The 54,326-nt window shown below is 64.5% G+C and carries 61 protein-coding genes and 5 tRNA genes (2 of these 66 running past the window's edge); 16 read left to right on the forward strand and 50 right to left on the reverse strand.

Going from position 1 to position 54,326, the window contains the following annotated elements; genetic code table 11:
• The 38 genes from rpmD to KQH53_09900 form a co-directional block, all read right to left on the reverse strand.
• Positions 1 to 32: the 5' end (the start) of a 50S ribosomal protein L30 gene (gene rpmD / locus KQH53_09715; protein MCB2226944.1), read on the reverse strand. 169 nt of this gene lie to the left of the window's left edge; the window shows 32 of its 201 coding nt (coding positions 1-32); the start codon lies at positions 30 to 32; its stop codon lies beyond the left edge, outside the window.
• Positions 33 to 49: 17 nt separating this feature from the next.
• Positions 50 to 541 carry a 30S ribosomal protein S5 gene (gene rpsE, locus KQH53_09720; GenBank protein ID MCB2226945.1) on the reverse strand — a complete coding sequence of 164 codons (492 nt, stop codon included), beginning with the start codon at positions 539 to 541 and terminating at the stop codon, positions 50 to 52.
• Between the two features lie 83 nt (positions 542 to 624).
• The gene (gene rplR / locus KQH53_09725) at positions 625 to 993 is read right to left on the reverse strand and encodes a 50S ribosomal protein L18 (protein MCB2226946.1); all 369 of its coding nucleotides are present in this window, start codon (positions 991 to 993) and stop codon (positions 625 to 627) included.
• A 21-nt stretch (positions 994 to 1,014) separates the two neighbouring features.
• Positions 1,015 to 1,554, reverse strand: a complete 540-nt coding sequence (gene rplF / locus KQH53_09730) for a 50S ribosomal protein L6 (GenBank protein MCB2226947.1) — start codon at positions 1,552 to 1,554, stop codon at positions 1,015 to 1,017.
• A 19-nt stretch (positions 1,555 to 1,573) separates the two neighbouring features.
• Entirely contained in the window at positions 1,574 to 1,969 is a 396-nt protein-coding gene (rpsH, locus tag KQH53_09735; GenBank protein ID MCB2226948.1) for a 30S ribosomal protein S8, read from the reverse strand.
• 10 nt (positions 1,970 to 1,979) lie between these two features.
• Positions 1,980 to 2,165: a type Z 30S ribosomal protein S14 gene (locus tag KQH53_09740; GenBank protein ID MCB2226949.1), complete on the reverse strand. Its 186-nt coding sequence runs from the start codon at positions 2,163 to 2,165 to the stop codon at positions 1,980 to 1,982.
• A 20-nt stretch (positions 2,166 to 2,185) separates the two neighbouring features.
• Positions 2,186 to 2,725, reverse strand: coding sequence for a 50S ribosomal protein L5 (gene rplE / locus KQH53_09745; GenBank protein MCB2226950.1), 540 nt, complete (start codon positions 2,723 to 2,725; stop codon positions 2,186 to 2,188).
• Positions 2,726 to 2,829: 104 nt separating this feature from the next.
• A complete protein-coding gene (gene rplX, locus KQH53_09750) occupies positions 2,830 to 3,141 on the reverse strand; it encodes a 50S ribosomal protein L24 (GenBank protein MCB2226951.1) in 312 nt (103 codons plus the stop codon).
• 20 nt (positions 3,142 to 3,161) lie between these two features.
• Complete coding sequence (gene rplN, locus KQH53_09755) at positions 3,162 to 3,530, reverse strand: 50S ribosomal protein L14 (GenBank protein MCB2226952.1); 369 nt, start codon at positions 3,528 to 3,530, stop codon at positions 3,162 to 3,164.
• A gap of 27 nt (positions 3,531 to 3,557) precedes the next feature.
• Positions 3,558 to 3,821, reverse strand: coding sequence for a 30S ribosomal protein S17 (gene rpsQ / locus KQH53_09760; GenBank protein ID MCB2226953.1), 264 nt, complete (start codon positions 3,819 to 3,821; stop codon positions 3,558 to 3,560).
• Positions 3,822 to 3,834: 13 nt separating this feature from the next.
• Positions 3,835 to 4,032: a 50S ribosomal protein L29 gene (gene rpmC, locus KQH53_09765; protein ID MCB2226954.1), complete on the reverse strand. Its 198-nt coding sequence runs from the start codon at positions 4,030 to 4,032 to the stop codon at positions 3,835 to 3,837.
• Positions 4,033 to 4,036: 4 nt separating this feature from the next.
• The gene (gene rplP, locus KQH53_09770; GenBank protein ID MCB2226955.1) at positions 4,037 to 4,444 is read right to left on the reverse strand and encodes a 50S ribosomal protein L16; all 408 of its coding nucleotides are present in this window, start codon (positions 4,442 to 4,444) and stop codon (positions 4,037 to 4,039) included.
• Between the two features lie 42 nt (positions 4,445 to 4,486).
• A complete protein-coding gene (gene rpsC / locus KQH53_09775; GenBank protein MCB2226956.1) occupies positions 4,487 to 5,137 on the reverse strand; it encodes a 30S ribosomal protein S3 in 651 nt (216 codons plus the stop codon).
• Between the two features lie 16 nt (positions 5,138 to 5,153).
• Entirely contained in the window at positions 5,154 to 5,486 is a 333-nt protein-coding gene (rplV, locus tag KQH53_09780; GenBank protein MCB2226957.1) for a 50S ribosomal protein L22, read from the reverse strand.
• A gap of 4 nt (positions 5,487 to 5,490) precedes the next feature.
• Positions 5,491 to 5,769: a 30S ribosomal protein S19 gene (rpsS, locus tag KQH53_09785; GenBank protein ID MCB2226958.1), complete on the reverse strand. Its 279-nt coding sequence runs from the start codon at positions 5,767 to 5,769 to the stop codon at positions 5,491 to 5,493.
• Between the two features lie 9 nt (positions 5,770 to 5,778).
• Positions 5,779 to 6,606, reverse strand: a complete 828-nt coding sequence (gene rplB, locus KQH53_09790) for a 50S ribosomal protein L2 (GenBank protein MCB2226959.1) — start codon at positions 6,604 to 6,606, stop codon at positions 5,779 to 5,781.
• Between the two features lie 38 nt (positions 6,607 to 6,644).
• A complete protein-coding gene (locus KQH53_09795; protein ID MCB2226960.1) occupies positions 6,645 to 6,935 on the reverse strand; it encodes a 50S ribosomal protein L23 in 291 nt (96 codons plus the stop codon).
• Positions 6,932 to 7,552: a 50S ribosomal protein L4 gene (gene rplD, locus KQH53_09800; GenBank protein ID MCB2226961.1), complete on the reverse strand. Its 621-nt coding sequence runs from the start codon at positions 7,550 to 7,552 to the stop codon at positions 6,932 to 6,934. Before rplD ends, KQH53_09795 begins: the two co-directional genes overlap by 4 nt.
• A 20-nt stretch (positions 7,553 to 7,572) precedes the next feature.
• On the reverse strand, positions 7,573 to 8,193 hold the full coding sequence (gene rplC / locus KQH53_09805; GenBank protein MCB2226962.1) for a 50S ribosomal protein L3: 621 nt from the start codon (positions 8,191 to 8,193) through the stop codon (positions 7,573 to 7,575).
• A 17-nt stretch (positions 8,194 to 8,210) separates the two neighbouring features.
• On the reverse strand, positions 8,211 to 8,519 hold the full coding sequence (gene rpsJ / locus KQH53_09810) for a 30S ribosomal protein S10 (GenBank protein MCB2226963.1): 309 nt from the start codon (positions 8,517 to 8,519) through the stop codon (positions 8,211 to 8,213).
• A 68-nt stretch (positions 8,520 to 8,587) separates the two neighbouring features.
• On the reverse strand, positions 8,588 to 9,787 hold the full coding sequence (gene tuf / locus KQH53_09815; GenBank protein ID MCB2226964.1) for an elongation factor Tu: 1,200 nt from the start codon (positions 9,785 to 9,787) through the stop codon (positions 8,588 to 8,590).
• A gap of 26 nt (positions 9,788 to 9,813) precedes the next feature.
• A complete protein-coding gene (gene fusA / locus KQH53_09820) occupies positions 9,814 to 11,922 on the reverse strand; it encodes an elongation factor G (protein ID MCB2226965.1) in 2,109 nt (702 codons plus the stop codon).
• A 26-nt stretch (positions 11,923 to 11,948) separates the two neighbouring features.
• The gene (gene rpsG, locus KQH53_09825; GenBank protein ID MCB2226966.1) at positions 11,949 to 12,419 is read right to left on the reverse strand and encodes a 30S ribosomal protein S7; all 471 of its coding nucleotides are present in this window, start codon (positions 12,417 to 12,419) and stop codon (positions 11,949 to 11,951) included.
• A 109-nt stretch (positions 12,420 to 12,528) separates the two neighbouring features.
• Complete coding sequence (gene rpsL / locus KQH53_09830) at positions 12,529 to 12,900, reverse strand: 30S ribosomal protein S12 (GenBank protein MCB2226967.1); 372 nt, start codon at positions 12,898 to 12,900, stop codon at positions 12,529 to 12,531.
• A gap of 288 nt (positions 12,901 to 13,188) precedes the next feature.
• Positions 13,189 to 17,397, reverse strand: a complete 4,209-nt coding sequence (gene rpoC / locus KQH53_09835; protein MCB2226968.1) for a DNA-directed RNA polymerase subunit beta' — start codon at positions 17,395 to 17,397, stop codon at positions 13,189 to 13,191.
• Positions 17,398 to 17,409: 12 nt separating this feature from the next.
• The gene (gene rpoB / locus KQH53_09840) at positions 17,410 to 21,564 is read right to left on the reverse strand and encodes a DNA-directed RNA polymerase subunit beta (protein ID MCB2226969.1); all 4,155 of its coding nucleotides are present in this window, start codon (positions 21,562 to 21,564) and stop codon (positions 17,410 to 17,412) included.
• Between the two features lie 224 nt (positions 21,565 to 21,788).
• Complete coding sequence (rplL, locus tag KQH53_09845; GenBank protein ID MCB2226970.1) at positions 21,789 to 22,172, reverse strand: 50S ribosomal protein L7/L12; 384 nt, start codon at positions 22,170 to 22,172, stop codon at positions 21,789 to 21,791.
• Positions 22,173 to 22,245: 73 nt separating this feature from the next.
• Positions 22,246 to 22,773, reverse strand: coding sequence for a 50S ribosomal protein L10 (gene rplJ, locus KQH53_09850; protein MCB2226971.1), 528 nt, complete (start codon positions 22,771 to 22,773; stop codon positions 22,246 to 22,248).
• A gap of 233 nt (positions 22,774 to 23,006) precedes the next feature.
• Positions 23,007 to 23,714 (reverse strand): 50S ribosomal protein L1, encoded by a 708-nt coding sequence (rplA, locus tag KQH53_09855; GenBank protein ID MCB2226972.1) that lies wholly within the window; start codon positions 23,712 to 23,714, stop codon positions 23,007 to 23,009.
• A 92-nt stretch (positions 23,715 to 23,806) separates the two neighbouring features.
• A complete protein-coding gene (gene rplK / locus KQH53_09860; protein MCB2226973.1) occupies positions 23,807 to 24,232 on the reverse strand; it encodes a 50S ribosomal protein L11 in 426 nt (141 codons plus the stop codon).
• 40 nt (positions 24,233 to 24,272) lie between these two features.
• Positions 24,273 to 24,806, reverse strand: coding sequence for a transcription termination/antitermination protein NusG (nusG, locus tag KQH53_09865; protein ID MCB2226974.1), 534 nt, complete (start codon positions 24,804 to 24,806; stop codon positions 24,273 to 24,275).
• Between the two features lie 24 nt (positions 24,807 to 24,830).
• Positions 24,831 to 25,151, reverse strand: coding sequence for a preprotein translocase subunit SecE (secE, locus tag KQH53_09870; GenBank protein MCB2226975.1), 321 nt, complete (start codon positions 25,149 to 25,151; stop codon positions 24,831 to 24,833).
• A 224-nt stretch (positions 25,152 to 25,375) separates the two neighbouring features.
• Positions 25,376 to 25,453: transfer RNA gene (locus KQH53_09875), tRNA-Trp, on the reverse strand.
• Positions 25,454 to 25,471: 18 nt separating this feature from the next.
• On the reverse strand, positions 25,472 to 25,624 hold the full coding sequence (gene rpmG, locus KQH53_09880) for a 50S ribosomal protein L33 (protein MCB2226976.1): 153 nt from the start codon (positions 25,622 to 25,624) through the stop codon (positions 25,472 to 25,474).
• Between the two features lie 12 nt (positions 25,625 to 25,636).
• Positions 25,637 to 26,836, reverse strand: a complete 1,200-nt coding sequence (tuf, locus tag KQH53_09885; protein MCB2226977.1) for an elongation factor Tu — start codon at positions 26,834 to 26,836, stop codon at positions 25,637 to 25,639.
• A 72-nt stretch (positions 26,837 to 26,908) separates the two neighbouring features.
• Positions 26,909 to 26,985 (reverse strand) — tRNA-Thr (locus KQH53_09890).
• A gap of 65 nt (positions 26,986 to 27,050) precedes the next feature.
• A tRNA-Tyr gene (locus KQH53_09895) sits at positions 27,051 to 27,135 on the reverse strand.
• A 154-nt stretch (positions 27,136 to 27,289) separates the two neighbouring features.
• Positions 27,290 to 27,365: transfer RNA gene (locus KQH53_09900), tRNA-Thr, on the reverse strand.
• Between the two features lie 275 nt (positions 27,366 to 27,640).
• Here KQH53_09900 and KQH53_09905 point away from each other — a divergent pair.
• From KQH53_09905 to KQH53_09915, 3 genes are all read left to right on the forward strand, one after another.
• Complete coding sequence (locus KQH53_09905; protein ID MCB2226978.1) at positions 27,641 to 29,437, forward strand: AAA family ATPase; 1,797 nt, start codon at positions 27,641 to 27,643, stop codon at positions 29,435 to 29,437.
• Between the two features lie 169 nt (positions 29,438 to 29,606).
• Entirely contained in the window at positions 29,607 to 30,791 is a 1,185-nt protein-coding gene (gene ahbC, locus KQH53_09910; protein MCB2226979.1) for a 12,18-didecarboxysiroheme deacetylase, read from the forward strand.
• Positions 30,792 to 30,954: 163 nt separating this feature from the next.
• A complete protein-coding gene (locus tag KQH53_09915) occupies positions 30,955 to 31,527 on the forward strand; it encodes a CatB-related O-acetyltransferase (protein ID MCB2226980.1) in 573 nt (190 codons plus the stop codon).
• On the opposite strand, the gene KQH53_09920 is transcribed toward KQH53_09915, so the two are convergent.
• A complete protein-coding gene (locus tag KQH53_09920) occupies positions 31,524 to 32,255 on the reverse strand; it encodes a phage Gp37/Gp68 family protein (protein ID MCB2226981.1) in 732 nt (243 codons plus the stop codon). The genes KQH53_09915 and KQH53_09920 overlap by 4 nt on opposite strands.
• 2 nt (positions 32,256 to 32,257) lie before the next feature.
• Entirely contained in the window at positions 32,258 to 33,394 is a 1,137-nt protein-coding gene (locus KQH53_09925) for a three-Cys-motif partner protein TcmP (GenBank protein MCB2226982.1), read from the reverse strand.
• Between the two features lie 192 nt (positions 33,395 to 33,586).
• Here KQH53_09925 and hemB point away from each other — a divergent pair, with 192 nt between their 5' ends.
• The 7 genes from hemB (at position 33,587) to KQH53_09960 (ending at position 39,332) form a co-directional block, all read left to right on the forward strand.
• On the forward strand, positions 33,587 to 34,564 hold the full coding sequence (gene hemB / locus KQH53_09930; GenBank protein MCB2226983.1) for a porphobilinogen synthase: 978 nt from the start codon (positions 33,587 to 33,589) through the stop codon (positions 34,562 to 34,564).
• A 2-nt stretch (positions 34,565 to 34,566) separates the two neighbouring features.
• A complete protein-coding gene (locus KQH53_09935) occupies positions 34,567 to 35,586 on the forward strand; it encodes a DUF933 domain-containing protein (protein MCB2226984.1) in 1,020 nt (339 codons plus the stop codon).
• A gap of 43 nt (positions 35,587 to 35,629) precedes the next feature.
• Positions 35,630 to 35,706, forward strand: a tRNA-Met gene (locus tag KQH53_09940).
• A gap of 96 nt (positions 35,707 to 35,802) precedes the next feature.
• On the forward strand, positions 35,803 to 36,963 hold the full coding sequence (locus KQH53_09945) for a multidrug effflux MFS transporter (protein MCB2226985.1): 1,161 nt from the start codon (positions 35,803 to 35,805) through the stop codon (positions 36,961 to 36,963).
• Positions 36,964 to 37,029: 66 nt separating this feature from the next.
• A complete protein-coding gene (locus tag KQH53_09950) occupies positions 37,030 to 38,286 on the forward strand; it encodes a radical SAM protein (GenBank protein ID MCB2226986.1) in 1,257 nt (418 codons plus the stop codon).
• A 99-nt stretch (positions 38,287 to 38,385) separates the two neighbouring features.
• Positions 38,386 to 38,973 carry a hypothetical protein gene (locus tag KQH53_09955; GenBank protein ID MCB2226987.1) on the forward strand — a complete coding sequence of 196 codons (588 nt, stop codon included), beginning with the start codon at positions 38,386 to 38,388 and terminating at the stop codon, positions 38,971 to 38,973.
• Positions 38,970 to 39,332 (forward strand): hypothetical protein, encoded by a 363-nt coding sequence (locus KQH53_09960; protein MCB2226988.1) that lies wholly within the window; start codon positions 38,970 to 38,972, stop codon positions 39,330 to 39,332. Before KQH53_09955 ends, KQH53_09960 begins: the two co-directional genes overlap by 4 nt.
• Here KQH53_09960 and KQH53_09965 read toward each other — a convergent pair.
• Both KQH53_09965 and KQH53_09970 read right to left on the reverse strand, forming a co-directional pair.
• On the reverse strand, positions 39,325 to 39,519 hold the full coding sequence (locus KQH53_09965) for a hypothetical protein (protein MCB2226989.1): 195 nt from the start codon (positions 39,517 to 39,519) through the stop codon (positions 39,325 to 39,327). The two genes, KQH53_09960 and KQH53_09965, sit on opposite strands and share 8 nt — an antisense overlap.
• A 174-nt stretch (positions 39,520 to 39,693) precedes the next feature.
• Positions 39,694 to 41,529: an adenosylcobalamin-dependent ribonucleoside-diphosphate reductase gene (locus KQH53_09970; protein ID MCB2226990.1), complete on the reverse strand. Its 1,836-nt coding sequence runs from the start codon at positions 41,527 to 41,529 to the stop codon at positions 39,694 to 39,696.
• 104 nt (positions 41,530 to 41,633) lie between these two features.
• On the opposite strand from KQH53_09970, the gene KQH53_09975 reads away from it, so the two are divergent.
• The gene (locus KQH53_09975; protein MCB2226991.1) at positions 41,634 to 42,113 is read left to right on the forward strand and encodes a hypothetical protein; all 480 of its coding nucleotides are present in this window, start codon (positions 41,634 to 41,636) and stop codon (positions 42,111 to 42,113) included.
• Positions 42,114 to 42,199: 86 nt separating this feature from the next.
• Here the strand turns inward: KQH53_09975 and KQH53_09980 are convergent, their stop codons facing one another.
• The 6 genes from KQH53_09980 to KQH53_10005 all read right to left on the reverse strand — a co-directional run bounded on the left by KQH53_09980 (position 42,200) and on the right by KQH53_10005 (position 47,533).
• On the reverse strand, positions 42,200 to 42,874 hold the full coding sequence (locus KQH53_09980) for a superoxide dismutase (GenBank protein ID MCB2226992.1): 675 nt from the start codon (positions 42,872 to 42,874) through the stop codon (positions 42,200 to 42,202).
• 117 nt (positions 42,875 to 42,991) lie between these two features.
• Entirely contained in the window at positions 42,992 to 43,756 is a 765-nt protein-coding gene (locus KQH53_09985) for a tRNA 2-thiocytidine biosynthesis TtcA family protein (protein ID MCB2226993.1), read from the reverse strand.
• A gap of 259 nt (positions 43,757 to 44,015) precedes the next feature.
• Positions 44,016 to 44,852, reverse strand: a complete 837-nt coding sequence (locus tag KQH53_09990) for an MBL fold metallo-hydrolase (protein ID MCB2226994.1) — start codon at positions 44,850 to 44,852, stop codon at positions 44,016 to 44,018.
• Positions 44,849 to 45,127, reverse strand: a complete 279-nt coding sequence (locus tag KQH53_09995) for a hypothetical protein (GenBank protein MCB2226995.1) — start codon at positions 45,125 to 45,127, stop codon at positions 44,849 to 44,851. Before KQH53_09995 ends, KQH53_09990 begins: the two co-directional genes overlap by 4 nt.
• Entirely contained in the window at positions 45,127 to 45,540 is a 414-nt protein-coding gene (tsaA, locus tag KQH53_10000; GenBank protein MCB2226996.1) for a tRNA (N6-threonylcarbamoyladenosine(37)-N6)-methyltransferase TrmO, read from the reverse strand. The genes KQH53_09995 and tsaA overlap by 1 nt, the downstream gene beginning before the upstream one ends.
• A 19-nt stretch (positions 45,541 to 45,559) precedes the next feature.
• Complete coding sequence (locus KQH53_10005) at positions 45,560 to 47,533, reverse strand: SurA N-terminal domain-containing protein (GenBank protein ID MCB2226997.1); 1,974 nt, start codon at positions 47,531 to 47,533, stop codon at positions 45,560 to 45,562.
• Between the two features lie 175 nt (positions 47,534 to 47,708).
• On the opposite strand from KQH53_10005, the gene KQH53_10010 reads away from it, so the two are divergent.
• The 5 genes from KQH53_10010 to KQH53_10030 all read left to right on the forward strand — a co-directional run bounded on the left by KQH53_10010 (position 47,709) and on the right by KQH53_10030 (position 50,819).
• Complete coding sequence (locus KQH53_10010; protein ID MCB2226998.1) at positions 47,709 to 48,131, forward strand: hypothetical protein; 423 nt, start codon at positions 47,709 to 47,711, stop codon at positions 48,129 to 48,131.
• Positions 48,128 to 49,066, forward strand: a complete 939-nt coding sequence (locus KQH53_10015; protein ID MCB2226999.1) for a hypothetical protein — start codon at positions 48,128 to 48,130, stop codon at positions 49,064 to 49,066. Before KQH53_10010 ends, KQH53_10015 begins: the two co-directional genes overlap by 4 nt.
• A 24-nt stretch (positions 49,067 to 49,090) precedes the next feature.
• On the forward strand, positions 49,091 to 49,360 hold the full coding sequence (locus tag KQH53_10020) for a hypothetical protein (GenBank protein MCB2227000.1): 270 nt from the start codon (positions 49,091 to 49,093) through the stop codon (positions 49,358 to 49,360).
• A 79-nt stretch (positions 49,361 to 49,439) separates the two neighbouring features.
• Positions 49,440 to 49,928 carry a GNAT family N-acetyltransferase gene (locus KQH53_10025; protein MCB2227001.1) on the forward strand — a complete coding sequence of 163 codons (489 nt, stop codon included), beginning with the start codon at positions 49,440 to 49,442 and terminating at the stop codon, positions 49,926 to 49,928.
• A 30-nt stretch (positions 49,929 to 49,958) separates the two neighbouring features.
• Complete coding sequence (locus tag KQH53_10030) at positions 49,959 to 50,819, forward strand: enoyl-CoA hydratase/isomerase family protein (protein MCB2227002.1); 861 nt, start codon at positions 49,959 to 49,961, stop codon at positions 50,817 to 50,819.
• Positions 50,820 to 51,603: 784 nt separating this feature from the next.
• Here KQH53_10030 and KQH53_10035 read toward each other — a convergent pair.
• Both KQH53_10035 and KQH53_10040 read right to left on the reverse strand, forming a co-directional pair.
• Positions 51,604 to 52,902: a phenylacetate--CoA ligase gene (locus KQH53_10035; protein MCB2227003.1), complete on the reverse strand. Its 1,299-nt coding sequence runs from the start codon at positions 52,900 to 52,902 to the stop codon at positions 51,604 to 51,606.
• 214 nt (positions 52,903 to 53,116) lie between these two features.
• Positions 53,117 to 54,326, reverse strand: the 3' portion of a protein-coding gene (locus tag KQH53_10040; protein MCB2227004.1) for a phosphoglycerate kinase. It continues 113 nt past the right edge of the window; 1,210 of the gene's 1,323 nt are visible here — the last part of the coding sequence; its start codon lies beyond the right edge, outside the window; the stop codon is at positions 53,117 to 53,119.

Consider the following 54,326-nt stretch of genomic DNA (forward strand, 5'->3'; position numbering starts at 1 on the left):
ACCCGGAAGGTCTTGTCATTCGCCTCAGCCATGATGCACCTTCCCGGCCCTAGGCCGTCACCTGTTCCACCGGAACGCCGCGGCGCTTGGCCAGCTGCTCGGGGCTCTTGAGGGAGCGGAGTCCCTCCAGGGTGGCCCGAATGACGTTGTGGGGGTTGTGGGTGCCCAACACCTTGGTGAGGATGTCGGTGACCCCGGCAGCCTCCAAGACCGCGCGCACCGCGCCGCCGGCGATGACGCCCGTACCCGGGCGGGCCGGCTTCAACAGGACCTTGCCGGCCCCAAAGCGCCCAACGATCTCGTGGGGAATGGTGCCCTCTTTCAAGGGGATGGGCGCCATGTCCCGCTTGGCCTTTTCCACGCCTTTGCGGATGGCCTCGGGGACCTCGTTGGCCTTGCCCAGGCCGAAGCCCACACTGCCCTCGCCGTCTCCCACCACGACCACGGCCGCGAAGGAGAAGCGGCGTCCGCCCTTGACCACCTTGGCCACGCGGTTTATGTGCACCACCTTGTCGATGAGCTGAAATTCTTCCTCAGCCACCGGCCGGGGTCTGCGTCGATCCGGTCTGTTCCGTTTGTCCAGCAAGGCCTATCCCTCACATGCCAGGCGCGTTAATTCGCGCCCTAAAAGTCCAAACCCGCTTCGCGGGCCGCCTCGGCCAAGGCCTTAACCCGGCCGTGATACAAAAACCCATTGCGGTCGAATACCACCTGCTTGATGCCCTTGGCTTGCGCCTTGGCGGCCACGGCCGCTCCCACCTTCTTGGCGGTGGCGATGTTGCCGCAGTGGCCTTCCACCTCGCCCAGATCCTGGGGGAGACTGGAGGCGGCCACCAGGGTGGTGCCGCTAACGTCGTCTATTATCTGCGCGTACATGTTGCTCAAGGAGCGGTACACGCAAAGCCGGGGACGCTCGGCGGTGCCGCGCACCTTGCGGCGCACCCGCACCTGGCGTTTGGCCCAGGCAACCTTTTGCTTGTTGGTCTTTGCCATGACTGTGCCTCGTGTCCCGCTTTACTTGACGCCGGCCTTGCCAACCTTGCGCCGGATGGTCTCCTCGGCGTACTTGACGCCCTTGCCCTTGTAGGGCTCCGGAGGCCGGAAGGCGCGGATGGTGGCCGCGGTCTGACCCAAGAGCTCCTTGTCGATGCAGCTCAGGGTGACGATGGTGTTCTTTTCCACCGAGGCGCTGACGCCGTCGGGCAGGGCGAAATCCACCGGGTGGCTGAAGCCCAAAGCGAGCTTCAGGGTGTTGCCGGCGGCCTCGGCGCGGTATCCCACGCCGTTGATCTCCAGCACCTTGGTGTAACCCTGGCTCACGCCCTGCACCATATTGGCGATCAGGCTGCGGAACAGGCCCCACAGGCCGCGGGCCTTCAGGCTATCGTCGACCGGAGTAACCAAGAGCTTACCGTCTTCCTCGGTGACCTTCACCTGGGGATGCAACTCACGGCTCAAAACGCCCTTGGGGCCCTTGATCTCGATCTTCGTGTCATCCATGGTGACCGTGACCCCGGAGGGGATGATCACCGGCTGTTTACCCACGCGACTCATGATAAACGCTCCCAGCCCCCTACCAAACGGCGCAGAGGATTTCGCCGCCCACCTTAGCCTTGCGGGCAGCCCTGTCGCTCAACACGCCCTTGGGGGTGGAGAGAATGTTCACCCCCAGGCCGCTGCGCACCTGGGGAATCTTGTCAAAGCCCACGTACACCCGGCGGCTGGGCTTGGACACCCGCTTGATGCCGTCGATGACCGGCTTGCCGGCAACGTAGCGGAGCTTGATGGTCAATAGCCCCTGCTTGTCGTCTTCCTGCACCGAGTAATCGGCCACATAGCCCTCTTCCATGAGCACCCGGGCCACGGCGGCCTTGAGGCGCGAGGAGGGGATGACCACCTCGTCATGGCGGGCCATCAGGCCGTTGCGCACGCGAGTGAGCAGGTCGGCTACGGGATCTTGCATAGACATAATGCTTCTCCTACCAGCTCGACTTGATCACGCCGGGAATCTCGCCCCGGAGCGCCATGTTGCGGAAGCAGATGCGGCAAATGCCGAACTTGCGGATGAATGCCCGCGGACGCCCGCAGATGGGGCAGCGGTTGTAAGCACGCACCCCGTATTTGGGCTTCGCCTTGGCCTTGTTTCTAAGAGCCGTCTTGGCCAACTTCTATCGCCTCCCGCTTCTTAAGCCTTAAAGGGCATGCCCAGCAACTTAAGCAGGGCCCGGCCCTCCTCATCGGTAGGGGCGGTGGTTACGATGGTAATGTTCATCCCCTTGACCTTGTCGATCTTGTCGTAGTCGATCTCGGGGAAGATGATGTGTTCCTTGATGCCCAGGGTGTAGTTGCCCCGGCCGTCAAAGGCCTTGGCGCTTATGCCGCGAAAGTCGCGAACCCGGGGCAGGGACACGTGCATCAGCTTGTCCAAGAACAGCCACATACGCTCGTCCCGGAGCGTCACCGAGGTGCCCACGGGCATCCCCTCGCGCAACTTGAACGAAGCGATGGAGCGCTTGGCCCGGTTGATCATGGCCCGCTGGCCCGCGATGAGGCTCAGCTCGTCGGCGGCCGCGTCCAGAAGCTTCACGTTCTGGATGGCCTCGCCCACGCCCATGTTCAAGACGCTCTTGACCACGCGGGGGACCTGCATCACGTTTTTGTACCCGAAAGCTTCGGTGAGCTGGGGGACTACCTCCTGCTCATAGAAAGCGCGAAGCCTCGGCACCTTTTTATCGCTCATGTGCTTTCTAAGCCTCTCTGTTGAAGCCGGCCGTTTGTCTCCGGCTCGTCCCAGGGACCCTGGCCGGGCGCTGCACGCGCAGCGCCGGGCTAGTTATCCATGTACTCGCCGCACTTCGGGCAGAAGCGGGCGGTTTTCCCGTTTTCCAGCGTCTTGCGGCCCACCCGCACCGGCTGGTTGCACTTGGGGCACAGCAGCTGGAGGTTGCTGATGGCCAATGCGGCCTCGCGCTCCACGATGCCGCCCTGGCCGGTCTGGCCCGCCCGGGTGTGGCGTTTGATCATATTGATCTTTTCCACCAACGCCCGCTCTTTGGCCGGGTCCACTTTCAGGACCTTGCCGACCTTGCCCTTTTCGCGGCCTGACCGCACCAGGACCTTGTCGTCCTTTTTTATGTTCAGCTTGCTACTCACGGCTTCACCTACAGGACCTCGGGGGCCAGCGAAACGATCTTCATGAAGTTCTTGGCCCGAAGCTCGCGCGCCACGGGGCCGAAGATGCGGGTGCCGATGGGCTCGCGCGCCTGGTTGATCAGGACCGCGGAGTTCTCGTCGAACTTGATAAAGGTGCCGTCGGGGCGGGCCACTTCCTTGGCCGTACGCACCACCACCGCCTTCATCACGTCACCCTTTTTCACCTTGCTGTTGGGCAGGGCTTCCTTGACCGACACCACAATGATGTCGCCCACCGAGGCGTAGCGCCGCTTGGAGCCGCCCAACACCTTAATGCAATAGAGTCTCTTGGCACCGCTGTTGTCGGCGGCAACAAGATTGGTTTCCGGCTGGATCATGGCCTTACTGCTCCTACTCGGCGGCCGCTAGGCCACCCGCTCCAGCACTTTGCTTACACGCCAGCGCTTGTGACGGCTCAGGGGGCGGCTCTGGCGGATGAGCACGGTGTCGCCCACGCGGCAGTCGTTGGTCTCGTCGTGGGCCATAAACTTGGCCCGCCGGCGCACGTACTTCTTGTAGACGGGGTGCTTGACCAGGCGCTCCACCAGGACCACCACCGTCTTGTCCATCTTGTCGCTGACCACCAACCCGGCCAGGGCCTTGGCGTTCCCGCGTTCCTTGTCGGCCATGGAATCCTACTCCCTAAACCGCTTCGGCCGTTTGCTGACCGATAACCGTCAGCACCCGCGCGATGTCTTTTTTGGTCTGGCCAATCCGCATGGGATTCTCCAGCTGCCCGGTGGCGTGCTGGAAGTTCAGGTTGAACAGCTCCTGACGGAGGTCTTCCAACTTCTGGGCCAACTCTTCTGGCGAGAGTTCTCTGAGCTCAGTGGCCTTCATGGCTTCAGCTCCTCTCCACGATGCGCGTTTTGAACGGCAGCTTGTGTCCGGCCAAACGCAGGGCTTCCAATGCGGTCTCGCGGCCCACGCCGTCGATCTCGAAGATCATCCGGCCGGGGCGAACCACGGCCACCCAACCCTCGGGTGCGCCCTTGCCCTTGCCCATGCGGGTTTCCGCCGGCTTGGAGGTGTAGGGCTTGTCCGGGAACACCCGGATGAACACCTGCCCGCCGCGCTTGATGTGGCGGGTGATGGCGATACGGCTGGCCTCGATCTGCTGGTTGGTCATCCAACCGCGGCCCAGGGCCTGCAAGCCGAACTGGCCGAAGCTCACCCGGTTGCCCTTCTGGGCCATGCCCCGCATACGGCCCTTTTGGACCTTGCGATGTCGTACTCTCTTGGGCGCTAGCATGGTTAGCTATGCCTTTCCTAAAAGTTGGCGGGCTCGCACGCTTTACGCGTTCAGCTCGTTTTCCTTCTCGTCCAAAACCTCGCCCTTGAAGATCAAGACCTGCACGCCAATGATGCCGTAAGTGGTCTTGGCCTCGGCGAAACCCACGTCGATGTCGGCCCGGAGGGTGTGCAGGGGCACGCGGCCCTCGCGGTACCACTCGCGCCGCGCCATCTCGGCGCCGCCCAGGCGGCCGCCGCAGTGGATGCGGATGCCCTGGGCGCCGAACTTCATGGCGCTGGACACGGCCCGCTTCATGGCCCGCCTAAAGGCGATGCGGCGAAGCAACTGGCCGGCCACGTTCTCGGCCACCAGCTGGGCGTCCACTTCGGGCTTGCGCACCTCGTGGATGTCCACCATGACCTCGCGCTTGATGACCTTTTCCAGCTGGCGCTTCAGGTTCTCGATCTCCGCGCCCTTTTTGCCGATAACGATGCCCGGCCGGGCGGTGTGGATGCGAACCTTGGCCTTATCGGCGGCGCGCTCGATCTCTACCCGCGAGATGCCGGCGTGAGCCAGCTTCTTTTTCACGAACTCGCGGATCTTGTAGTCCTCGTAGACCAGGGCTGCGTAGTCCTTGCCCGCGAACCAGCGGGAATCCCAGGTGCGGATGACACCCAGCCTGAACCCTACGGGATGTACCTTCTGACCCAAACCCGTCTCTCCTTGCCTAGCGCTCGTCCACCACCACGGTGATGTGGCTGGTCCGCTTGCGAATGATGTAGGCCCGACCCATGGCCCGGGGGCGCCAACGCTTCAGGGTGGGCCCGCCGTCCACAAAGGCCTTCTTGACGTAGAGCTGGTCCACATCAACGTTGCTGTCGGTGGTGGCGTTGGCCACCGCGGAATTGATGACCTTGGCCACCAGCCCGGCAGCCTTCTTGGGCGTGAACTTAAGCTTGTTCAACGCCTCGCCCACCTTCATGCCCCGAACCGCGTCGGCCACCAAACGGGCCTTGCGGGGGGAAATGCGTACGAATTTGGCTTTGGCCACCGATTCCATGGGCCTACCTCTTCTTACCCTTCTTGTCCGCCGCGTGACCATAGTAGGTACGGGTAGGGCTGAACTCGCCCAACTTGTGCCCCACCATGTTCTCGGTCACGAACACCGGGATGAACTTTTTGCCGTTGTGCACCGCGAAGGTCAAGCCCACGAAATCGGGCATAATTGTGGAGCGACGGCTCCAGGTCTTGATGACCTTGCGGCTGCTCGAGGCCGAGGCCTCGTCCACCTTCTTAGACAGATGCTCGTCCACGAAGGGACCTTTTTTAAGGCTGCGCGACATCGCTGGCTCCTACTGGTAGCGCCGGCGGACGATAAAGTTGTCCGAAGGCTTCTTCTTGCGGGTGCGGTAACCCTTGGAGGGCTGACCCCAGGGGCTGCAGGGGTGGCGGCCACCGCTGCTGCGGCCCTCGCCGCCGCCCATGGGATGGTCCACCGGGTTCATGGCCACGCCGCGAACCTTGGGCCGCTTGCCGGACCAGCGGGTGCGGCCGGCCTTGCCCCAGGAAACGTTCTCATGCTGCTCGTTGCCCACCTCGCCGATAGTGGCCCGGCAGGAGGAATGCACCCGCCGCATCTCGCCGGAGGGCAGCTTCAAGGTGGCGTAGCTGCCTTCCTTGGCCATCAGCTGGGCGTAGGTGCCGGCCGAGCGGACGATCTGACCGCCGCCCCCGATCTTGAGCTCCACGTTGTGCACGTGGGTACCCAGAGGGATGTTGGCCAGGGGCATGGCGTTGCCCGGCATGATGTCGGCCTTTTCGGCCGCGCTGACCACCTGAGCGCCCACGGTCAGGCCCTTGGGGGCCAGGATGTAGCGCTTCTCGCCGTCCACGTAATGCAGCAGGGCGATGTTGGCCGAGCGGTTGGGGTCGTACTCGATAGCCGCGACCTTGCCCGGCACTTCAAACTTGTCCCGCCGGAAGTCGATGCGGCGGTAACGGCGCTTGTGGCCTCCGCCCCGGTGACGGGCGGTGACGCGGCCGTAGTTGTTGCGACCGCCCTTTTTGGGCAGCGGCTCCAGCAGGCTTTTTTCCGGCTCGCTCTTGGTGATTTCCTCGCGCTCCATGTAGGTCATGAAACGCCGGCCCGGCGAAGTCGGTTTGTATTTCTTGATGGCCATTGCTCTGGGTCCTCTCTGAGATCTTACGGGCTAGCCGCCTAGGCGCCCTCGAAGAAATCCACGTTGTGGCCGGGGGCCAGGGTCACGTAGGCCTTCTTCCAGTCGCTGCGCCGGCCCAGGATGCGGCCCTGACGCTTCTTCTTGCCCGTAAAACTGGCGGTGGAAACCTTGAGCACCTTCACGGTGAACAGCTTCTCCACGGCCTGGCGGATCTCCACCTTGGTGGCCCGCTTGTCCACTTCGAACACCAGCTGGTTGTTCAGTTCCTTGGCCAGGGTGCTCTTCTCGGTCACCAGGGGGCGCAGGATGACTTCTCTCAGGTCTTTCACGACAGCGCCTCCTCGATCCCGGCCACGGCGTCCTGCAAGAGGACCAGGCGGTCGTACTTGAGGATGTCGTAGACGTTGAGCCCCTCGGCCCGGAGCACCTTCACCCGGGGCACGTTGCGCGAGCTCTTCTCCAAGACATCGTCGGCGCCGGGAGTGATCACCAGGCAGTTGGCCGCGTCGATGGCGCCCAGCACGGACATGAAGTCCTTGGTCTTGATGGCTTCCAGGTCGAACCCGGAGAGCACCGTGAGCTTCTCCTCACCTAGCTTGGAAGACAGGGCGCTGCGCAGAGCGGCCTTCTTGACCTTCTTGGGCAGGGTGTAGGAGTAGTCGCGCGGCTTGGGGCCGAAGACGGTGCCGCCGCCCCGCCACAGGGGGCTGCGCCGGGAGCCCACGCGGGCCCGGCCGGTGCCCTTTTGGCGCCAAGGCTTCTTGCCGCCGCCGCGAAGTTCGCTGCGGCCCTTGGTGCAGGCGGTGCCGGAGCGGCGTTTGGCCAGCTGCCAAACCACCACTTCGTGCAGCAGGTGGGGCTTGACCTCGGCGCCGAAGACGGCCTCGGACAGCTCCAGCGAGCCGACCTTCTGATTGTTGCGGTCTATTACATCCAACGTAGGCATCTTAAATCACCTAAGTGTGCTTAAGCCTTCTCGATGAAGACGATGCTGCCCTTGGCACCGGGCACGGCGCCCTTTACCAAGACCAAGTTGTCCTCGGGGCGAACGTCCACCACCTTGAGGCCGCGCGCCTGGCTGCGGTCGTTACCGTAGCGGCCGGGCATGCGCTTGCCCCGGAGCACCCGCGAGGGATCGGCGCTCATGCCGATGGATCCCGGGGCGTCGTGGGTGGTGCAGCCGTGGGTCTTGCGGCCGCCGCCGAAGCCGTGGCGCTTGACCACGCCGGAGAAGCCGCGGCCCTTGGTACGCCCGGTGACGTTCACCTTTTCGCCGGTGGCGAACATCTCGGCGGTTATCTGCTGGCCCACCTCGAACTCCGAGGTGTCGGCCACCTTGAACTCCTTGAGCACGGCCTTGGGCTCGGCCCCGGCCTTGGCGAAATGGCCGGTCATGGGCTTGTTAACCCGGCTGGCCTTCTTGTCGCCGAAACCAAGCTGCAGCGCGCTGTACTGTTCTTTGTCCGGGGTTTTCACCTGCACCACGGTGCAGGGCCCCACCTGGAGGACGGTCACCGGCACGGCGCGGCCCTCGTCCAGGAACAGGCGGGTCATCCCGATCTTTTTACCTATGAGTCCCTTAAGCATCTTAATGCCTCGCGGGGTTACAGCTTGATCTCTACGTCGACACCCGCGCTGAGGTCCAGCTTCATCAGGGCGTCCACCGTTTGCTGGGTGGGCTCCAGGATGTCGAGCAGGCGCTTGTGGGTGCGAATCTCGAACTGCTCCCGGCTTTTCTTGTCGATGTGCGGGGAACGCAGCACGCAGAATTTGTTTATCACCGTGGGCAGCGGGATGGGCCCGGCCACCTTGGCCCCGGTGCGGCGCGCGGTCTCCACGATCTCGGCCGCGGACTGGTCCAGCAGCTTGTGATCGTAGGCCTTGAGCCTGATGCGGATCTTTTGGTTCTGGATCATGAGGCCAACTCCTAAGGCTAGCTCACTTGGCTTCGCGCCAAATCCTGCGAAAAGTTACGCCGCCCTTACTCGATGATTTCAGCGACCACGCCGGCGCCAACGGTGCGCCCGCCCTCGCGGATGGCGAACCGAAGTTCCTTCTCCATCGCGATGGGAGTGATCAGAGTGCCCTCGATGGACACGTTGTCGCCCGGCATCACCATCTCAACGCCCTCGGGCAGCGTGACCACGCCGGTCACGTCGGTGGTCCGGAAGTAGAACTGGGGACGATAGCCGTTGAAGAACGGAGTGTGGCGGCCACCCTCCTCCTTGCTCAGCACGTACACCTCGGCCTTGAACTTGGTATGCGGGGTGATCGAACCCGGCTTGGCCAGAACCTGGCCGCGCTCCACGTCGTCGCGCTTCACGCCGCGCAGCAGGGCGCCGATGTTGTCGCCGGCCTCGCCGCTGTCCAGGATCTTACGGAACATCTCCACGCCGGTGCACACCGACTTGGTGGTCTCCTTGATACCCACGATCTCGATCTCGTCGCCGATCTTGATCTTGCCGCGCTCGATACGGCCGGTCACCACGGTGCCGCGGCCGGAGATGCTGAACACGTCCTCGATGGGCATCAGGAAGGGAAGGTCGATGTCCCGCTCGGGCTGGGGCACGAAGGTGTCCACCGCCTCCATCAGCTCCAGGATCGGGCCGCAGTCGGGGCAGTCGGCGTTGCCGCAGCCGCAGTTCAGGGCCTTCAAGGCGCTGCCCTTGACGATGGGGGTGTCGTCGCCCGGGAACTCGTACTTGTCAAGAAGCTCGCGAAGCTCCAGCTCCACCAGCTCGATCAGCTCCTCGTCGTCCACCATGTCAACCTTGTTCAGGAAGACCACGATGGCCGGCACGCCCACCTGGCGGGCCAGGAGGATGTGCTCGCGGGTCTGAGGCATGGGGCCGTCGTCCGCGCCAACCACCAGGATCGCGCCGTCCATCTGGGCCGCGCCGGTGATCATGTTCTTGATATAGTCCGCGTGACCCGGGCAGTCCACGTGAGCGTAGTGACGATTGGCGGTCTCGTACTCCACGTGCGCCGTCGCGATGGTGATGCCGCGCTCACGCTCTTCCGGGGCCTTGTCGATCTCGTCAAAGGCGACGAACTGCGCCGCGCCCTTGGAGGCAAGGCACTTGGTGATCGCGGCCGTCAACGTCGTCTTGCCGTGGTCAATGTGACCGATCGTGCCCACGTTACAATGCGGCTTCTTCCGCTCAAACTTTGCCTTGGCCATGATCCCTCGTCCTCCTAATTATCTCTTCAAGCCGCCATGCCGCGTTGACCGGCCTGGCGCTCTTCGCGCGCCCGCTCGATGACCTCGGGGGCCAGGGAAGCGGGAACGGGGTCGTAATGGGAAAATTCCATACTAAAGGTGGCCCGGCCCTGAGTGGCCGAACGCAGGTCGCCGGCATAGCCGAACATCTCGGCCAGCGGGGCGGTGGCGCTGACCACCTGCACCCCGGGGCGGCTCTCCATGGAGGCCACCCGGCCGCGCCGGGAGCTGAGATCGCCCATCACATCGCCGAGGTACTCCTCGGGGCTGGTGATCTCCAGCTTCATGATGGGCTCCTTGAGCTGAGCCCCGGCCCGGGAAGCGGCATCCTTGAGGCCCATGGAAGCGGCGATCATGAAGGCGCGCTCGTTGGAGTCGACCTCGTGGTAGGAGCCGTCATAGAGCTCCACCTCGACGTCTTCCAGGGGGAAACCGGCCAGCACGCCGCGCGAGCAAGCCTCGCGGATGCCGCGCTCGATGGCCGTGAAATATTCCTTGGGCACCGAGCCGCCCACGATCTTCTCGGTGAAGATCACGCCGCTGCCCGCCTCGGCGGGTTTGAGGCGCAGCTTCACGTGGCCGTACTGGCCGCGGCCGCCGCTCTGCTTCACGTAGCGGCCCTCGGACTCGGACTCGCGGGTGATGGACTCGCGGTAGGCCACCTGGGGCGCGCCCACCTCGGCCGACACCTTGAACTCCCGGAGCAGGCGGTCGACGATGATCTCCAGATGCAGCTCGCCCATGCCCCGGATCACGGTCTGGTTGGTCTCGGGGTCCAACTCCACCCGGAAGCTGGGGTCCTCGTCGGACAGGCGCTTGAGGGCCATGCCCAGCTTCTCCACCATGGGCTGGGAAGCGGGTTTGATGGCCACGGCCACCACCGGCTCGGGCACGAACAGGCTCTCCAGGACCACCGGAGCGTCGACGGCGCACATGGTGTCGCCGGTGGAGACGTTCTTGAGCCCCACCGCTGCCACGATGTCGCCCGCGCCCACCTCGTCGATCTCTTCACGCTGGTTGGCGTGCATCTTGAGCAGACGGCCCACGCGCTCTTTTTTGCCTTTGGCGGCGTTGTAGAGCGTGTCGCCGCTGTGCAGGCGGCCGGAATAAATTCTCAGGAAGGTGAGGTGCCCCACGTAGGGGTCGCTCATGAGCTTGAAGGCCAGGGCGGCCAGGGGAGCGTCGTCGTCGGCCGGGCGGGTGGTTTCCTCGCCGTCGTCGTTCAGGCCGGTGATGGCTTTGACCTCCAGGGGGGAGGGCAGATACGACACCACCGCGTCCAACAGGGGCTGGATGCCCTTGTTCTTGAAGGCCGAACCCATCATCACCGGCACCACTTCGTTGGCCAGCACGCCCTTGCGCAGCGCCGCGCTGATCTCGGCCGGGGGAAGCTCTTCGCCTTCCAGGTAGCGCTCCATCAGCTCGTCGTCGAACTCGCAGGCGGTCTCGATGAGCTCTTGGCGCGCCTCGGCGGCCTCGTCGGCCAGCTCGGCGGGCACCGGGCCCTCGATCATGCTCATGCCCTGGTTGCTTTCGTCCCAGGTGAGCGCCTGCATGGAAAGGAGGTCCACCACGCCGGTGAAGTCCTCGCCCTCGCCCATTGCAATCTGCAGGGCGATGGGGCGGGCGCCCAGACGGGTGGAGATCATGTCCCGGCAACGGCGCCAGTCGGCCCCGACCCGGTCCATCTTATTAATGAAGGCAATGCGGGGCACGCCGTAACGGTCGGCCTGACGCCACACCGTCTCGGACTGGGGCTGCACCCCGCCCACCGCGCAGAACACCGCGACCACGCCGTCGAGCACCCGCAGGCTGCGCTCCACCTCGATGGTGAAGTCCACGTGGCCCGGAGTGTCGATGATATTGAAGCGGTAGTCTTTCCAGAAGCAAGTGGTGGCCGCGCTGGTGATGGTGATGCCCCGCTCTTGCTCTTGGGCCATCCAGTCCATCACCGCCTGCCCATCATGGACCTCTCCCAGCCGATGGCTAACCCCGGTATAAAACAGGATTCGCTCGGTGGTAGTGGTCTTGCCCGCGTCGATGTGGGCCATGAGGCCCAAGTTGCGCTGCCGGGCTATGGGAGTGGTGCGTCCCACCATTAACCTTCCTTAGATTCCGCCGCCTACCAACGGTAGTGGGCAAAGGCCTTGTTGGCCTCGGCCATGCGGTGGGTGTCTTCCTTCTTCTTGACCGTGGTGCCGCGTCCGGCGGCCGCGTCCATCAGCTCGTTGGCCAGGCGCTCGGCCATGGTCTTCTCGCCGCGGGAGCGGCTGAAACCGATGAGCCAGCGCATGGCCAGGGCCTGACGGCGCTCGGGCCGGATCTCCACCGGGACCTGATAGGTGGAGCCGCCCACGCGGCGGGACTTCACCTCGATCATGGGCCGGGCGTTGTCCAACGCCTTCTCGAACAGCTTCAGCGGATCCTCGCTGGTCCGTTCGGAGATTAAATCCATGGCCCCGTACATTATCCGCTCCGCCGTGGACTTCTTGCCCTTGAGCATGAGCTTGTTAATGAAACGGGCCAGCTTTTGGCTGCCATAACGGGAGTCTGGGATGATCACCCGTTTGGGAACTTCGCGTCTCCTAGGCATGGTCTCCTACCGGCATTATCCTTTTATCTTCGGCCCTCACGACAGATGCCCCTTTTTCGAGTACCAAGGGGCATCGCCGGTCCCGCGGTGCGGGGGGTGCAACAGCTTCTTACTTCGGGCGTTTAGCGCCGTATTTGGACCGGCCCTGTCGGCGGTCGGCCACGCCCACGGCATCCAAGGTGCCGCGGATGACGTGATAACGAACGCCAGGCAAGTCCTTCACACGACCGCCCCGAATAAGAACCACCGAGTGCTCTTGCAGGTTGTGCCCTTCACCCGGGATATAGCTGGACACCTCGATGCCATTGGTCAGCCTCACCCTGGCCACCTTACGAAGCGCCGAGTTGGGCTTCTTGGGGGTGGTGGTGTACACGCGGATGCAAACGCCGCGCTTCTGGGGGCAATTCTGCAACGCAGGAGTGGTTTTCTTCTTGCGCTGCTGCTCGCGGCCCTTGCGCACGAGCTGGTTGATGGTCGGCAAAGCCTCGCCTCCAAATCAGCTAGTAACTTACGGGCCGTTAGGCCCCGGCTAACAACAACTTAGCCTAAACACCCTGGGGTCGGCCGGACCCCGTTCAAAGCACGTTCGCCCCCTTTTTGCCCCGTGCGAGGGCAACGAAGTAGGGAGCCAAACAATGGAATTGCTATATCTACCTTGGCAGAGTGCTTCTGTCAAGGGGTTGTGCCCCGAAACCGTAACTTTAGCCGAGAAGGGAAAGGGGCCGGACGGCGCGCGCCGTCCGGCCCGGATCGGCTGATTTTGGGGGCGCTAGCTGACCGCCTCGTTCTCGGCGGTCTCGCGGGGCACCAGCTTGCTCTCCACCCCGGTGCCGCCGCTTTCCTCGCTGAGCGAATCCAGCACTTCGGCGTCACTGAAACGGGTCATGCCCATCTCCACCGGCGGCGCCTCGGCATGGGGGATATGAATGTCGCGGTAGCGCACCATGCCGGTGCCCGCGGGCACCAGACGGCCCATGATCACGTTTTCCTTCAGGCCCTTAAGCTCGTCCACCTTGCCGGCGATGGCCGCCTCGGTGAGCACCTTGGTGGTCTCCTGGAAGGAGGCCGCGCTGATGAAGCTGTCGGTGGACAGGCTGGCCTTGGTGATGCCCAAGAGCATAGGCTCGGCCAGGGCGGGCCGGAGCTTCTCGCCGATGAGCCGCTGGTTCTCGTCCTCGAAGCGCCACTTCTCCACCTGCTCACCCAACAGGAAGTTGGACTCGCCGGGGTCGGTGACCCGCACGCGGCGGAGCATCTGGCGCACGATCACCTCGATGTGCTTGTCGTTGATCTTCACGCCCTGTAGGCGGTAGACCTCTTGCACCTCGTCCACCAGGTAGCGGGCCAGGGCCTTCACGTCGCGGGCCCGGAGGATGTCGTGGGGGTTGATGGAGCCGTCCATCAGGGGCTCGCCGGCGCGCACGTAGTCGCCTTCGTGCACCGTAACGTGCTTGCCCTTGGGGATCAGGTACTCGCGCTCCTCGCCCACGTCCGGGGACACGGAGATTTTGCGCTTGCCCTTGGTCTGCTTGCCGAAGCCCACCACGCCGTCGATCTCGGTGATGACCGCGCACTCCTTGGGTTTGCGCACCTCGAACAGCTCGGCCACCCGGGGCAGACCACCGGTGATGTCCTTGGTCTTGGTGGTCTCGCGCGGGATGCGGGCCAACACGTCGCCGGCCTTCACGTCCGCGCCCTCGGACACCATGATGATGGCCCCCACCGGCAAGAGGTAGCGCGCGTCGCCGCGGCCCTTACCCAGGTCGGTGGTCTTGGCGGTGCCCGGCACCTTGATGGAGATGCGGGGCCTCATATCCGGGTTCTTGGACTCCACGGTGACCTTGGTGGAACGTCCGGTGACCGGGTCGAAGCGCTCGGTCATGGTGACGTTCTCGATGATGTCGCCGAACTTCACCACGCCGTCCACGTCGGTGAGGATGGGGCTGGTGTAGGGGTCCCACTGGGCCACCACCTCGCCGGCGGCCACCCGCTCGTTCTCGGCGTACATCACCCGCGCGCCGTAGGGCACCTTGTAGCGCTCGCGCTCACGGCCGCCCTCGCCCATGACCGCCAGCTCGCCGTTGCGGTTCATCACCACCCGGTTGCCGTCGTTGCTGTCCACGGTGTGCAGGTTGACGAACTTCACGGTGCCCGGGAAGCGGGCCTCCACCCGCGACTGCTCCACGGCCTTGGCCGCGGCGCCGCCGATGTGGAAGGTGCGCATGGTCAGCTGGGTGCCGGGCTCGCCGATGCTCTGGGCGGCGATGATGCCCACCGCCTCGCCGGCGTCCACCGGCTTGGAGTGGGCCAGGTCGCGGCCGTAGCACTTGGAGCACACGCCCCGGCGGGATTCGCAGGTGAGCACCGAGCGGATCTCCACCCGCTCCACGCCGGCTTCCTCGAGGATGGCCACGCCTTCCTCGTCGATCTCCTCGCCGGCCTTGACCAGGACCTCGTCGGTGAGCGGGTCGGTGACGTCCTTGAGAGCCGTGCGGCCCAGGACGCGCTCGCCCACCCGCTGGATGACCTCGCCGCCTTCGCGCAGGGCCTCCACCTCGATGCCGTCGATGGTGCCGCAGTCGGGGTCGGTGACGATGGCGTCCTGGCTCACGTCCACCAGGCGGCGGGTGAGGTAGCCGGAGTTGGCGGTCTTCAGCGCCGTGTCGGCCAGGCCCTTGCGCGCGCCGTGGGTGGAGATGAAGTACTGCAACACCGTCAGTCCCTCGCGGAAGTTGGCGGTGATGGGAGTCTCGATGATCTCGCCGGAGGGCTTGGCCATCAGGCCGCGCATGCCGGCCAGCTGCTTCATCTGGTCCTTGGAGCCTCGGGCCCCGGAGTCGGCCATCATGTAGATCGGGTTGAAGCTGTCGGTGGTGACTTCCTGGCCGTCGGGCGAGGAGATGACCTCGGTGGAGATCTCCTCCATCATCTCGCCGGCCACGTCCTCGGTGGCCTTGGCCCAGATGTCCACGGCCTTGTTGTACTTCTCACCGTCGGTGATGATGCCGTCCTTGTACTGCTTCTCGATCTCCTGCACCGCGGCCATGGCCACGTCGATGATCTCCTGCTTGCGGTGCGGGATCACCATGTCGCTGACGCAGATGCTCAGGCCGCTCTTGGTGGCGTTCTTGTAGCCCATGTCCTTGAGGCGGTCCGAGAGGATGACCGTGGCCTTGGTGCCCGCGGTGCGGTAGCACTGGCCCACCAGCTCCTTGAGCGCCTTTTTGTCCATGACCAGGTTCACCGCCTCGAAGCCCAGCTCCTTGGGCAGCACCTGGCTGAGCAGCACGCGGCCCACGGTGGTGCGGATGCGCTGGCCGTCGATGCGTACCTCGATGGCCGCGTGCAGATCCACCGCGTCCGAGTCGTAGGCCATGATCACTTCGGCCACGTCGGAGAAGATCTTGCCCTCGCCACGGGCCAGGGGCCGCTCGCGGGTCATGTAGTACAGGCCCAGGACGATGTCCTGGTTGGGCACGATGATGGGCTGGCCGTTGGCCGGGCTGAGGATGTTGTTGGTGGACATCATCAGCACGCGGGCCTCGATCTGGGCCTCGATGCTCAGAGGGATGTGCACCGCCATCTGGTCGCCGTCGAAGTCGGCGTTGTAGGCCTGGCAGACCAGGGGGTGCAGCTGGATGGCCTTGCCTTCCACCAGCAGGGGCTCGAAGGCCTGGATGCCCAGGCGGTGCAGGGTGGGGGCGCGGTTCAACAGCACCGGGTACTCGCGCACCACCTCGGAGAGGGTGTCCCACACCTCCTCGGTCTCGCGCTCCACCATCTTCTTGGCGCCCTTGATGGTGGTGACCAGGCCCTTGGCCTCCAAACGGTTGTAGATAAAGGGCTTGAACAGCTCCAGGGCCATCTTCTTGGGCAGGCCGCACTGGTGCAGGCGCAGATCCGGGCCGATCACGATGACCGAGCGGCCGGAGTAGTCCACGCGCTTGCCCAAGAGGTTCTGGCGGAAGCGGCCCTGCTTGCCCTTGAGCATGTCGCTCAGGCTCTTCAAGGGGCGCTTGTTGGGGCCGGTGATGGTCTTGCCCCGGCGGCCGTTGTCGAACAACACGTCCACCGCCTCTTGAAGCATGCGCTTCTCGTTGCGGATGATGATGTCCGGCGCGGTCAGCTCGTTGAGCCGGCGCAGGCGGTTGTTGCGGTTGATCACCCGGCGATAGAGGTCGTTTAAGTCGCTGGTGGCGAAACGGCCGCCGTCCAGGGGAACCAACGGGCGCAGATCCGGGGGCAGCACCGGGATGATGTCCATGATCATCCACTCGGGGCTGTTGATGCTGTTCTTGAAGGCGTCGATGACCTTGAGGCGCTTGGAGAGCTTCTTGCGCTTGGCCTCGGAGGCCGTCTCCATCATCTCCACGCGCAGTTCGTCCCAGAGCTTGTCCAGGTTGAGCTCGGAGAGCATCTCCTTGACCGCCTCGGCCCCGATGCCCGCCCTAAAGCGGCTGCCGAACTCCATGACGAGCTGGCGGTACTTGTCCTCGGGCAACATGGTGCCCTTGGCCACGCCGCTCTCGCCCTCTTCGAGCATAATGTAGGACTCGAAGTACAGGACCTTCTCCAGCTCCTTGAGCGTCAGGTCCAGGAGGTTACCCACCTTGGAGGGGAGGCTCTTGAGGAACCAGATGTGGGCCACGGAGCTGGCCAGGTCGATGTGTCCCATGCGCTCGCGGCGCACCTTGGACTGGATGACCTCGACCCCGCACTTTTCGCAGACCACGCCGCGGTGCTTCATGCGCTTGTACTTGCCGCAGTTGCACTCGTAGTCCTTGGTGGGGCCGAAGATCTTGGCGCAGAACAGCCCGTCCCGCTCCGGCTTGAAGGTGCGGTAATTGATGGTCTCGGGCTTTTTGACCTCGCCGAAGGACCAGGCCCTGATCTTCTCCGGGCTCGCCAGTGAAATCTGGACGGCGTCGAAGCTTAGGGGGTCCTTGGGCTTGGCGAAGTAGCTGTAGAGATCTTCCAAGGGAGTTCTCCTTTAGTCTAAGGCCGCGGTGAGTTCCTTCTTCTCGATCAGCTCCATGTCCAGGCAAAGGGCCTGCAGCTCCTTGACCAGAACGTTGAAGCTTTCGGGAAGCCCGGCCTCCAGATTGTTCTCGCCCTTGACTATCTTTTCATACATGCGGGTGCGGCCCGCCACGTCGTCACTCTTGACGGTGAGGAACTCCTGCAGGGAGTAGGCCGCGCCGTAGGCTTCCATGGCCCAGACCTCCATCTCGCCCAAGCGCTGGCCGCCGAACTGGGCCTTGCCGCCCAGGGGCTGCTGGGTAACCAGGGAGTAGGGGCCGATGGAGCGCGCGTGTATCTTGTCGTCCACCAGGTGGTGGAGTTTGAGCATGTACATGACGCCCACCGTGACCTCGCGGTCGAAGGTGTCGCCGGTGCGGCCGTCCACCAGGCGCGACTGGCCGGTGACGCCCACGTCGGCCAGCTTCAATAGCTGGCCGATCTCGTCCTCGCTGGCCCCGTCGAACACCGGGGTAGCCATGGGCACGCCCTTGCTCAGGCGCTTGCCCAGGGCCAGGAGCTCGTCGTCGTCCAGGCCGGTGGTCAGCTCGGCGTACTCCTTCTTGGAGTAGGTCTTGGTCAAGAGCTCCTTGAGCTCCTTCACCCGGACCTTCTTGGCCTTTTCCTTGGCGTCGCCCAGGGACTCGACGATCTCGGCCACCTTGCGGCCCAGGGACTTGGAGGCCCAGCCCAGGTGGGTTTCCAGAACCTGGCCCACGTTCATGCGCGAAGGCACGCCCAGGGGGTTCAGAACCAGGTCCACCGGGGTGCCGTCGGCGAAGTGGGGCATGTCCTCCACGGGCAGGATGCGGCTGACCACGCCCTTGTTGCCGTGGCGGCCGGCCATCTTGTCGCCCACCGAGAGCTTGCGCTTCATGGCCACATAGACCTTGACCATCTTGATCACGCCCGGAGGCAGCTCGTCGCCCTTCTTGAGGCGGCCGATCTTTTCTTCGGCGGCCGCGCGGATCATGTCCACCTGCTCCAGGTAGCCCTCGATGACCCTCTCCAGCTCGCGCTGCACCTTCTCGCTGGCCCCGGCCAGCTCCAGGTCGCGCAGGTACTTCAGCGGCACGCCCTTGAGGTCGTCCACCTCGATGGGGCCCTTCTTGAGCACCACCTTGCCCTTGTCGTCCTTGATGGGCGCGGCGATGGATTTGCCGCTCACCAGGCGCCGGAGCTCGTCCAGGGCGTTGCGGTGGATGATGTGGACCTCGTCGTTCTGGTCCTTGATCAGGCGGGCCACCTCTTCGTCCTCGATGGACTGGGCGCGCTCGTCCTTCTCGATGCCCTTGCGGCTGAACACGCGGGCGTCGATGACGATGCCTTCCACCCCGGGGGGAACCCGGAGGCTGGTGTCCTTAACGTCGCCGGCCTTCTCGCCGAAGATGGCCCGGAGCAGTTTTTCCTCGGGGCTGAGCTGGGTTTCGCCCTTGGGGGTGATCTTGCCCACCAGGATGTCGCCTGCGTTGATTTCGGCGCCGATGCGGATGATGCCGCTCTCGTCGAGGTTGCGCAGGGCTTCCTCGCCCACGTTGGGGATGTCGCGGGTGATCTCTTCCTTGCCCAGCTTGGTGTCGCGGGCGACGGTCTCGAACTCCTCAATGTGCAGGGAGGTGAAGATGTCGTCCTTGACGATGCGCTCGGAGATGAGGATGGAGTCCTCGTAGTTGTAGCCGCCCCAGCTCATGAAGGCCACCAGGATGTTCTGCCCCAGGGCCAGCTCGCCCTGGGCCACCGCCGGGCCGTCGGCCAGGATCTGGCCCTTGACCACGCGCTGGCCGCGGTTGACGATGGGCTTTTGGCTGGTGCAGGTGTTCTGGTTGCTGCGGCGGAACTTGATCAGTTTGTAGATCTTGACCTGGCTGTGAGCCTCGGCGGTCAGCGGTTCGTCATAGCGCACCACGATGCGCCCCGCGTCCACGTCGTTGATCACCCCGTCGGCCTCGGCCACCACGCACACGCCCGAGTCGCGGGCCACCACCGGCTCCATGCCCGTGCCCACCAGGGGCGCGTCGGTGCGCAGCAGAGGCACCGCCTGGCGCTGCATGTTGGAGCCCATGAGCGCGCGGTTGGCGTCGTCGTTCTCCAAAAAGGGCACCAGGGAGGCGGCCACCGAAACCAGCTGGTTGGGGCTCACGTCCATGTACTCGACCTCTTCGGGCCCCACCAGCATGAACTCGCCCTCGCGGCGGGCGCTGATGATGTCGTTCTGGAACTTGCCCTTGGCGTCGATGGGCGCGTTGGCCTGGGCGATGGCGTGATCGCCCTCTTCCAGAGCCGAGAGGAACTTGACCTCTTTGTTCACCTTGCCGCTGCCCGCGGTGCGGTAGGGGGTCTCGATGAAGCCGTAGTCGTTCACCCGCGCGTAGGTGCTGAGGCTCACGATCAGCCCGATGTTGGGACCTTCCGGGGTCTCAATGGGGCAGATGCGGCCGTAGTGGGTGTTGTGCACGTCGCGCACCTCGAAGCCGGCGCGCTCACGGGTGAGGCCGCCGGGTCCCAGGGCACTGAGGCGGCGCTTGTGGGTCACCTCGCTCAGCGGGTTGGTCTGGTCCATGAACTGGCTGAGCTGGCTGGTGCCGAAGAACTCCTTGACCACCGCGCTGACCGGCTTGGAGTTGATCAGGTCGTGGGGCATGAGCGCCTCGATCTCCTGAAGGCTCATGCGCTCCTTGATGGCCCGCTCCATGCGCACCAGGCCGATGCGGTACTGGTTTTCCAAAAGCTCGCCCACCGAGCGCACCCGGCGGTTGCCCAGGTGGTCGATGTCGTCCACGGGGCCTTCGGAATCCTTCAAGCGAATCAGCTCCTTGACCGCTTCCATGATGTCGTCGCGGCGAAGGGTGCGCTCCTGTTCGGGCACGTCCACGCCCAGGCGCAGGTTCATCTTCAGCCGGCCCACGGCGCTCAGGTCGTAGTGCTCCGGGCTGAAGAACAGATTGTGGAAGAAGGTGCGGGCCACCTCCAGGGTGGGCGGGTTGGAGGGGCGGAGCTTGCGGTAGATGTCCACGATGGCTTCGTCGGTCTCCTCCACCTTGTCCAGCTCCAGGGTGTCCCGGAAGCAGGTGGAGTACCTGAGGCCGTCGATGAACAGCACCGGCACCTCGGACACGCCCGCGGCCCTGAGCTTGCTGATGAGATCCTCGCTCAGGGGCTGGTTGATGCCCACGATCAACTCGCCGGTCACCGGGTCGGCCAGATCCTTGGCCACGTAACGGCCGATCAGCTCGCCCTCGGCAACTTCGATGCGGGGAATCTTAAGATCTTCCAGGCGCTTGACCGCCCGGCGCGTGATCTTGCGGCCCTCCTTGACCAGCGGCTTGCCGGTCTCGGGGTCCTTGATTTCCTTGGAGGCCTGGCGGCCCACCAACAGGTCCGGCTGCACGGTCAAAAAGACCTGGTCGCCCTCGAACTGGAAGACGTTCTGGGGATACATCATCTCCAGAAGCTCCTGGGCGCCGTAGCCCAGGGCCTTGAGCAGCAGGGTGACCGGGAACTTGCGGCGCCGGTCGATGCGCACGTAGAGAATGTCCTTGTGGTCGAACTCCAGGTCGATCCAGGAGCCGCGCAAGGGGATGATGCGCGCCGAGTACAACAGCTTGCCGCTGGAGTGGGTGCGGCCCTTGTCGTGGTCGAAGAAGATGCCGGGGCTGCGGTGCAGCTGGCTGACCACCACGCGCTCGGTGCCGTTGACGATGAAGGTGCCGCGGGCGGTCATCAGGGGCAGGGTGCCGAAGAAGATCTCCTGCTCCTTGATGTCACGGATGGACTGGGTATCGGTCTCCTTGTCCACGTCGTAGACCACCAGGCGCACGGTGAGCTTCAAGGGCGCCTCGAAGGTCATGCCCCGGGCCAGACATTCGTCGACATCGTACTTGACCTCGCCGAAGTCATAGCTTACATACTCCAGCGAGGACGTTCCCGAGAAGTCGCGGATGGGGAACACGCTCTTGAACACCCCCTGGAGACCCACCTCGCGGCGCTGATCGATGGGAGTATCCTTCTGCAGGAAGCGCTCGTAGGATTGCTTCTGCATGTCGATCAGGTTGGGGATGTCAATGATCTTGGAGATCTTGCCGAAGTTCTTGCGGACCGGGTAGTTGCCGTAGGTCGCCTGGCTCATGAAATCTCCTTGGCGGGCAGTGCCCGAAGCCTGGTAAAAAAGAGCCTCTACCGCTGCCGCGCCCGGGGCTGGGGGCACGGACGCACGGCAGCTCCGGAACCGCCAGAAAGCCTTAGCGGCCCGGAACCACCGGGATTTGCCCTATGTCACCCGCTCCGCCCCGGAGCCCCAAAGGGCTCCGGCCACGGCGGAACAGGGGTGGTTTACTAACAGGAAACGTGGGGTTACTTGATCGCCACCGAGGCGCCGGCCTCTTCCAGCTGGCCCTTGATGTTCTCGGCTTCGTCCTTCTCCACCGCTTCCTTGACGGCCTTGGGGGCGCTGTCCACCAGCTCCTTGGCCTCCTTGAGGCCCAGGCCGGTGATGGCCCGCACGACCTTGATCACCTGGATCTTCTTGTCGCCGGCCGACTCGAGGATGACGTCGAACTCGGTCTGCTCCTCGGCAGCCGCGGCCTCGCCGCCGCCTGCGGGCATGGCCGCCACGGCCATGGGGGCCGCCGCGCTCACGCCGAAGATCTCTTCCATTTCGCTGACCAGCTCGCTCAGCTCGAGCACGGACATGTTCTTGATGAAGTCGATGACCTGGTCTTTGGTGATATCAGCCATGATATTTGTATCCTTTCCAGAGCCGGCATAGCGGCCGGCCAACGCAAGTTTTTGCAAACGCTAGTTAACTAGGTTAGGCCGCTTCGCCGGCCTTCTGCTCCTCGATGGCCTTGAGCACGTTGAGCATGCTCCGGATGACCCCGGCCATAACCGTGACCAAGCCGCGCGGCACCGCGTTCATGGTTCCCAGCACCTGGGCCAGGAGAACCTCGCGGGAGGGCAGCTTGGACAGGGCCTTGACCTGCTCGGCGGAGATGATCTGCCCCTCGAGGAAGCCGTTCTTGACCTCCAGCTTGGGGTTGTCCTTGGCAAAGTCCATGAGGATCTTGGCCAAGTCCACCGGATCGTCATAGCCCAGGGCCATGCCGTTGGGGCCTTCCAGGCCTTCCAGCATGGGCTCGGTGCCTGTGCCTTGGGCGGCCAGCCGCAGAAGCGTGTTCTTGACCACCATGTACTCCAGGCCCTTTTCGCGGAGCTGCTGCCGAAGTTCGGTCATTTGCTCCACTTTAAGGCCCCGGAAGTCGGTCAAGACCACGGCCCGCGCGCGGGACAGCCGCTCGGTCACATCGTTGACCACGGCTTGTTTCTGCTCGCGGTTCACGTGATTACACCTCCTTCTCGGGTTTTGCCTGGACCAACCTCGGCATCAGAGCCGTGGTGGCGCTAACTGCGTCTTGCTTCTCGCGTCACCTGTCAAACCCGGTCTCGGCGGGCGCTCCTGGCGGAGCCTTAGGGCCCCCCCCGGGGGCCACCTGCTATCTCTGATCTTCGGACAGGTCCAGTCGGTTGTTACGAACACCAAACTCCGGCGGCAAACCGCCGGAGATAAAAAACTTATTTGGTCCCCAGGGCCTTGGCGTCGGCCGTGTCCAGCTTGATGCCCGGGCCCATGGTGGTGGAGACGGTGATGCCCTTGATGTAGGTGCCCTTGCTGCTCACGGGCTTCATGCGGAGGAGTTTTTCCACCAGGGCGTTCAAGTTCTCCAAGAGCTTCTCGGCGCCGAAGGAGCTCTTGCCGACGGGCGCGTGCACCACGCCGCCCTTGTCCACGCGGAACTCGATCTTGCCGGCCTTGACCTCGGAGACGGCCTTGGCCAGGTCGAAGGTCACGCTGCCGCTCTTGGTGTTGGGCATGAGGCCGCGGGGCCCCAGGATCTTGCCCAGCTTGCCCACGGTGGCCATCATGTCCGGAGTGGCGATGGCGCGGTCGAAGTCGGTCCAGCCGCCCTGGATCTTTTCCACCAGGTCGTCGCTGCCCACGTAGTCGGCCCCGGCCTCGCTGGCCTCCTTCTCTTTTTCGCCCTTGGCGAAGACCAGGACGGTCACGCTCTTGCCGGTGCCGTGGGGCAACACCACCGTGCCGCGCACCATCTGGTCCGCGTGGCGGGGGTCGACGCCCAGGCGGACGGCCACGTCCACCGTCTCGTCGAACTTGGCGAACTTGGCTTCCAGGGTCTTTTCCAGGCCCTCGGCGAAGCTGTAGCGGGTCTCGCGGTCGATTTTCTCGCGCGCGCCGGCGAAGTTCTTGCCGTGCTTAGCCATTTTCTCTCTCCGTCGTACAAGTTGCGGAGCGCCGTGTGCTTGCGGCCGGCCAGGCCTCCACGGGCTCTAATAAACAGATATGACGGCCCGCCCTAGCGGACCACCTCCAGACCCATGGAGCGAGCGGTGCCCATGATGGTGTTCATGGCCTGCTTGACGTCCCGGGTGTTCAGATCTTTCATCTTCAGCTCGGCGATCTCCTTCACCTGATCCATGGAGATCTTGCCCACCTTGACGGTGTTGGGCTCGCCGGAGCCCTTGGGGATGCCGGCGGCTTTACGCAGCAGCACCGCGGCCGGGGGGGTCTTGGTGATGAAGGAGAAGCTGCGGTCCGCATACACCGTGATCACCACCGGGATGATGGTGTCGCCCTCGGACTGGGTGCGGGCGTTGAATGCCTTGCAGAACTCCATGATGTTGGCCCCATGCGGGCTCAGCGCCGGGCCCACCGGCGGGCTGGGGTTGGCCTTGCCGGCCGGGATCTGCAGCTTGATGTTGGCGATGACTTTTTTAGCCATGAACTCACCTCGTTGTAACCGGCGCCTTCGCGCCGGGGCGCTATTGCTTGGAGACCTGCACGAACTCCAGCTCCACGGGGGTGGCCCGGCCGAAGATGCTGATGAGCACCCTCAGCTTGCCCTTCTCGGGGAAGACCTCCTCCACGGTGCCGTTGAAGTTGTTGAAGGGGCCGTCGATGACCCGCACCTCGTCGCCCTCGCGGAAGCTGTACTTGGGCTTGGGCTGCTTGGCGCCTTCGGCCATCTGACTCATCAGACGGGCCACCTCTTCCTCGGTGATGGGAGTGGGGTTGGTTTCGTTGCCCCCGACGAAGCCGGTCACCTTGGCCGTATCCTTGACCAGGTGCCAGGTCTCGTCGTTCATCTCCATCTCCACCACGATATAGCCGGGGTAGAACTTGCGCTGCGACTCGCGGCGCTGGCCCTTGACCATCTCCACCACCTTCTCCATGGGCACCAGCACCTGACCGAAGTAGTCGCCGAGCCCGTGGCTCTGGATGCGCTCGTTCAGAGCGTCGCGCACCTTGTTCTCAAAGCCCGAGTAGGTGTGAACGATGTACCAATTCTTGGCCACGTTTCCCCCTTAAAGCCTTTCGTCCTATCCGATGAGCAGGCGGATGAGCCGCGAGAGCACGAAATCCACCATGCCCAAAAAGACCGAGACCAGGATTACCAGGGCCACCACCACGCCGGTGGTGGACAAGGTCTGCTTGCGCGTGGGCCAGGTTACCCGCTTGAGCTCCTGCACCACTTCGCGCAAAAAGCGCAGGGAGCGGTCCCACAGGTTGCCCTGGCTGGCGGCGGCGGCCTTGGAAAGCTGGGCCTTCTTGCTCTTGTCCGGGCGCTTGGTCATCTTGTTGAGCTTGCGCTCGATGGCCGCGGCCTTGTCCACGCCCTGAGTTTTCTTTTTCTTGGCCATCTACCATCCTCGGCGGGCCGGTTTTTGCGCCGCCCCGGCCACAAGCACTAAGAGGCTCCGAGCCGCGCCTGCCCCCGATTGCCCGGGGTGGGCCGCCCAAGGCCACTCCTTACAGATTGTCGCTAAAGCGCTCCGCCGCCCTCTGGACCCTTTTGCACCGCTCCTGGCGTGGGCCGCCGACCGCTCCTGCTTCGGAGCAGCCGCCCCGCCCTGTGTCGAATCTGTGGCAGGCCTGGAGGGAATCGAACCCCCAGCCTTCGGATTTGGAGTCCGACGCTCTAGCCTAGTTGAGCTACAGGCCTGCAATCCAGCAAAGCTGTTTACTTACCCTCGCGGTGAGCCGTATGGCTCCCGCAGAAGCGGCAGTATTTCTTGAACTCAAGCTTGTCCGGTGTGCGCCGTTTGTTCTTGGTCGTGCTGTAGTTCTTGCGCTTGCACTGGGTGCACACCAGTTGGATTATTTCTCTGGGCATGTTTTGCCGCCCTTACTCAATGATTTCCGCGACCACGCCGGCGCCAACGGTGCGCCCGCCCTCGCGGATGGCGAACCGAAGTTCCTTCTCCATCGCGATGGGAGTGATCAGAGTGCCCTCGATGGACACGTTGTCGCCCGGCATCACCATCTCAACGCCCTCGGGCAGCGTGACCACGCCGGTCACGTCGGTGGTCCGGAAGTAGAACTGGGGACGATAGCCGTTGAAGAACGGAGTGTGGCGGCCACCCTCCTCCTTGCTCAGCACGTACACCTCGGCCTTGAACTTGGTATGCGGGGTGATCGAACCCGGCTTGGCCAGAACCTGGCCGCGCTCCACGTCGTCGCGCTTCACGCCGCGCAGCAGGGCGCCGATGTTGTCGCCGGCCTCGCCGCTGTCCAGGATCTTACGGAACATCTCCACGCCGGTGCACACCGACTTGGTGGTCTCCTTGATACCCACGATCTCGATCTCGTCGCCGATCTTGATCTTGCCGCGCTCGATACGGCCGGTCACCACGGTGCCGCGGCCGGAGATGCTGAACACGTCCTCGATGGGCATCAGGAAGGGAAGGTCGATGTCCCGCTCGGGCTGGGGCACGAAGGTGTCCACCGCCTCCATCAGCTCCAGGATCGGGCCGCAGTCGGGGCAGTCGGCGTTGCCGCAGCCGCAGTTCAGGGCCTTCAAGGCGCTGCCCTTGACGATGGGGGTGTCGTCGCCCGGGAACTCGTACTTGTCAAGAAGCTCGCGAAGCTCCAGCTCCACCAGCTCGATCAGCTCCTCGTCGTCCACCATGTCAACCTTGTTCAGGAAGACCACGATGGCCGGCACGCCCACCTGGCGGGCCAGGAGGATGTGCTCGCGGGTCTGAGGCATGGGGCCGTCGTCCGCGCCAACCACCAGGATCGCGCCGTCCATCTGGGCCGCGCCGGTGATCATGTTCTTGATATAGTCCGCGTGACCCGGGCAGTCCACGTGAGCGTAGTGACGATTGGCGGTCTCGTACTCCACGTGCGCCGTCGCGATGGTGATGCCGCGCTCACGCTCTTCCGGGGCCTTGTCGATCTCGTCAAAGGCGACGAACTGCGCCGCGCCCTTGGAGGCAAGGCACTTGGTGATCGCGGCCGTCAACGTCGTCTTGCCGTGGTCAATGTGACCGATCGTGCCCACGTTACAATGCGGCTTCTTCCGCTCAAACTTTGCCTTGGCCATGACGACACTCCTTAGGGAGTTGGGGTTGGCGGGCAACCTATGCCTTTCGCGCCCGCTGCCACTTTAAACTTTTGGAGCCCACGATCGGGCTTGAACCGATGAACCTCTTCCTTACCAAGGAAGTGCTCTACCTGCTGAGCTACGTGGGCTGAAACCAATCCTTATGTATGCACTCTCCGCCGCGCCGGTCGCCCGGGGGCGGGGCCTATTTCCTTGGTGGTGAGGGGAGGATTCGAACCTCCGAAGGCGTTGCCGGCAGATTTACAGTCTGCTCCCTTTGGCCACTCGGGAACCTCACCAGGTTCTTCTTATGTATCCAGGCTCGCGGCCGCCAAGCGGCAAAGCCCGTGAAGCCAACATCGTCCCGGATGCCCGGGCCGCCCGTGGCCCCTTGTAAGCTCTCTGGCAACCCGCCGGTCGCCGTCCTGATCGCGCCCGCGCAGCCGTTTCGGCTGGAGCTGGCGATGGGACTTGAACCCGCAACCTTCTGATTACAAATCAGATGCTCTGCCAGTTGAGCTACGCCAGCGTTTCAAGTGCGCAGAAATATACCCCACCCTTCGTCCAGAGGCAACCACTGGCGCACAACGCAACGTTCCCTCCGGATGGGACCGGGTGGCTAATCAACGAATTATTACACCACACCTCACGATTTTGCAATAGCGGCGACCCCAAAAAAACATACGCAAGCCGCCGCCTTGCGATGACCCCCCAGCCTTCTTATATTGGATATATGGAGTCCGGCTCCGGCCCCCAGGAGGGACAGGAGCGACTCGCCACCTTTGTATAAGGCAGGATCAACCCATGAGCCAAGAAAAAAATAACGCCCCCAGCGGCGAAAAGACCAAGCGCGGCTCCTCGGACCACGAGCGCCTGGAACGGCAGCTCAGCGAATACGTGGCCAAGAAGTACGCTTCCAAGGCCCGCCAGGCCGCGCCCGAGTTCTGCGCCTTGCCCGGCCTGGACAGCGAGGACGAGGACGGGGTGTGGAGCCGCATCAACTTCGACATGCGCCCCGAGGAGCTGGTGGCCTATCTGGACCAGTACATCGTGCGCCAGGACGAGGCCAAGGCCGTGCTGGCCACCAAGATATGCACCCACTTCAACCGAGCGAAATACCTTAGCAAGCACGCTAGCGACGACCCCGCGGACGGGGTGGGCCTCATCAAGAACAACGTGCTTTTGATCGGCCCCACCGGGGTGGGCAAGACCTACCTGGTCAAGCTCATCGCGGCCAAGCTGGGCGTGCCTTTCGTCAAGGGCGACGCCACCAAGTTCAGCGAAACCGGCTATGTGGGCGGCGACGTTGAAGATTTGATCCGCGACCTGGTGCACGAGGCGGGCGAGGACCTGGAGCTGGCCCAGTATGGCATCGTGTATGTGGACGAGATCGACAAGATCGCGGCCAGCCACAACCTCATCGGCCCGGACGTGAGCCGCACCGGGGTGCAGCGCGCCCTGCTCAAGCCCATGGAGGAGACCGAGGTCGACCTCAAGGTGGCCCACGACCCCATCAGCCAGATCCAGGCCATCGAGAGCTATCGCAAGACCGGCAAGCGCGAGAAGCGCACCGTGAACACCCGGCATATTTTATTCGTGATGTCGGGGGCTTTCGGTGACTTGCCCGAGGTGGTCAAGCGACGGATGAACAAGAAGGAGCTGGGCTTCGGGGCCAAGGTGGTCGACCCGGCGGCGGACCAGGAGTACTTCCAGGAGATTACTCCCCAGGACCTGGTGGAATACGGCTTTGAGAACGAGTTCGTGGGCCGTCTGCCGGTGAGCGTGGTCCTGGAGGAGCTGAGCGCCGAGGACTTGCACCAGATACTGCGCAACCCGAACAACCCGGTGATCATCAGTAAAAAGAGGGACTTCGCGGCGTACGGCATCGACCTGCGCCTGGAGGACGAGGCCTTGCGGGCCTTGGCCGAAAAGGCGGCGGAGATCAAGACCGGCGCCCGCGCCCTGGTCACGGTGGTGGAAAAGGCGCTGTTGCCCTTTGAGCGGGTCTTGCCCAGCACGGAGATCAAGCATCTGCTGGTCACTCCCGAGCTGGTGGCCGACCCCAACGCCGAGCTGGAGCGCATCATGGCCGGCGAGGAGGCCGAGGCCGACCTGGAGCGCTTCGAGCTGGCCGGCCGGGCCGAGCGCATGGAGCTGTTGAAGATGATCGCCAAGCGCGAGGCGCTCTACGCCGAGCGCCTGGAGGCCGAGCTGACCCCGGCGCGCATGGACCTGATCGCGGACGAGTATTACCGCGCGGGCATGAGCCTGGGCGCGGCCTACGACCGGGTCATTGACCGCCTGCGCCAGGTAAAGGAGTTCGAGGTCGCCTTCTTTGACCGCTATGGTATAAAGATCAAGTTCTCCGAGCCGGCCGAGGTGGCCATATTGGCCGGGGCCGCGGCTGAAAGCTGCGGGGTCCAGCTGTATTGCCAGCGTCTCAGCCAGGTGCTGGAGCCGGGGCTTCGGCTGGTCAAGGACCGCACCGGACGCTCCGAGTTCCTGCTGCCCGAGGACGCGGTGTACGACACGGACCGCTACCTGCATCACTTGTTCGAGGAGCACTACAATCAGACCCTGGGCGAGCCGAGGCAAAGTTAAAGCAACCACTATAACTTTATCGACCGCTCGTCCAGGCGGAACGTTGCCCATATAAACCCACCTGAATATCGCGCCAGCGATATTCAGGAAGGTTTTTTGAAGGGGATGCCCGAAGGGGAAACTTTTTTGCAAAAAAGTTTCCCCTTCGGAAATACGCGAAAGGCCCGTCATGATCGGCATATCCAAGCTCTACTGCGGGACGGTGGAACCCAGCGACGCGCTGCGTTACGGCCGCAAATCTAAGGACTTGCCCAGCCATCTGCTTCAGTTCGCCGAGGACAAGAAGCCGGTGGTGGTCTGGAACATGACCAAGGCCTGCAATCTGAAGTGCGTTCATTGCTATGCCCACGCCACGGCCGGGCCGGCCAGCGACGAGCTGACCACCGCCGAGGCCAAGGCCATGATCGACGACCTGGCCATGTTCGGCTCGCCGGTGATCCTGTTCAGCGGCGGCGAGCCCCTGATGCGCCCCGACCTGCCCGAGCTGGCCCGCTACGCCACGGGCAAGGGCATGCGGGCGGTGATCAGCACCAACGGCACGCTGATTACCAAGGACAAGGCCAAGGAACTCAAGGACATTGGCCTGAGCTACGTGGGCGTGAGCCTGGACGGCATGCCCGCGGTGCACGACAAGTTCCGCGGGGTGCCGGGCGCATTTGAGCAAGCGCTCGAAGGCATCCGCAACTCCATGGCCGCCGGGCTCAAGGTGGGCTTACGCTTCACGGTGTTTCAGCACAACGCCGCCGAGGTGCCCGCCTTGTTCGACATCATCGAAAAAGAAGGCATCCCGCGCATTTGCTTCTACCACCTGGTCTACGCCGGGCGGGGCAGCAAGCTCATGGACGAGGACCTGGGCCACCAGGGCACCCGCGAGCTGCTGGACCTGATGATGGACCGCACCAAGGCCCTGTTCGACAAGGGCATCTGCCCCGAGGTGCTCACCGTGGACAACCACGCGGACGGCCCCTACGTATACTTAAGGCTTTTGCGCGAAGACCCGGAGCGGGCCAAGGAAGTCCTGGAGCTGCTCAGCTGGAACGAGGGCAACTCTTCGGGGCGGGGCATCGGGTGCGTGTCCTGGGACGGCAAGGTGCATCCGGATCAGTTCTGGCGGCACCTGGACCTGGGCAACGTGCGCGAACGGCCTTTCAGCGAGATATGGAGCGACACCAGCCACCCCGTCCTGGGCAAGCTCAAGGACAAGCGGCCGCATGTGACCGGCCGCTGCGCCACCTGCCGTTGGCTGGACATCTGCGGCGGCAACTTCCGGGTGCGCGCCGAGGCCGCCACCGGCGATCTCTGGGCGCCCGACCCGGCCTGCTATCTGACCGACGAGGAGATAGCCCAGGCGTAATCACCCGGATTAACGGCTATCTTTTCGCCAACTTACTTTCCCCTCGGAAAGCCGTGGCCCTATGCCTCTGCTCGATCCCACCAAGAAAAACCCCATGGTCATGCCGGACGGCACGGTCATCAAGACCGTGGTGCACCTGAACCAGGTGATCGACCACCCGCGCATGGAAATCGGTGATTTCAGCTACTTCGGGCATTTGGAGGTGCTAGAGGACTACGCCGGGTACCTGGCGCCCTACCTGTTTCCCCTTAGCCCGGAAAAGCTGGTGATCGGCAAGTTCTGCCAGTTAGCCCACGGGGTACGCATCATCACCAGCTCTGCCAACCACGACATGAGCGGGTTCTCCACCTTTCCCTTTAACAACTTCACCATGACCCCCCATACCACCATGGATGATATACGAGCCATGTTCAACGTCCCCGGCCGCAAGGGCGACACGGTGATCGGCAATGACGTGTGGATGGGCATGAACGCCACGATCATGCCCGGGGTCACGGTGGGCGACGGCGCGATCATCAGCGTGGGCGCGGTGGTGGCAAGGGACGTGGAGCCCTACACCATCGTGGGCGGCAACCCGGCCCAACCGCTGAAAAAGCGCTTTGACGAGGCGACTATCCAGGCCTTGCTGGAGATCCGCTGGTGGGACTGGCCGGTGGAGAAGATCGAGGCCAATATCGACGCCATCACCAGCGCGGATATTGAGAAGCTGCGCGAAGTGGCCAAGCCAGCGGCTTAGGCATAGGCCAGCTTCGGGCTTTCGCCGGGCATACCATCCCAGGTCCGGCCGTCCAAAAGGCGGCCGGCCTTTTTTTTGTTGACCCCGCCCCACTGCTTGAAGAAGAAGGGCACTCCCTCGGCCAGGCATCGCGCCTGAATCTGGTGAACCCATTCCTCGCGCATAGGCCGGGCCCCTGGGCCTGACTCCCCGCCCACGATAACCCAATCGATACCTTTTAAATTCAGGTTTGGAAGGGGGCCGAGCAGGGGCTCCAGAGACAGGAACTTGACCTTGGCCGGGGTGTCACGCAGGTAGTCGATGCGGTCAACGTGGTCGGCGTTTTCCACGGTCACACCCATCCAGATGTGTTCGGGCCATGGAAGGTGTGGGGCAACCTCGGCAAGGCGAGCGCCCCGCTTGGTGAGTACCTGGTAATGGTGCTGGTCTCCCACGACCATTACCGCAAACACCTTCTTTATATAATCGGTGTCCACGCTCTGGTGGAAGAGGTCGCTCATTGAGTTGACGAAGATCATTTTGTGCTTTTTCCAGCCCAGGGGCACGTTGAGCATGTGGGGCTGGAGAGTCACCTTGAAACCGTGGGCATAGTTACGGTTGCCCATGGCCTTGAGCCGCTTGGCCAGACGCTCGGCGTAGCAGTAGCGGCACCCCTCGCTGATCTTGGTGCAGCCGGTGACCGGGTTCCAGGTCGCCTCGGTCCACTCTATTTTGGAGGAACTAGACATGGTTAGGAGCCTTTCTCTGGAAAGGTCACTATAGCATTATCAGCCAATGTGTTTTTCCTTCTCTTTTCTGCCGGTGGATTTATTTTTAATCTTCCTTCAGCCTCCAACCTTTTTAAAGCATCCTTATAATGCTTAATAATATATGGCTTCCCAAAATTATGTTTCATATAAATATCAAAGACGCTCAAAGATTCTCCCGAAAAATCCTCTAACAACATATCGCGCAAATCTTGCATTGGCCTATAGCCATAAGCCAACAATGGAAACTTTTCATTATCGACAGGAGCATATTCGAAACTTGGCACTCCTTGATACTCTTTCGAACTTTCTCCGCTCATAATTGTCTTCATTATGTCGTAGCCTTTGTAATGTTTACTTACGAAAAACAAGTGATGGCTTGTACGTATCCCGGGATCATCCTTAAAACGAAAATTAAGAACAAATTTGCCACCGCATTCGATACGCAAGGCCTCGGTCATGGCCGACAGAATAGCATCCTCGCGGTCGTCGGGCCCCATACAACCAATTCGACTCCTCAGATATTCTGCCCTTCTCTCTCCAAACAAATCATCCAGATGCTGTTTGAACGAACCGACCTCCAACGAACGGTTAATCCTGGCATAATTAAAAAAGAAGATGCAGTCGCTTCCAAAATCCTTAATCAGGGACTTAATCAATGGCAAGGTAAGCCCCTTATAACCCCATGGGTCTAAAAAACTTAGAGTGGGCGGCAACTTATTATTTTCAAATATTTTAATTAATTCTTCACCAACTTCATCCGACATGAATCGAGGTTCATTTTGCAACAATTTTATATTCGGTATCTTTGCAACTTCCCTCTCAAGATCGTTAATATTCTCCGAATTGATATCATTGAAAAAGGTTTTTAATCTTTTCATCAACTCTGGCGCACAAACAGCCTGTTCAAGTATCAATATCGGAGTTGAAATAGTTCCATCTTTATAAACTCCTGGCCCAGCGTATAAATCTACATACGCAAGATTGCCTCTGCCTATGCCAGGATTCTTTTTAATCATTCCAAGCATAACACTCGACCAAGCTTTGAAATACTTGGCTACTATTATTGATTTAACTTTGGATTGCTCTTTCGGTTCTTCAAAAAAGGAGTTGTCAACCATAAGGCCCCCCGACCTTGCACTCTATTTAACGGTCATCACAGAAAACTCCTGCGATTCACTGATCCTCTTGTATCTACATACCATACACGCGTTGATCTTAAAAGAAGTTTTTAGGTATGTTGACCCCCCCGCTCCCCTCCGGTAATACTGTCCTCACAGTCACTTAACCCTGTTTGCCGTGGAGGCAACCCCATGTCCTTCCCCCTGGTGCGGATGCGCCGCCTGCGCAAATCCGAGGCCATGCGCCGGATGGTGGCCGAGACCGTGCTCAACCCGTCCGACTTCATCTACCCCCTGTTCGTGTGCCCCGGCGAAAACGAGTGCCAGGGCATCGGCTCCATGCCCGGGGTGAACCGCTTTTCCATCGACGCGCTCACCGAGGAGTGCAAGGCGGTCTACGACCTGGGCGTCCCGGCGGTGATCCTCTTCGGCATCCCCGAGAAAAAGGACGCCCTGGGCACCGAGGGCTACAGCCCCAAGGGCATCGTGCCCCGCGCGGTGCGGGCCATCAAGAAAGCAGTCCCCGGCCTGCTGGTGGTGTGCGACGTGTGCCTGTGCGAATACACCAGCCACGGCCACTGCGGGGTGCTGGACAAGGGCCACGTGCACAACGACGCCACCCTGGAGCTCTTGGCGCGGGCCTCGGTGGCCTATGCCCAGGCCGGGGCGGACATCGTGGCCCCCAGCGACATGATGGACGGCCGGGTGTGGGCCATCCGCGAGGGCCTGGACGAGGCAGGCCTGGAGGACACGCCCATCATGTCCTACGCGGCCAAGTATGCCTCCGCCTTCTACGGCCCCTTCCGCGAGGCGGCCGACAGCGCGCCCCAAGAGGGCGACCGCCGGGGCTACCAGATGGACCCGCCCAACTTCCGCGAGGCCCTGCGCGAGGTGGCCCTGGACGTGGAGGAGGGCGCGGACATGCTCATGGTCAAGCCCGCCCTGCCCTATCTGGACGTGCTCAGCGCGGTGCGCCAGGAGTTCGACCATCCCCTGGGCGCTTATCAGGTCTCCGGCGAGTACGCCATGATCAAGGCCGCTGGCGAGCGCGGCTGGATCGACGAAGAGCGGGTGATGATGGAGAGCCTGACCTGCATCAAGCGGGCGGGCGCGGACTTCATCCTGACCTATTTCGCCAAGGACGCCGCCGCCTTGCTGGGGAGGCGCTAACCATGCGCCTGGCCCTGTGCGGCATGCCCTCGGCGGGCAAATCCACCCTGTTCGCGGCCCTGGCCGGACGCCGGGCGGCCACGGGCGGGCGCGCCGAGTCCAACCTGGCCCTACTCAACGTGCCCGACCAGCGGGTGGACGACCTGAGCGATCTGTTCAAGCCCAAGAAGACCACCTTTGCCCAGATAAGCTTCGTGGACCCGCCCCCGCCCCCGGCAAAGCCCGAGGACCCCACCGCCAAGATGCCCCCCGAGCTGCGCCAGTGCGAGGGGCTCTTGCAGGTGGTCAGGAACTTCGACGGCGGCCTGGGCGCGCCCGACCCGGCCGGGGAGTACCGCGCCTTTGTGGACGAGATGCTCCTGCACGACCTCATCAGCGTGGAGCGCCGCCTGGAGCGCATCGCGGGCGAGCGCCAGCGCGGCCGCGAGACGGACAAAGAGGAGATCGCCCTGCTGGAGCGGGCCCAGGAGCTGCTCAACGCCGAGCGCCTGCTTGGCGAGGACGAGGAGATCCCGGGCCATCCCAAGCTCAGGGGCTTCGGCCTGCTCACCGCCAAGCCGCGCATCGTGGTGGTCAACAACGCGGAGGACGACCCCGAGGCCCCGGAGTTGGGCGAGGGCGTCACGCCGGTGGTGGTGCGCGCGGCCATCGAGGCCGAGCTGGCCGAGCTGGAGCCCGAGGAGGCGGCCGAGTTCATGGCCGACCTGGGGCTTGCCGAGAGCGCCCTGGACCGGCTCATCGCCGCGGCCTATGCCGCCAGCCGTTTGATCAGCTTCTTCACGGTGGGCGAGGACGAGGTGCGCGCCTGGACCATCACCCAGGGCACCGACGCCCAGCACGCGGCCGGGGCCATCCACTCCGACCTGGAGCGGGGCTTCATCCGGGCCGAGGTGATGAGCTACCAGGACCTCATGGAGCAGGGATCCGAGGCCGCCATCAAGAAGGCGGGGCTCTTGAAGGTGGTGGGCAAGGACTATATTGTCTCGGACGGCGAAATAATGCACGTCCGCTTCAACGTATAGCCTTGACAGAAGGGCCTTTGCCCACTAAATATTAGCTCACTCTGGCGATGTAGCTCAGATGGTGAGAGCATGCGGCTCATATCCGCAGTGTCCGGGGTTCAAGTCCCTGCATCGCCACCATAAGCAATGGATCGGGGCCGTCCCTCGGGGCGGCCCCGTTGATTTGAAGCGGCCTGCGCCCCGCCCCAGGCGCCGCCCCGCCTCAGCCGAGGCCCCGTGCGCAAATACGTCATCCTCATAGCCATCCTTTCGGCCTTCCCCCCGCTGAGCACGGACATGTACCTCCCGGCTCTGCCCGAGCTCCAGCAGCTTTGGCACCAGCCCCTGGCCACGGTGAACCTCACCCTTATCTCGTTCCTGTTCGTCTACTGCTTCGGCATGTTGTTCTATGGCCCCATCTCCGACCGGGTGGGGCGGCGGCGGCCCCTTATGCTGGGCATCTCCTTCTACGTGGCCGCCAGCCTGGCCTGCGCCCTGGCCGGCGGGGTGTGGTCCATGGTCGGCTTCCGGGCCTTGCAAGCCGCCGGGGCCGCAGCGGGCACCGCCCTGGCCCTGGCCATTGCCAAGGACCTGTTCCAGGCCGAGCAGCGCGCCCAGGTCATCGCCTACGTGTCGGTGATCCTGGCCCTGGCCCCCATGCTGGCCCCCATCCTGGGCGGCTGGATCATGGCCGTGGTCACCTGGCACTACATCTTCGTGGCCCAGGCCGCGGTGGGCGCGGTGGCGCTGGTCGCGGTGTGGCTCATGCCCGAGCCGCTAACCGAGCGCTCCGGCGAGAAGCTGCGCCGCTCTTTTCGCACCTACGCCCGCCTGCTCACCAACCGCCGCTTCATGGGGCTCAACCTGGCCACGGCCATCCTGAGCCTGCCCTTTTTTGCCTTCATCGCGGGCTCGGCCGACATCTACATCACCCGCTTCGGCCTCAGCGAGACCACCTTCGGCTACTTCTTCGCCTTCAACGCCCTGTCGCTGATGAGCGGGTCGTATCTTTTCTCGCGCCTGGCCCGGCTGGTTTCGGTGCGCAGCCTGCTCACCCTGTGCTTCGGGGGGATGCTGGCCGCCGGGCTGGCCATGTGCCTCATCCCCCACACCGGCCCCTGGTCCCTGGCCCTGCCCAACTGGGTGCTGGGCTTCTGCGTGGGGCTCTCGCGCCCGCCGGCCACCAACCTCATCCTGGAGCAGGTGGACACCGACACGGGCAGCGCCTCCTCGCTCATCGCCTTCAGCTTCATGCTCCTGGGCTCGCTGGGCATGTTCATCGTGTCCCTGGGCTGGACCGACAAGATCATGGTCATCGGCGCCCTGGGCGCGGCGGTGGGGGTGGTGGACCTCCTGTTCTGGCTGAAGTATCGCAGCCGCTACGCGCTCAAGCGATAAGGCTGGACAGGCCCGAACGGCTGATTTATACCCGTAGGAGCGCCCCTCCCTCCCTATGGTGAGACCATGCCCTCCTATCGCGTGAAAAACCTGGCCATCAGCATCGACAAGGACGGGGCGGGCGGTTACGCCAAGGCCACCTATCCCATCCGCTTTGGCAAGTACTCCGAGATACGCACCCCTGACTACGAGTTCCATCTCAACCAAAAAGGCGAGATCAAATTCATCCGTGGCCTGGGCATGGGCTGGCGGCACCCCGGCGAGCTCTTAAAACGCACCGACGGCAACGACTGGGTGTACTACTCTCTGGGCTCGGTGGGCGAGCGCATCAAGGACCTCCTGGGCGAGTACTACCTCCCCTGCCTGCCCTACCCCAGCAACAGCATCTGGGAGTTCAACCCCTTCACGGACATGAACATCATGCAGGCCTTTGGGGCCTGGGCCCAGACCTGGGCCACCCTGGTGGAGATGCCCGCCGCCGGGCTGCCCGGCCCCCTGGCCGCCTTCCGCGAGATGGTGGCCGCCAACCACGACACCGCCCTGCTCAACAGCGCCCGGGAGCTGACAGCCATCGGGGGCGAACGCGTCTCGGTGCTGCCGCCGGACACCTGCCACGTGGACTACGAGGTGATCCCCCTGACCGTGGCCGACGGCTGCCGCTATCACTGCGGCTTCTGCTGCGTGAAATCGCCCCAAGCCCACCGCCCCCGCCCCTGGGACGACATCGCGGGCCAGATAGAGCGGCTCCGGGCCTTTTACGGCCCCAACCTGAGCTCCTACAAGGCGCTGTTCTTGGGCAATCACGACGCCCTGGGCGCGGGCGGGGAGCTTTTGGCGCGGGCGGCCGAGGCGGCCATCGAAGGCCTGGCCCTCGAGGACGCCCAGCTTTTCCTCTTCGCCAGCGCGGACTCCCTGCTGGAATGCGGCGAGGATTCGCTCACCCGCCTCGGCCAGCTGGCGGGCGGAGTGTACATCAACCTGGGCCTGGAGTCGGTGGACCCGGCCACCCTCAAGGCCATCAAGAAGCCGCTGAGCGCCGCGCGGGTGCGCGAGGCCTTTGAGCGCATGTTGCAGATCAACCGAGACCACGAAAACATCGAGGTCACGGCCAACTTCCTGCTGGGCGAGATGTTCGGTCCGGAGCACTACGGCTCCCTGGCCGAGCTGTTGGCCGGGGTGGACCCGCCCCCCGGGCGCAAGGGCGCGGTGTATCTCTCGCCCCTGCTGGCCAGCACCCGGAGGCCGGAGCTGCTGCCCGAGTTCTTCCGGATTAAGGAGGCCAGCCGCCTGCCCGCCTACATCTATCTGATCCAAAGGCTCTAACTTCCCCCGCCTTGCCCCGGCCACCCCGCCCCGCTACCATAAAAATACGCCCGCGACACTGCTGAAGCGGGCCCATCCCTGCGCACCAAGGAGGCATCCATGACCAAGGCTCAACTCTGGCTGGTAATCGCGGCGGCGCTGGTGGCCGGGCTTGTCGGCGGCTCCCTGGCCGGCGGCCTGGCCGTGGCCCAGGGCAAAAAGCGGGTGATCACGGCCAACGAGTTCCGCCTCCTGGGCCCGGACGGCGACACCCGGGCGGTCTTGGAGGTGACCCCCAACGGCGGGGTGGCCCTAGTCATGAACTGGATCAACGGGCGGCCCGGGGTGCTCATCTCGGCCAACCACCTGGGCCACTCCCGGGTGTTTTTGGCCGACGAGCGCGGAGTGCCCCGCACCGGCCTGGCCGTGACCAGCAAGCGCCTGGCCGGGGTGGTGGTCAACGACGCCAGGGGCAAGCTCCGGGCGGCCATGATGGAGCAGAACGGCACCGCCCAGGTCTCCATCACCCGGCCGGGCCAGCCGCGCCGCTTCGCCCTGGATCTCATGGTGAGCCAGCGGGGCCACCCCAACCTGGCCTTCAAGGACCCCCTGGGGCACAACCGCCTGTTCCTGGCCCTGGGCCAGAAGGACAAGCCGGTGATGTGGCTCTTCGACGACCAGAGCCGCCAGATCTGGGGCGCGCCATGAGCCCGGAGCTGAGCTGGGACGAGCTAAAGGCCCGCCCGGACATCCTGGGCAAGATCGATTGGGAGATCACCCCGGCCCAGGCCTTCGAGGCCTTTCAGATAAAGTCGGCCGAGGCCCACCGCCACCGGGGCCTGGGACAGGCGTACTACTTCTATCTGTCGGTGTGGCGCGGCGAGCGGCGGGTGCTGTTGATCAAGCGCACCTACACCCACAGCGAGGACATCGCCGAGGCTCCCGCCCCTGCGGAGCTGATGGAGCGGGCGGCCTCCGAGGGCCAAGGGCAGGACATGCCCCGGGGGCAGCTACCCCTGTCCCCCGAGCTAAAGGACTGGCTGCGCGGCGAACTGGGGCTCAGCTAGCCGCCCGGCCTTGGCAGGGGGTCAGCCAGGCGCAGTCGTCCTGGCGACAATCGTGGATCTGCCCGTAGCAGGGCTGGTTGCCCTCGGCCACCTGGATGGCCCGGATCAGCTCGGCCTGATCCAGCTTGGAGTACTCCTTCAGCTTCAGCTTGCGGGCGGTCTCGTGCAGCAGAATGGCCAGGCTCAACGCGTTCTTGTTGAGCTTGGAATAGTTCTTCATCTTCAGCTTGCGGGCCCGTTCCTGTAGTTGCTTTACGGTGGGCATACCTTGGCCTCCGGCTAAAAATTCCCTGCTTATAAGGAAAGTATCTGCCCGCCGGGCCACCCAGACAAGGACAAAAGCGCACCCTCCCGCGCCGGTCTATTCGCAGCCCGAGGCGCCGCAGAAGGAGCAGGCCAGACAACCGCCGTCGGTCTTGAGCAGCCCGCCGCAGCGGGGGCAATGCCCGGACAGGTGCACCCGGGGCGGGGCCTCGCGGCCGGGCAGGGGCAACAGCTCCAGCACCTGGCGGCCCCGGCTGCCGGAGCGGAACACCGTCACCCCCTTGAGCCCCAGCTGGTGGGCGCTCAGAAACACCTCGCGCACCGCTTCGGGCCCGGCCGAGGCGGGCAGGTTCACCGTCTTGGAGACCCCGTTGTCCGTGTGCTCCTGAAAAGCCGCCTGCATGGCCAGGTGGGCCGCCGGAGCCACCTCGTGCGCGGTGGGGAACAGGGCGGCCACCTCGGGGGGCAGGCCGGGCACCGCCCCCGCCTGACCCGAGGCGGCCAGGGCGCTCAGGCTCTCGGGACCGTCCAGGCCCAGCTCGGCCAGGCGGGCCAGGAAGCGCGGGTTGTACTCCACCAGGTGCTCACCCTCCAGCACCCGCCGGGTGTAGGCCAGGGCGAAGTAGGGCTCGATGCCAGAGGAGCAGCCCATGAGCAGGCTCAGGGTGCCGGTGGGGGCCACGGTGGTGACGGTGGCGTTGCGCATGTGCTGGTATTGGGTGGCCAGGCGACTGGCCTTGAAGGCCGGGAAGCTGCCCCGCTTCTTGCCCAGCTCCGCGCTGGCCTGGCGGGCGGCGGCGTGGATGCGGGCCATGACCTCGCGCCCCAGGGCCGCCGCCTCGGGCGAGCCGTAGGGCAGGCCCAGGTCCACCAGCAGATCGGCCAGGCCCATGACCCCCAGGCCGATCTTGCGGGTGGCCGAGGTAGCCCGGGCCACCGAAAGCAAAGGGAAGCGGTTCACCGTCACCACGTCGTCCAAAAAGCGCACCGCCAAGGCAACGGCGTCCTCCAGGGCGGCGTAGTCCACCGCGCCGTGGCGCAGAAAACGGGGCAGCACCAGCGAGCCCAGGTTGCAGGACTCATGGGGCAACAGCGGCTGCTCCCCGCAGGGGTTGGTGGCCTCCAGGGGCCCCAGCTCCGGGGTCAGGTTGCCTTGGTTGATGGCCTCGTAAAAGGCCAGGCCCGGCTCGCCGCTGGCGTGGGCCGCGCTCACCATCAACTCCAGGAGCGCCCCCGCCTCCACGGTGCGCACCACCTCGCCGCCGCGCGGGTTGATCAGCTCCCAGCCCGCCCCGGCCCTGACCGCGTCCATGAAGGCGTCGCTGATCATCACCGAGATGTTGAAGTTTTCCAAGCGGCCCGGGGTTCGCTTGGCCATTATGAACTGTTCGATGTCCGGGTGCCCCACGCCGAGCAGGCCCATGTTGGCCCCCCGGCGGGTGCCCCCCTGCTTCACCGCCTCGGTGGCGGTGTCGAACACCTGCATGAAGCTCAGGGGCCCGGAGCTGATGCCGTGGGTGGAGGCCACCACGTCGCCCGCCGGGCGCAGGCGGCTGAAGGAAAACCCCGTGCCCCCGCCGGACTTGTGGATCAGGGCGGTCTCTTTCACCGCCTCGAAGATGCTCTCCAGGCTGTCCTGTATGGGGATGACAAAGCAGGCGCTGAGCTGGCCCAGGGCGCGTCCCGCGTTCATCAGGGTGGGGCTGTTGGGCAAAAAAAGCCCGTCAGCCATGAGGCGCAAAAAGGCGCGGCGCATCTCCCGGCAGGCGTTGGCCCCGCCAAAGGACTCCTCGCCCCGGGCCACGGCCGCAGCCACCCGTCCCAGCATCTGCTCCGGGCTCTCGCACACCCGGCCCGCTTCGTCGCGCACCAGGTAGCGCCGTTCCAAGACCGGCAGGGCGTGGGGCCCGAAGGGGAAGTGCTCAGCGCTCATGTATCTAAGATAGCCCCAAGGCGGGGGGACAATGCAAGCGATCCGGGGTTGCGCCGGTGGTGGGCCAGCCCCCATCATGGGAACAAACCACCGAGGAGACGAATATGATCGCCCTGCTGTATCTGGCCGTGTTCATCGCCGGGGCCTGGCTCAACCTTTGGCTCATCGCCCCGCCGGTGCCCTTCATGACCGGGGTGGGCATCATGATCAAATGGCTCCTGTTCGCCTTCCCCGGGGTGGGGGGCCTCTTGGCCGCCTATGCCCACACCGCGCGGGCCGACAAGACCGCCGCCTACATCGGCTGGCAGCCGGGCAGCCCCTTCCAGTTCGAGGTGGCCATGGCCAACCTGGCCTTGGGGGTGGGCGGGGTCATGTGCCTGTGGATGGGCCCCGGCTTCCAGGCCGGGGTGGGGGTGGTGTTCAGCGTGTTCGTGCTGGGCGCGGCCCGGGGCCACTTTGACCAGCAAAAGCGCGAGGCCAATAAGGCGCCGGGTAACTCGGGCGTGTTCCTGTGGCTCAACGACATCATCGCCCCGGCGGCCATCCTGGTGCTCATGGGCATCCGGGGCATCTTCGGCGGCTAGGCCGCGCGCGGCAAAAGAATAGGAGCCCCACGCGGGGGCTCCTTACTAGTTCATCGCTGTATGGCGGTGGCTGGCGAAGCCGGTTTCTAAGAGCCCAAATTCTTGGCCGCGAAGTCCCAGTTGATCAGGTGGTCCATGATCCCCTTGATGTAGTCGCCCCGCCGGTTCTGGTAGTCCAGATAATAGGCGTGCTCCCACACGTCGATGGTGATGATGGGCTTCATGCCGTCCACCATGGGGTTCAGGGCGTTGGAGCTGCTCACCGCCACCAACTTGCCGTCCTTGAGGGCCAGCCAGCCCCAGCCCGAGCCGAAGCGGGTGGCCGCCGCCTTTACCAAGGCCTTTTTGGCCGCGTCCACGGACCCGAAGTCGGCCTTCATCTTAGCGGCCAGCTCGGCCCCGGGCGCGCCGCCCCCGCCGGGCTTCATGCTCTGCCAATAGAAATTGTGGTTCCAGACCTGGGCCGCGTTGTTGAACAAATATTCGTCCTTGCCGTAGGAGCCCAGCACGATCTGCCCCAGGCTCTTCTTGGCCCAAGGGGTGCCCTTGATGTAGGCGTTGGTCTTTTTCACGTAGCCCAGATGGTGCTTGCCGTAATGGAAGGAAATGGTGCGGGCGCTGATGTAGGGAGCCAGGGCGTCCTCGGCATAGGGCAAGGGCGGGCGCACGATCTGGCCGGCTTGGGCGGTCTTGGGCAGGGCCCCCAGGCTCAGCGCGGCCGCGCCCAGGGCGGCGGTTTTTATGAACTGGCGGCGCTCCATGCCTTCGTTGCTTTTATCCATGACGCGATCCTCCGGGATTGGGTTGCCGGGCCGGGCAGGCCAGCGGCCCTAATACCAGGGTAGGCCCGCGCGCCTGGCGAAACAAGGCGAGATTGATTACTTGGAACGGGGGCGTCCCAGGCGCTGGGTGGTGGGCGGGGTGGGCAGGCGGGCCGAACCGGCGCTGATCAGGGCGTGCCACATGTTGGCCCGTATCTTCTTGTTCTCATGGTGCATCTCGTCCAAGATCCCCCGCACGCGGCCCCGGCGGCTCTGCCCCGCGCTGGGGCAGCAGGGCGGCTGCACCGGCAGCTCCTTGATCGCCGAGAAGCGCCGGGTAATGTCCGCGCTCATCAGGCTCAAGGGCCGGATGAGCACCAGGTCGCCGTGGAACAGGGGCTGCACCGGCAACATGCTCGAGAGGTTGCCCGAGTAGAACAGGTTCATCAAGAAGGTCTCGAAGATGTCGTCCTGGTGGTGGGCCAGGGCCAGCTTGTTGCACTGGTGCTCTCCGGCGGCCATGAACAGGCGCTGGCGGCGCTTGAGGGCGCAGAAGAAGCAGGGGCTCTTCTCGCGGTTTTCCTCGCTGTGGGCGCGGGGGCCGTAGTCGGTCTCGATGAGCCGGAACTCCACCCCCAGCCCGGCGCAGAACTCGGCCAGGGCGGCGTGGTCCGTGGAGCCGAAGCCCATCTCCACGTGAAAGGCGATGAGCTTGAAATCGATGGGCACCCGCCGCAGGCGCTCGGCCAGGAGCCAGGTGAGGGCCAGGGAGTCCTTGCCCCCGCTGAGCCCGATGGCCACCCGGTCGTGGTCGTGGATCATGGACCAGCCGTGCACTGCCTTGCCGCAGAGGCTCACGGCCTGGCGTTCGACGTAAGCCACCTAGCCCACCCACTCCATGAAGGCCACGTATCCGACTGCACCAGCCACCGGCATACGGTGTTGCTGGCTGCGCTCGGTCCTCGACGTAGCACTGAAGGCTACGCCTGCGGCCCTCGCTTGCCAGACGCCTTGTCTGCCGGCGGCTGGCTGTGTCGGGCAGATGCGGGAGCCATTGCCCCTCAAAGCCTGGCCAAATACTGGAATAATTCTAATCCTCACGGAATGAAGGGAGCCCCGCGGCCTTCATGCAATGCGTGGGCTAAATCTCCAGGCTCATTCCCGCCGAGAGGTGGCCGAAGCGCTCCTCGCCCAGCTCGGCCAGCATGCGCGCGCACATGCCCAGGCCGGTGCAGTGACCCGCGATGACCCTTAGCTGGGGCCGCGCGGCCAGCTCGGCCAGGGCGGCGGCCTGCTGCTCGGCCGGGGCGGGGCCCAGGTGGGTGCCGCCGATCAACAGCGACACCGGGCGTCCCGAGGCCTCCCCGGCGGCCAGGAGCACGTTGATGGCCCCGGCGTGGGCGCAGCCGGTCAGGCACACCGGCCCGTTGGGGGCCTCGATGAGCATGGCCAGGTCGTCGGGCAGGGGGTCGGGCACCACCTCGCCGCCCTGCTTGGTCACCAGGTTGGCCATGGGCCCCTCGAAGCCGGTCTGGCGGGCGATGGGCGCCAGGAGCATCACTCCCGGCCAGGGCTCCATGGGCCCGTCCACGAAATGAAAGCGCGCGCCCAAGGCCTCGTACCCGGCCTGGGGCAGGGGCGGCCCGATCTCGCGCAGGGTGTCCCCGGGCAAATGCTGGGACATGTGACAGCCGAAGACGTTTTGGTGGCACCACACCCCGATGGGCTCGCTGCGCTCCCGCAGCAGGGCTTCCAGGCCGCCGGCGTGGTCATAGTGGCCGTGGCTGATCACCACCCCGTCCAACTCGCCGGGGTCCAGGCCCAGCACCTTCAGGTTGTTGATCAGGGCCTGGCCCATGCCCGTGTCGTAGAGGATGTTGCGGCCCTGATGCTCCACCCACATGCTCAGGCCGTGCTCGCCCAGCAGGGGAGAGGCGAAGCCCACCGAGTTTTCCACCACCACGGTCAATCGGCTCATGAATCGTCCTCCGGGGCGGGCTTTTGGCTTTTTTCCAAAACCTCCATCACCCGGTCCAGACGGCTAGGCGGCTGGGCCAGGAAACGGGCCTGCTCTTCGGGGGTGTAGTTGGCGTCGATGAAAGCGGCCACGTCGAAATGAGGCGAAAAACAGGTGAGCACCCTATGGCAGGGCAGGCCCTCCTGGGACTGGCGGCAATAGCCGAAGTTGATGGTCTGGCCCAGCATGGGGCACCAGAAGTGCTCCACCGCGTCGAAATCGTTGATCGGGCTCATCACTCCCCCTTCCGGGGTTGGTCCACCCCCTCCACCCAGGGCTTGATGTCCACCACCGGGGTGCCGTCGAGCATCTCCAGGCCGCGCACGCTCAGGCGCGGGCCGTCCACGGCCACCAGCTTCACCAGGGTCAGGGACAGGGGATTGGGGCGGTGGGGGCTGCGGGTGTTGAACATCCCGGTCTTGGGGCGGGAGTGGTCGCCCCGGGGATGCACCATCACCTTGGGCTCCCCGGAGCGGTCGAATAGGCAGATCACCCACAGCCAGCGTCCCGGGGTCAGCCCGGTGAGGCCCTGGAGCCACTGGGGCTCCAGCTCGATCACCGCGTCCATCCCGGCCTCGGGGCCCTGCTTGGGCGCTTGGTCCAGATTCTTGAGGCGGCTCTTAACCACCCCGATAGGGCGGTATGACACGGCCTCGCTCATCCCGGCCCTACTTGGCTCCGGCCGCTTCCGGGCTGCCCATGGGCACCCAGATGATGGCGGAGCGGGCGTCGCAGCCGGGGATGGGGCTCTCGGTCTTGCCCTGCACCGGCACCAGAATTTCGGCCGAGGCCCTCAGATCGCCCAGGAAGCCCTGCACCATCTGGCGGCGCTCCTGGGACAAGAGTATCTCGCTGAATTGGGCCCGCTTGTCCTTGATGGTCTGCGGGTCGGCCGGCTTGCGCCCGGAGAGCACCGCCGCGGCGAACCCGCCGTTGACCCCCGCCGGAGCGCTGAGCACCGGCTTGTTCTCGGGCCGCAGGAACAGCTCGTGCACCAGGGCGCCCGAGCCGCTCAGGTCGGTGATCTGAGCGCCGCGCTTGAGCCAGCCGGTCTCCTTGGCGCCGGGGATGCGGGCCAGCTCCTTGGCCGGCTCCTTTACGCCCGCCAGGTCTTTCAGCATCTTGGCGGCCTCGGCCTTGGCCTTGGCCTCGGCCATCTCGCCCTGCACCACGGCCCGCACGTCCTCTTCCACGTCCTTGAAGGGTTTGGGATGGGCGGGGATGCGCTCTTTGATCACGGCCAGGATCGAGCCGTTGTCATAAGGCAGCGCGGGCACCGGCTGGCCGGCCTGCAAATCCTGGGCGGCCGCGAAGAAGTCCTTGAGCCCCGGCAGGCCCTCCACCTTGGCCCCCTGGGCCACTTTGGGAGAGCTCTGAACGCTGCTGTTGTTTTCCTTGGCCAGCTTGGCCAGGCTGTCGCCCATGGCCAGGCGGTCAAAGGCGCGCTCGGCCGCGGCCTGGGCCATCTCCTTGGCCTGGCGCTCCACCAGGCGCTTCTTGATCTCGCCCTTCACCTCGGCCAGGGGGGTCACCGTGGCCTGGTCGTGGGAGGTCACCTTTAGCACGTGCCAGCCGAACTTGGTGCGCACCAGAGCCACATCGCCGGGCTTGAGGCCGAAAGCCACCTTCTCGAACTCGGGCACCATGGCCCCGCGCTTGAACTTGCCCAGGCTGCCGCCTTGGGGGGCGCTGGGCCCCTGGGAGTACTTCTTGGCCAGGGCCGCGAAGTCGGCGCCCTTTTTCTTGGCCAGGGCCAGAATCTTCTCGGCCTCGGCCTTGGCCGTGGCCACCTCGGCCGGGGAGGGGTTCTCGGGCAGCTTGATCAGGATATGGCTGGCCCCCACCTCTTCGGGTTTGGCGTAGCGGTCGCGCTCCATGTCGTAAGTATCGGACACGTCGCGGTCGGTCACCTGCACCTGGTCGCGCTGGGCGGCCATCGGGAACGCCAGGTAGTCGAAGACCACCTTGGCGGGCACCATATAATTGGCGATGTTCTTCTTATAATAGTCTTGGAGCTGTTGGTCGTCGGCCTTGACCTCTTTCAGGTAGTTCTCGGGCTTGTACACCAGGTACACGCCCTTGACCTGGGCCAGCTGGCTGGCCAAGACCTCGTCCACCTGCAAGGGCGTCACCTGGCCGGTGCCCGCCACCAGGGCGGCCAGCTTGGCCATGCGCAGCTCCTGGCGAATCCCGGCCTCGTAGTCCTCGGGGGTCAGGCGGTTGCGCTCCAGCAGGCGGCGGTAATAGCGCTCGTCGAAGCGGCCGTTGACCTGGAACATGGGCGTGGCCGAGATGCGCAGGGCAATCTCCTGGTTACTCACCTGCACGGCCATCTGGTTGGCCGCCTGGTTCAGGAGCACCTGGTCCACGATGGTGTTGAGCGCCTGCTGCCTGAGGTTGAGCAGGGGGGCTATCTGGTCGAACTGCGCCCCGAAACGCTGCTTGGACTGCTCCACCAGCCCGGCGTAGATCTCCTGCACCCGGCCTTCGGCGATGGACTCGCCGTTGATCTTCACCGCCAGGCGGGGCGGCTCGCTGCCGTAGTTGTAGGCACCCCAGCTCAGGGCAAAGGCCAGGGCGATGGCCCCCAGCAGTATCTTGATCATCCAGTTGCCGGCGTGCTTGCGCATTATTTGCAGCATAGAGGGCGGTCTCCCCGAGGTTTTCCAATTCTGTCGGGCCGTTATCGGCAGAGAGCAAAATTATCACGCCGCAGCCCCCCAGTCAACGCACCGAAGGGACACAGGCCCCTTGGCCTTGAGGGAAACCTAGCATATAATTGGCCATCAAAGCCTAACATTGGGAGGCTAAGGGATCATGGCCCGCCGCGTCGACATCTGTGCCCAAGACTTGCCCCAGGTGGACATGTCCCTGGTGGAATCCGAAAACCTTTCCCCGCTCACCTCCGCGGTGGCCGCCCGGGTTTATGCCATAACCAAGGGCGGAGTGGAGGTGATCCTCAAGCGGCCCTTCATCGACGGCTTCCACGTCCTCATGGACGTGCACAACACCACCCAGAAGCTGGTGCAGATATCCCTGCCCGCCGAGGGCGGCGAGGCCGAAGAAGGCCTGCGCCTGTGGGGCGACATCGTGCGCTTCAACCGCCTGGAGGGCACCTCGGGGGCCTGCTTCCTGGTGGAGCTGGCGTGGATCAAGGACAAGCCGGCCAGGGAGATCCGGGCGCGCCTGCTCAAGCGCCTAACGCGGCTGCACAAGGGCGGGGGGGAGCGCTCGGCTTGAGGCTTTTGCGCCTCGCGGCCCTGCTGCTTTTGCTTGTGGCCCTGGCGGCCCCGGCCGTTCTGGCCGCTCCGCCCGCCGCGGCCCCACAGGCAGCCCCCACCGAGCAGAAGTTCTTTTTCCGCGTGTTGGACAGCCGCGACCATCCCCTGCCCTCGGCCACCCTCACCCTGGAGCCGTTGGCCGGGCACCCGGTCACCCCGTCGCCCTACAAAGCCGACGAGGACGGCGTCATCCACATCTCCTGGGCCCCTTCGGCCAAAAGCGAAAAGACCCCGGGCGGCGACGAAACCACCCGCTTTCAAAGCGCCTTGCGCTACCGGGTCAGCGCCCCGGGCCACCTGAGCGGCGAGGGCGCGGTGAGCGTGGAGGACAAGAGCCGGACCATGGCCGACGAGCGCCTGGCCAAGCTCAACCGCATGGCCCAGTTCGCGCCCCACGGCGAGACGGTGGTGCTGCCCAAGGCCTCCGAGCTCTTCGCCTTCAAGGTGCCCGAGCCGCCGGAGAAAGACCCCCTGGCCAGGGCCTGCCTGGATTTCCGGGCCAAGTACGCAGTGGTGGCCCAGCGCCTGGGGGCCTCCTTTGCCTGGCCCGCCTTTGGCAAACAGGGTTCTCGCCTGGAGATCAATTTCGACTGGACCGGCGCGCCCTGGGGCAACCAGGCCCCCGCCCCCCTGGCGGCCAAGGTGGCCATGTTCAGCGGCCTACCCCTGATGATCGCGGCGGGGCGCGACCTGGGCGAGTTGCCGGGCATCGAGAGCCTCAGCCTGGTGTTCCACAGCAAAATAGCCCCGGCGGGCGACGAGCACGCCATGCCCCAGGAGGCCCGGATAATCCTTAGCGCGCCGCTGAGCGAGGTGCGCCGCCTGGCCCGGGGCGAGATCAAGGCCGGAGCCTTCCTGGGCGGGCACCCGCCCCGCCTGGAGCGCGCCCGCTGATCCGCCTGCCTTAGAGGTGCCGCCATGAAAAACGATCCCCTGCAAAAAGCCCATCTGCTCTACGAGGTGGAGGGCGAGCGCATTGAAAGCCTATTGGCCAAAGACCAGGTGTATCGCGGAATTTTGGAGCGCCTGGAGCAGGCCGAGCGCCGCCTGGCCGGCAACGACCAAAAGGCGGCCGAGGCCATGGCCGAGGCGCGCAACCTGCTCCTGGAGATGACCCGGGAGGCCAGCTTCAAGCTGGGTTACGTGCTGGCCAAGGACTATCCTCTGGACGAGGTCTTCACCCTCTAGGCCTCGCGCCATCGCCCGGGCGGGGGATGCCGCTCCCCGGCGCGGGAGGCACAATGGCCCGCACACGGAGGAGGCTCGCATGGATTACGTTCTCACCCCCATGAACGACGAGCACCGCGACGCGGTTATGGCCATCTTGGACCATCACATCGCCACCGGCTTCGCGGCCTATCCCAGCCACTCGCTGCCCCCGGATTTCTGGGCCTTCATGCGCCGCATGGCCGCGGGCTATCCCGCCTACGTGGTCGAGGCCGGGGGCGAGGTGGTGGGCTACGGCATGCTCCGGCCCCTCATGCCGCCGGACACCCTGAGGCGCACCGCCGAGATCGGCTACTTCATCCTGCCCCAACACTGCGGCCAGGGCCTGGGCGCGCGGCTGCTGGAACAGCTCTCGGCCGACGCCAAGACCATGGGCGTGGACAACATCATGGCCAACGTCTCCTCGCTCAACGAGGGCAGCCAGCGCTTCCACCTGGCCCACGGCTTCGTGGAGGCGGGGCGCTTCCAGCGGGTGGGGCGCAAATGGGACCAGGACTTCGATATAGTGTGGTTTCAAAAATTCATCTGAGCAATTGCGCATTTTCAACAGGAGCAAGACATGGAGCTTAAGCACACCACCCACGAGCTCAAGGACGGGGTCAGCCTGATCACCCTCAACCGGCCCGAGCGGCTCAACGCCTGGACCCCCATCATGCGCGACGAGCTGATCCACCTATTCGGCCAGGCAGACCAGGACGACCGGGTGCGCGTGGTGGTGGTCACCGGCGCGGGGCGCGCCTTTTGCGCGGGCATGGACCTGGAGGCCGGGGGAAAGACCTTTGACTACAAGGCCCGCGAGGACAGCCAGGACGATCCGGCCCTGCACCGCGACGGCGGGGGCAAGGTGGCCCTGGCCGCCTTCACCTGCCGCAAGCCGGTCATCGCGGCCATGAACGGCCCGGCCGTGGGCGTGGGCATCACCATGACCCTGGCCATGGACATGCGCATCGCGGCCGAGGACGCCAAGATGGGCCTGGTCTTCACCCGGCGCGGCCTGGTGCCCGAGGCCTGCTCCTCCTGGTTCCTGGCCCGCCTGGTGGGCCCGGCCAAGGCCCTGGAGCTGAGCATGACCGGCCGGGTGTTCCCGGCAAAGGACATGGCCGGCACCGGCCTGTTCAACCACGTGCTGCCCGCGGACCAGGTGCTCCCCAAGGCCATGGAGATCGCCCGCGAGATCGCGGACAACACCTCGGCCACCTCGGTGTCGCTGACCAAGGCCCTGGTCTGGCACGGCCTCAACGAGCCCGACCCCCAGGCGGTGCACCTGATCGACTCGCGGGTGTTCCACTGGGCCGGACGACAGGCCGATGCCAAGGAGGGCGTGATGGCCTTCTTGGAAAAGCGGCCGCCCCGCTTCACCCTCAGCCCCACCAAGGATATGCCCGAGGTCTACCCCTGGTGGCGCGAGACCAAAGTTTAGGGCGTCGGATTCGGCAAGAAACGTGTAGGGGCGGGGTTTATCCCCGCCCTTTTTTCGCCCCGCGAAACCGGGAAGCCCCCCCCCTACATTTCCTCTTAAAAACAACCTATTGTCATTGCGAGGAGCGGCCTTGCCGCGACGCGGCAATCTCTGCCCGGAGCAGATGCCCCCGGATCAGAACCACGCTCCCTATCCTGCCCCAGCCCATCGCCCCACAAACTATTTAGAAACAGACAGCCATCGCCAGGAGCGGCGGCCGTGAAGGGAAAGAAAGAAGCGGGAGAGGGAAAAGAAAAAGAAAAGGCGTTTTTTTGTCGGGATCACTCGGGGCCGGCATAAAGGGCCGGTGCAACCGAGGCAGGCCCGTTGGCGGGGAGGGGTCTCTGAACCAGGGACGCGGAGGGAAGCTGGTAAAAATTTGGAGGGGGTGGTTGGAGAAGCTCCAAGGCGGTGCGGGGAGATGCCGGCCCCTTGGCGACCCCGACGGTGGGGGGAGTGGGGTGAAAGAAGATAGTGCAGGGCAGGGTTTATCTTCACCCTCTTCTTCCTCTGCTGGCCCCGACAGCTCGTCTGTCGGGGTTGCCGAGGCTCGGCGAGGCAACAAGAAATGCCCCGAGATTTCTTGCCGCTCGGCTAACGCCTCGCGGCCCAGATAGCAGAGCTAACGGGGCCAACAGGGCAAAGGTTTACCTTCACCCAACAACCTCTTTTCATCCTCGCGCCAACAAAAAAGCGCCCCGCCTGAAACCAGGCGGGGCGCTCTAAGTTCTTATCTACTTGGCGCTTACATCTTGCGGGCGTCGAACACGCGCTTGGCCTTGCCCTCGGAGCGCTCGATGCTCTTAGGCGGCACGCAGCGCACCTTCACGCCGATGCCGATGACCCCGCGGATGCGGCTCTCGATGTCGCGCTCCACCTCGCGCAGCTTCTCCTCGCCCAGGTCGTAGACCTCGGGCTTGGCTTCCACGTCCACGCTCAGGGCGTCCAGATAGCCCTTCTTGCGGATGATCAGCACGTACTGCGGCTCCACCTCGGGAACCTCCAGGAGGATCGACTCCACCTGGCTGGGGAACACGTTCACGCCGCTGATGATCAGCATGTCGTCGCTGCGGCCCAGGACCTTTTTCATCTTCAGAAGGGTGCGGCCACAGGAGCACTTCTCGCGCTTGAGCTCGGTGATGTCCCGGGTGCGGTAGCGGATCATGGGCATGGCCCGGCGCTGGATGGCCGTAAAGACCAGCTCGCCCTTCTCGCCCAGGGGCAGGACCTCCTCGGTGACCGGATCGATGATCTCGGCCATGATGTGGTCCTCGTTGATGTGCAGATAGCCGTCCTTGGCCGGACAGGAGAAGGCGGTGCCCGGGCCGCCCAGCTCGGTGAGACCGTAGGCCTCGCAGGCGTCGATGCCCATGCGCTCCTCGATCTCGTCGCGCATCTCCACGGTCCAGGGCTCGGCCCCGAAAACGCCCACCCGTACCGGCAGCTCGCGGATGTCCACGCCCATGTCCGCGGCTTTTTCGGCGATGGTCAGGGCATAGGAAGGAGTGCTGAACAGCACCGTGGTGCCGAAGTCCTGCATCAGGGTAACCTGGCGCTCGGTCATGCCCGAGCTGGCCGGGATGACGGTGCAGCCCAGCTTCTCGGCCCCGCCGTGGAAGCCCAGGCCGCCGGTGAACAGGCCCAGGCCGTAGGCGTTCTGCACGATGTCGTCGCTGCTCATGCCCGCGGCCACCATGTTGCGGGCCATGCACTCGGCCCAGTGGTCCAGGTCCTCGGCGGTGTAGGGGCCGGTGATGGGCTTGCCGGTGGTGCCCGAGCTGGCGTGCACCCGCTTAACCTGGTTCATGGGCACGGCGCACAGGCCGAAGGGGTAGTTGTCCCTCAGGTCGGTCTTGACCGTGAAAGGCAGCTTGCCCAGGTCCTCGACGCTCTTGATGTCCCCGGGCTTTATGCCCACCTCGTCGAATTTCTGCTTGTAGAACGGTACCCGCTCATACACCCAGGCCACGGTCTCTTGCAGCTTGTCGAGCTGCAAGGCCTGCATCTCGTCGGTGGACATGGTCTCGAATTTTTCGTCCCACATTGGCACAACCCCTCCCTAAGGCTGGTGAGTGCGAACGGAACCTACTCTCCCCAGATCCCGCCGCGTCTGATGACTACTCTAGCGCTTGGCCACTTGTAGCACAGCGGCGTTAAAAATCGCAAGCTACTTTTTAGCTAGAATGTAACTCCTAGCCGCCGGCCCCACCCAGGGGCCATTGGCGAGTTTTCGCCGCTATTCCGGGGCCTTAATTGGCTTATTTCTCCGGCGCGCCGTGGTTGTTCCGCCGCGCGTTGTCGATCAGGGCGGCCACCGGCTCCAGGCCGTAGGGAGAACGCTGTTCTATGGCCTTGAGCACCGAGCCGCCGCCGGTGAAGAAATAATACTGCGCGTCGTCCAGCACGGACAAGTACAGGCCGGGGCAGAGGTCCTTGAACTCTTGCAGGGTGTCCCCGCCGCCGTAGAGCTTGGCCGCGGCGCGGTTGGCGTCGATGGTGGTGTCCAGGGCGCGGGAGCCGTCGGTGAAGTGGGGGGTGAAGCCCATCACCGCGTTGACGAAGATGGTGGCCGCCTTGCCCAGGGCCTCGGCCACTTCCGGCGCCTTGAAGCTGGCCGGGTCGATGTCCAGGACGTAGCCCAGCTCCCGGCCCGGCTCCAGGTCGGCCACGGCCACGGTGCGGTACTTGCCTTCCTCGCGCCCCAGCACCTCGCTCTCCACCAACAGGGGCAGCTCCACGATCTTGCCCGCCTCGGCGTCAGCCTTTACCAGCTCCTGGGCCGCGGCGATGTCCTCCTCGGCCACGCCGGCGATCTTCACCCCGTACTTGGCGCAGAGGTAGGTGTTGTAGATCACCCCGCCCAGGATCAGGCGGTCCACCTGCTCGTAGATGGCGCTCAGGGGGCCGATCTTGGTGTCGTACTTGGCCCCGGCCACCACGGCCACAAAGGGCCGCGCCGGGTTGAGCACCATCTCCAGATGGCGCATCTCGTCCTGGAGCAGCCAGCCCGCATAGGAGGGCAGGTGCCGGGTAACGTCAAAGGTGGAGGCGTGGGGCTGCCAGGAGCCGAAGGCGTCGTTCACGTAGATGTCGGCCAACCCGGCCAGCTGCAAGGCGAACTCCTCGCGGGCCTCGCCCTTGGCCTCTTCGCCCGCGAACCAGCGGGTGTTGGGCAGATAGATGCCGTCGATCTCGCCCTCGCGCAGGCGGCGGATGTGGTGGTTGATGCTGGTGTCGATGGCCGCGATGCCCTTGTCCCCGGCCGGGAAGGTGGGCACGGTGATGCGCGAATGCAGCTTGCTCTCCAGATAGGCCACGATGGGCTCCACCGCGCTGGCCTCGTCGGCCTTGATGGCCCCGGTCTTCTTGTCCTTGGGGCGGCCCACGTGGGTCATCATTATGGGCCGGCCGCCTTGGGCTACGATGTAGAACAGGGTCCCCAGGGTGCGGTCGATACGGAAGGGGTCG

It is taken from the genome of Desulfarculaceae bacterium, from assembly GCA_020444545.1.
Classification (GTDB): Bacteria; Desulfobacterota; Desulfarculia; order Desulfarculales; family Desulfarculaceae; genus Desulfoferula.

What these genes read in the sequence shown, in the direction of transcription:
- rplR (MCB2226946.1), bottom strand. Translation starts at nt 993, where the DNA reads ATGGCAAAGACCAACAAGCAAAAGGTTGCCTGGGCCAAACGCCAGGTG.
- rplF (MCB2226947.1), bottom strand. Translation starts at nt 1,554, where the DNA reads ATGAGTCGCGTGGGTAAACAGCCGGTGATCATCCCCTCCGGGGTCACG.
- rpsH (MCB2226948.1), bottom strand. Translation starts at nt 1,969, where the DNA reads ATGTCTATGCAAGATCCCGTAGCCGACCTGCTCACTCGCGTGCGCAAC.
- rplN (MCB2226952.1), bottom strand. Translation starts at nt 3,530, where the DNA reads ATGATCCAGCCGGAAACCAATCTTGTTGCCGCCGACAACAGCGGTGCC.
- rpsQ (MCB2226953.1), bottom strand. Translation starts at nt 3,821, where the DNA reads ATGGCCGACAAGGAACGCGGGAACGCCAAGGCCCTGGCCGGGTTGGTG.
- rpmC (MCB2226954.1), bottom strand. Translation starts at nt 4,032, where the DNA reads ATGAAGGCCACTGAGCTCAGAGAACTCTCGCCAGAAGAGTTGGCCCAG.
- rplP (MCB2226955.1), bottom strand. Translation starts at nt 4,444, where the DNA reads ATGCTAGCGCCCAAGAGAGTACGACATCGCAAGGTCCAAAAGGGCCGT.
- rplV (MCB2226957.1), bottom strand. Translation starts at nt 5,486, where the DNA reads ATGGAATCGGTGGCCAAAGCCAAATTCGTACGCATTTCCCCCCGCAAG.
- rpsS (MCB2226958.1), bottom strand. Translation starts at nt 5,769, where the DNA reads ATGTCGCGCAGCCTTAAAAAAGGTCCCTTCGTGGACGAGCATCTGTCT.
- rplB (MCB2226959.1), bottom strand. Translation starts at nt 6,606, where the DNA reads ATGGCCATCAAGAAATACAAACCGACTTCGCCGGGCCGGCGTTTCATG.
- rplD (MCB2226961.1), bottom strand. Translation starts at nt 7,552, where the DNA reads ATGCCTACGTTGGATGTAATAGACCGCAACAATCAGAAGGTCGGCTCG.
- rplC (MCB2226962.1), bottom strand. Translation starts at nt 8,193, where the DNA reads ATGCTTAAGGGACTCATAGGTAAAAAGATCGGGATGACCCGCCTGTTC.
- tuf (MCB2226964.1), bottom strand. Translation starts at nt 9,787, where the DNA reads ATGGCCAAGGCAAAGTTTGAGCGGAAGAAGCCGCATTGTAACGTGGGC.
- rpsG (MCB2226966.1), bottom strand. Translation starts at nt 12,419, where the DNA reads ATGCCTAGGAGACGCGAAGTTCCCAAACGGGTGATCATCCCAGACTCC.
- rpoB (MCB2226969.1), bottom strand. Translation starts at nt 21,564, where the DNA reads ATGAGCCAGGCGACCTACGGCAACTACCCGGTCCGCAAGAACTTCGGC.
- rplL (MCB2226970.1), bottom strand. Translation starts at nt 22,172, where the DNA reads ATGGCTGATATCACCAAAGACCAGGTCATCGACTTCATCAAGAACATG.
- rplA (MCB2226972.1), bottom strand. Translation starts at nt 23,714, where the DNA reads ATGGCTAAGCACGGCAAGAACTTCGCCGGCGCGCGCGAGAAAATCGAC.
- rplK (MCB2226973.1), bottom strand. Translation starts at nt 24,232, where the DNA reads ATGGCTAAAAAAGTCATCGCCAACATCAAGCTGCAGATCCCGGCCGGC.
- secE (MCB2226975.1), bottom strand. Translation starts at nt 25,151, where the DNA reads ATGGCCAAGAAAAAGAAAACTCAGGGCGTGGACAAGGCCGCGGCCATC.
- rpmG (MCB2226976.1), bottom strand. Translation starts at nt 25,624, where the DNA reads ATGCCCAGAGAAATAATCCAACTGGTGTGCACCCAGTGCAAGCGCAAG.
- tuf (MCB2226977.1), bottom strand. Translation starts at nt 26,836, where the DNA reads ATGGCCAAGGCAAAGTTTGAGCGGAAGAAGCCGCATTGTAACGTGGGC.
- KQH53_09905 (MCB2226978.1), top strand. Translation starts at nt 27,641, where the DNA reads ATGAGCCAAGAAAAAAATAACGCCCCCAGCGGCGAAAAGACCAAGCGC.
- ahbC (MCB2226979.1), top strand. Translation starts at nt 29,607, where the DNA reads ATGATCGGCATATCCAAGCTCTACTGCGGGACGGTGGAACCCAGCGAC.
- KQH53_09915 (MCB2226980.1), top strand. Translation starts at nt 30,955, where the DNA reads ATGGAAATCGGTGATTTCAGCTACTTCGGGCATTTGGAGGTGCTAGAG.
- KQH53_09920 (MCB2226981.1), bottom strand. Translation starts at nt 32,255, where the DNA reads ATGTCTAGTTCCTCCAAAATAGAGTGGACCGAGGCGACCTGGAACCCG.
- KQH53_09925 (MCB2226982.1), bottom strand. Translation starts at nt 33,394, where the DNA reads ATGGTTGACAACTCCTTTTTTGAAGAACCGAAAGAGCAATCCAAAGTT.
- hemB (MCB2226983.1), top strand. Translation starts at nt 33,587, where the DNA reads ATGTCCTTCCCCCTGGTGCGGATGCGCCGCCTGCGCAAATCCGAGGCC.
- KQH53_09935 (MCB2226984.1), top strand. Translation starts at nt 34,567, where the DNA reads ATGCGCCTGGCCCTGTGCGGCATGCCCTCGGCGGGCAAATCCACCCTG.
- KQH53_09950 (MCB2226986.1), top strand. Translation starts at nt 37,030, where the DNA reads ATGCCCTCCTATCGCGTGAAAAACCTGGCCATCAGCATCGACAAGGAC.
- KQH53_09955 (MCB2226987.1), top strand. Translation starts at nt 38,386, where the DNA reads ATGACCAAGGCTCAACTCTGGCTGGTAATCGCGGCGGCGCTGGTGGCC.
- KQH53_09960 (MCB2226988.1), top strand. Translation starts at nt 38,970, where the DNA reads ATGAGCCCGGAGCTGAGCTGGGACGAGCTAAAGGCCCGCCCGGACATC.
- KQH53_09970 (MCB2226990.1), bottom strand. Translation starts at nt 41,529, where the DNA reads ATGAGCGCTGAGCACTTCCCCTTCGGGCCCCACGCCCTGCCGGTCTTG.
- KQH53_09975 (MCB2226991.1), top strand. Translation starts at nt 41,634, where the DNA reads ATGATCGCCCTGCTGTATCTGGCCGTGTTCATCGCCGGGGCCTGGCTC.
- KQH53_09980 (MCB2226992.1), bottom strand. Translation starts at nt 42,874, where the DNA reads ATGGAGCGCCGCCAGTTCATAAAAACCGCCGCCCTGGGCGCGGCCGCG.
- KQH53_09990 (MCB2226994.1), bottom strand. Translation starts at nt 44,852, where the DNA reads ATGAGCCGATTGACCGTGGTGGTGGAAAACTCGGTGGGCTTCGCCTCT.
- KQH53_09995 (MCB2226995.1), bottom strand. Translation starts at nt 45,127, where the DNA reads ATGAGCCCGATCAACGATTTCGACGCGGTGGAGCACTTCTGGTGCCCC.
- KQH53_10005 (MCB2226997.1), bottom strand. Translation starts at nt 47,533, where the DNA reads ATGCTGCAAATAATGCGCAAGCACGCCGGCAACTGGATGATCAAGATA.
- KQH53_10010 (MCB2226998.1), top strand. Translation starts at nt 47,709, where the DNA reads ATGGCCCGCCGCGTCGACATCTGTGCCCAAGACTTGCCCCAGGTGGAC.
- KQH53_10020 (MCB2227000.1), top strand. Translation starts at nt 49,091, where the DNA reads ATGAAAAACGATCCCCTGCAAAAAGCCCATCTGCTCTACGAGGTGGAG.
- KQH53_10025 (MCB2227001.1), top strand. Translation starts at nt 49,440, where the DNA reads ATGGATTACGTTCTCACCCCCATGAACGACGAGCACCGCGACGCGGTT.
- KQH53_10030 (MCB2227002.1), top strand. Translation starts at nt 49,959, where the DNA reads ATGGAGCTTAAGCACACCACCCACGAGCTCAAGGACGGGGTCAGCCTG.
- KQH53_10035 (MCB2227003.1), bottom strand. Translation starts at nt 52,902, where the DNA reads ATGTGGGACGAAAAATTCGAGACCATGTCCACCGACGAGATGCAGGCC.